This window comes from Enterobacter sp. E14S (assembly GCF_055666685.1).
On the sequence record NZ_JBVODQ010000005.1, the window covers coordinates 227,721 to 269,004 of the forward strand.

The 41,284-nt window shown below is 53.4% G+C and carries 39 protein-coding genes and 1 tRNA gene (1 of these 40 running past the window's edge); 24 read left to right on the plus strand and 16 right to left on the minus strand.

Annotated features, from left to right (window positions below; translation table 11 throughout):
- On the plus strand, nt 1-686 hold the final stretch of the coding sequence (gene cysS / locus ACZ6J2_RS13555) for a cysteine--tRNA ligase (protein WP_029741052.1). 700 nt of this gene lie to the left of the window's left edge; the window shows 686 of its 1,386 coding nt (coding positions 701-1,386); the start codon falls outside the window, past its left edge; the stop codon is at nt 684-686.
- Between the two features lie 92 nt (nt 687-778).
- On the opposite strand, the gene ACZ6J2_RS13560 is transcribed toward cysS, so the two are convergent.
- From ACZ6J2_RS13560 to folD, 5 genes are all read right to left on the minus strand, one after another.
- Nucleotides 779-1,300, minus strand: coding sequence for a metal-dependent hydrolase (locus ACZ6J2_RS13560; protein ID WP_471725946.1), 522 nt, complete (start codon nt 1,298-1,300; stop codon nt 779-781).
- A gap of 74 nt (nt 1,301-1,374) precedes the next feature.
- On the minus strand, nt 1,375-2,391 hold the full coding sequence (malI, locus tag ACZ6J2_RS13565) for a Mal regulon transcriptional regulator MalI (RefSeq protein WP_023310638.1): 1,017 nt from the start codon (nt 2,389-2,391) through the stop codon (nt 1,375-1,377).
- Between the two features lie 86 nt (nt 2,392-2,477).
- Nucleotides 2,478-3,977: a PTS transporter subunit EIIC gene (locus ACZ6J2_RS13570; protein WP_471725947.1), complete on the minus strand. Its 1,500-nt coding sequence runs from the start codon at nt 3,975-3,977 to the stop codon at nt 2,478-2,480.
- Nucleotides 3,978-4,211: 234 nt separating this feature from the next.
- Complete coding sequence (gene ybcJ / locus ACZ6J2_RS13575; protein ID WP_023334767.1) at nt 4,212-4,424, minus strand: ribosome-associated protein YbcJ; 213 nt, start codon at nt 4,422-4,424, stop codon at nt 4,212-4,214.
- A gap of 1 nt (nt 4,425) precedes the next feature.
- Nucleotides 4,426-5,292: a bifunctional methylenetetrahydrofolate dehydrogenase/methenyltetrahydrofolate cyclohydrolase FolD gene (folD, locus tag ACZ6J2_RS13580; protein WP_008499332.1), complete on the minus strand. Its 867-nt coding sequence runs from the start codon at nt 5,290-5,292 to the stop codon at nt 4,426-4,428.
- Nucleotides 5,293-5,602: 310 nt separating this feature from the next.
- Between folD and fimA the strand changes: the two genes are divergently transcribed.
- The 6 genes from fimA (at nt 5,603) to sfmF (ending at nt 11,614) form a co-directional block, all read left to right on the plus strand.
- Nucleotides 5,603-6,166: a type 1 fimbrial major subunit FimA gene (gene fimA / locus ACZ6J2_RS13585; RefSeq protein ID WP_023310641.1), complete on the plus strand. Its 564-nt coding sequence runs from the start codon at nt 5,603-5,605 to the stop codon at nt 6,164-6,166.
- Between the two features lie 68 nt (nt 6,167-6,234).
- On the plus strand, nt 6,235-6,780 hold the full coding sequence (gene fimI, locus ACZ6J2_RS13590; protein ID WP_262749346.1) for a type 1 fimbrial protein subunit FimI: 546 nt from the start codon (nt 6,235-6,237) through the stop codon (nt 6,778-6,780).
- Between the two features lie 34 nt (nt 6,781-6,814).
- Entirely contained in the window at nt 6,815-7,507 is a 693-nt protein-coding gene (gene fimC, locus ACZ6J2_RS13595; RefSeq protein WP_126329072.1) for a type 1 fimbria chaperone FimC, read from the plus strand.
- A 14-nt stretch (nt 7,508-7,521) separates the two neighbouring features.
- Complete coding sequence (locus tag ACZ6J2_RS13600) at nt 7,522-10,083, plus strand: fimbrial biogenesis usher protein (RefSeq protein WP_471725948.1); 2,562 nt, start codon at nt 7,522-7,524, stop codon at nt 10,081-10,083.
- Nucleotides 10,076-11,083, plus strand: coding sequence for a type 1 fimbria D-mannose specific adhesin FimH (gene fimH, locus ACZ6J2_RS13605; protein WP_121425547.1), 1,008 nt, complete (start codon nt 10,076-10,078; stop codon nt 11,081-11,083). The genes ACZ6J2_RS13600 and fimH overlap by 8 nt, the downstream gene beginning before the upstream one ends.
- A gap of 9 nt (nt 11,084-11,092) precedes the next feature.
- Entirely contained in the window at nt 11,093-11,614 is a 522-nt protein-coding gene (gene sfmF, locus ACZ6J2_RS13610) for a fimbria assembly protein (protein WP_045620360.1), read from the plus strand.
- A gap of 51 nt (nt 11,615-11,665) precedes the next feature.
- On the opposite strand, the gene fimZ is transcribed toward sfmF, so the two are convergent.
- The 3 genes from fimZ to ACZ6J2_RS13625 form a co-directional block, all read right to left on the minus strand.
- On the minus strand, nt 11,666-12,298 hold the full coding sequence (gene fimZ / locus ACZ6J2_RS13615; protein ID WP_032661427.1) for a fimbria biosynthesis transcriptional regulator FimZ: 633 nt from the start codon (nt 12,296-12,298) through the stop codon (nt 11,666-11,668).
- A gap of 800 nt (nt 12,299-13,098) precedes the next feature.
- Nucleotides 13,099-13,827, minus strand: a complete 729-nt coding sequence (locus ACZ6J2_RS13620; protein ID WP_471725949.1) for a helix-turn-helix transcriptional regulator — start codon at nt 13,825-13,827, stop codon at nt 13,099-13,101.
- Nucleotides 13,828-13,851: 24 nt separating this feature from the next.
- Nucleotides 13,852-14,550: an EAL domain-containing protein gene (locus ACZ6J2_RS13625; protein WP_471725950.1), complete on the minus strand. Its 699-nt coding sequence runs from the start codon at nt 14,548-14,550 to the stop codon at nt 13,852-13,854.
- Between the two features lie 278 nt (nt 14,551-14,828).
- On the opposite strand from ACZ6J2_RS13625, the gene ACZ6J2_RS13630 reads away from it, so the two are divergent.
- The 6 genes from ACZ6J2_RS13630 to yahO all read left to right on the plus strand — a co-directional run bounded on the left by ACZ6J2_RS13630 (nt 14,829) and on the right by yahO (nt 20,266).
- A tRNA-Arg gene (locus ACZ6J2_RS13630) sits at nt 14,829-14,905 on the plus strand.
- Nucleotides 14,906-15,006: 101 nt separating this feature from the next.
- A complete protein-coding gene (locus ACZ6J2_RS13635) occupies nt 15,007-15,837 on the plus strand; it encodes a lysostaphin resistance A-like protein (RefSeq protein WP_471725951.1) in 831 nt (276 codons plus the stop codon).
- A 355-nt stretch (nt 15,838-16,192) separates the two neighbouring features.
- Nucleotides 16,193-17,209 (plus strand): iron ABC transporter substrate-binding protein, encoded by a 1,017-nt coding sequence (locus tag ACZ6J2_RS13640; RefSeq protein WP_039263996.1) that lies wholly within the window; start codon nt 16,193-16,195, stop codon nt 17,207-17,209.
- A gap of 24 nt (nt 17,210-17,233) precedes the next feature.
- Nucleotides 17,234-18,808 (plus strand): ABC transporter permease, encoded by a 1,575-nt coding sequence (locus ACZ6J2_RS13645; RefSeq protein WP_471725953.1) that lies wholly within the window; start codon nt 17,234-17,236, stop codon nt 18,806-18,808.
- Between the two features lies 1 nt (nt 18,809).
- Nucleotides 18,810-19,841: an ABC transporter ATP-binding protein gene (locus tag ACZ6J2_RS13650; RefSeq protein ID WP_047061277.1), complete on the plus strand. Its 1,032-nt coding sequence runs from the start codon at nt 18,810-18,812 to the stop codon at nt 19,839-19,841.
- A gap of 149 nt (nt 19,842-19,990) precedes the next feature.
- The gene (gene yahO / locus ACZ6J2_RS13655; RefSeq protein WP_039264001.1) at nt 19,991-20,266 is read left to right on the plus strand and encodes a DUF1471 family periplasmic protein YahO; all 276 of its coding nucleotides are present in this window, start codon (nt 19,991-19,993) and stop codon (nt 20,264-20,266) included.
- Between the two features lie 40 nt (nt 20,267-20,306).
- Here the strand turns inward: yahO and ACZ6J2_RS13660 are convergent, their stop codons facing one another.
- From ACZ6J2_RS13660 to ACZ6J2_RS13670, 3 genes are all read right to left on the minus strand, one after another.
- Nucleotides 20,307-21,125: an EAL domain-containing protein gene (locus tag ACZ6J2_RS13660; RefSeq protein ID WP_471725954.1), complete on the minus strand. Its 819-nt coding sequence runs from the start codon at nt 21,123-21,125 to the stop codon at nt 20,307-20,309.
- A gap of 59 nt (nt 21,126-21,184) precedes the next feature.
- Nucleotides 21,185-23,122 carry a methyl-accepting chemotaxis protein gene (locus ACZ6J2_RS13665; RefSeq protein ID WP_471725955.1) on the minus strand — a complete coding sequence of 646 codons (1,938 nt, stop codon included), beginning with the start codon at nt 23,120-23,122 and terminating at the stop codon, nt 21,185-21,187.
- Between the two features lie 132 nt (nt 23,123-23,254).
- Nucleotides 23,255-23,725, minus strand: a complete 471-nt coding sequence (locus ACZ6J2_RS13670; protein WP_471725956.1) for a winged helix-turn-helix domain-containing protein — start codon at nt 23,723-23,725, stop codon at nt 23,255-23,257.
- Nucleotides 23,726-24,261: 536 nt separating this feature from the next.
- On the opposite strand from ACZ6J2_RS13670, the gene ACZ6J2_RS13675 reads away from it, so the two are divergent.
- From ACZ6J2_RS13675 to pheP, 4 genes are all read left to right on the plus strand, one after another.
- Nucleotides 24,262-25,056 (plus strand): winged helix-turn-helix domain-containing protein, encoded by a 795-nt coding sequence (locus tag ACZ6J2_RS13675; protein ID WP_471725957.1) that lies wholly within the window; start codon nt 24,262-24,264, stop codon nt 25,054-25,056.
- Nucleotides 25,043-25,507, plus strand: a complete 465-nt coding sequence (locus ACZ6J2_RS13680; RefSeq protein ID WP_471725958.1) for a hypothetical protein — start codon at nt 25,043-25,045, stop codon at nt 25,505-25,507. Before ACZ6J2_RS13675 ends, ACZ6J2_RS13680 begins: the two co-directional genes overlap by 14 nt.
- Before the next feature lie 161 nt (nt 25,508-25,668).
- Nucleotides 25,669-27,852, plus strand: coding sequence for a TonB-dependent receptor (locus ACZ6J2_RS13685; RefSeq protein WP_471725960.1), 2,184 nt, complete (start codon nt 25,669-25,671; stop codon nt 27,850-27,852).
- A 103-nt stretch (nt 27,853-27,955) separates the two neighbouring features.
- Nucleotides 27,956-29,344, plus strand: coding sequence for a phenylalanine transporter (pheP, locus tag ACZ6J2_RS13690; RefSeq protein ID WP_029741065.1), 1,389 nt, complete (start codon nt 27,956-27,958; stop codon nt 29,342-29,344).
- 82 nt (nt 29,345-29,426) lie between these two features.
- Here the strand turns inward: pheP and ACZ6J2_RS13695 are convergent, their stop codons facing one another.
- The gene (locus ACZ6J2_RS13695; protein WP_471725961.1) at nt 29,427-30,668 is read right to left on the minus strand and encodes a mechanosensitive ion channel family protein; all 1,242 of its coding nucleotides are present in this window, start codon (nt 30,666-30,668) and stop codon (nt 29,427-29,429) included.
- 65 nt (nt 30,669-30,733) lie between these two features.
- Nucleotides 30,734-32,170: an MFS transporter gene (locus ACZ6J2_RS13700; protein WP_471725962.1), complete on the minus strand. Its 1,437-nt coding sequence runs from the start codon at nt 32,168-32,170 to the stop codon at nt 30,734-30,736.
- A gap of 107 nt (nt 32,171-32,277) precedes the next feature.
- On the opposite strand from ACZ6J2_RS13700, the gene ACZ6J2_RS13705 reads away from it, so the two are divergent.
- Complete coding sequence (locus ACZ6J2_RS13705; RefSeq protein WP_471725963.1) at nt 32,278-33,147, plus strand: helix-turn-helix transcriptional regulator; 870 nt, start codon at nt 32,278-32,280, stop codon at nt 33,145-33,147.
- 15 nt (nt 33,148-33,162) lie between these two features.
- Here the strand turns inward: ACZ6J2_RS13705 and ACZ6J2_RS13710 are convergent, their stop codons facing one another.
- From ACZ6J2_RS13710 to ACZ6J2_RS13720, 3 genes are all read right to left on the minus strand, one after another.
- Nucleotides 33,163-33,771, minus strand: coding sequence for a helix-turn-helix domain-containing protein (locus ACZ6J2_RS13710; RefSeq protein WP_471725964.1), 609 nt, complete (start codon nt 33,769-33,771; stop codon nt 33,163-33,165).
- Nucleotides 33,772-34,074: 303 nt separating this feature from the next.
- Complete coding sequence (locus tag ACZ6J2_RS13715; RefSeq protein WP_471725965.1) at nt 34,075-34,632, minus strand: fimbrial protein; 558 nt, start codon at nt 34,630-34,632, stop codon at nt 34,075-34,077.
- 13 nt (nt 34,633-34,645) lie between these two features.
- Nucleotides 34,646-35,320 carry a fimbrial biogenesis chaperone gene (locus ACZ6J2_RS13720; RefSeq protein ID WP_471725966.1) on the minus strand — a complete coding sequence of 225 codons (675 nt, stop codon included), beginning with the start codon at nt 35,318-35,320 and terminating at the stop codon, nt 34,646-34,648.
- A 264-nt stretch (nt 35,321-35,584) separates the two neighbouring features.
- On the opposite strand from ACZ6J2_RS13720, the gene ACZ6J2_RS13725 reads away from it, so the two are divergent.
- The 6 genes from ACZ6J2_RS13725 (at nt 35,585) to ACZ6J2_RS13750 (ending at nt 41,232) form a co-directional block, all read left to right on the plus strand.
- The gene (locus ACZ6J2_RS13725) at nt 35,585-36,133 is read left to right on the plus strand and encodes a fimbrial protein (RefSeq protein WP_471725967.1); all 549 of its coding nucleotides are present in this window, start codon (nt 35,585-35,587) and stop codon (nt 36,131-36,133) included.
- A gap of 64 nt (nt 36,134-36,197) precedes the next feature.
- The gene (locus tag ACZ6J2_RS13730; protein WP_471725968.1) at nt 36,198-36,731 is read left to right on the plus strand and encodes a fimbrial protein; all 534 of its coding nucleotides are present in this window, start codon (nt 36,198-36,200) and stop codon (nt 36,729-36,731) included.
- Nucleotides 36,732-36,737: 6 nt separating this feature from the next.
- Complete coding sequence (locus ACZ6J2_RS13735; RefSeq protein ID WP_471725970.1) at nt 36,738-37,499, plus strand: fimbria/pilus periplasmic chaperone; 762 nt, start codon at nt 36,738-36,740, stop codon at nt 37,497-37,499.
- Nucleotides 37,500-37,516: 17 nt separating this feature from the next.
- Nucleotides 37,517-40,141 (plus strand): fimbrial biogenesis usher protein, encoded by a 2,625-nt coding sequence (locus ACZ6J2_RS13740; protein WP_471725973.1) that lies wholly within the window; start codon nt 37,517-37,519, stop codon nt 40,139-40,141.
- 16 nt (nt 40,142-40,157) lie between these two features.
- The gene (locus ACZ6J2_RS13745) at nt 40,158-40,694 is read left to right on the plus strand and encodes a fimbrial protein (protein WP_471725974.1); all 537 of its coding nucleotides are present in this window, start codon (nt 40,158-40,160) and stop codon (nt 40,692-40,694) included.
- Nucleotides 40,695-40,704: 10 nt separating this feature from the next.
- Nucleotides 40,705-41,232: a fimbrial protein gene (locus ACZ6J2_RS13750; protein ID WP_471725971.1), complete on the plus strand. Its 528-nt coding sequence runs from the start codon at nt 40,705-40,707 to the stop codon at nt 41,230-41,232.
- Nucleotides 41,233-41,284 lie beyond the last annotated feature (52 nt).

Here is a 41,284-nt window from a genome sequence, read left to right on the forward strand (position 1 = left end):
ACCATGAAAATGAAATCGCGCAGTCCACCTGCGCCCACGGCGGCGAGTACGTTAACTACTGGATGCACTCCGGGATGGTAATGGTTGACCGCGAGAAGATGTCTAAATCGCTGGGTAACTTCTTCACCGTGCGCGACGTGCTGAAGTATTACGACGCGGAAACCGTGCGCTACTTCCTGATGTCCGGCCACTATCGCAGCCAGCTGAACTACAGCGAAGAGAACCTGAAACAGGCGCGCTCGGCGCTGGAGCGTCTGTACACCGCGCTGCGCGGGACCGACAGGTCTGTTCCTGCTGCGGGCGGCGAAGCTTTTGAAGCCCGCTTTGTTGAGGTGATGAACGACGACTTCAACACCCCGGAAGCGTACTCCGTGCTGTTCGACATGGCGCGCGAAGTGAACCGCCTGAAGTCAGAAGATATGGCCGCGGCGAATGCGCTGGCGTCCCATCTGCGTAAGCTCTCCTCCGTGCTCGGCCTGCTGGAGCAGGATCCGGACGCGTTCCTGCAGAGCGGTGCGCAGGCTGACGACGGTGAAGTGGCGGAAATTGAAGCGTTGATCAAAGCGCGTCTGGAAGCGCGTCAGGCAAAAGACTGGGCGGCGGCAGATGCGGCGCGTAACCGTCTGACCGAGATGGGCATCATTCTGGAAGATGGCCCGCAGGGCACCACCTGGCGCCGTAAGTAGGTCTGGTGCGCGCTGATGCCCTCACCCCAGCCCTCTCCCACAGGGAGAGGGTGCAAACACTAAAAACGGCAACTTGAGTTGCCGTTTTGCTTTTACCTCCGTCTCCACCACAGCAACCCCATCAGCACGACTCCTGGCAGCCACACCCACAGCAGCTCCGACACGATCACCTGATGCCCGTACGGCGTGGTGTAGCGCGACAGCGCAAACGGCGCGACCTTAATCACCTGCCACGGCGCGAAGAAGCGTTCATCTGACCACGGCCACAGCCAGCCGACGCCTTTCCCTCCCGTGGTAATCGAATCCAGCAGGCTGTGCGAAAGCAATGACACGGTCAAAAACAGCCAGCACCGCGTCAGGCTGACCCGGAACCACCGTCGTCCAGTCAGCACGCAGAGTATCGGCACCACAAAGGCGAACAGCAGGGAGTGGGTAAAGCCGCGATGGCCGAAAACATTGCCGTACGCGACGCCGAACTTGAACGCCAGCACGTCGGCATCCGGCAGCATGGCGAGGACAATCCCGGCAAACAGCAGGCGGGGAGGAATCACTTTGGTTCCGAGGCCTAAGCCCAGACAAAGCGGAACAGCAGCGTGTGTAATAACGGTAGGCATTGCGATTATCCATGGCAAATCATGGAAATATAGCAGCAATCCCGCGCCGGCAGACCCGCGTCAAATTCTTATTTTTACGCCGACTCGCGCGCGATAAGCTGCCCGGAAAGCGTAATGCGCTGGGTTTGCAGCGTCGGCTCCTTCAGCGTGCGAATAATCAGCCCGGCAGCCTGGCGCCCGGTCTCTTCGCTGGCGGACGAGACGTAGGTAAAGGACGGCGAGGTGAGGTTAACGTGGAGCATATCTTCGAAACCGACCAGCGCGACCTGCTGCGTCAGAAACACATCTTTACCCACCGTTCGTCCAACCTGATGAATACCGGAGATGGAGCCGATCATGGCATCCGGAGAGTGGCAGAGCAGGGCGGTGATGGTGTTGTTTTTTTCCAGCAGCTGGCGGGTGGCGAAACCCGCCGCCAGGGTGTCATCGCTGCAGGCCGGAGAGTATTCATCCCGCCAGACCAGCCCGTTCTGCGTCATCGCGCTGCGAAAACCGAGCAGGCGCTGCTCGCGGATAAGGCAGCCTTCACGTCCGCCAATGTAGGCAATATTGCGATGGCCGCGCTCGATAAGATAACGCACCGCCAGATTTGCCGCCTGACGGTTATCGCGCATCACCAGATTGCATTTTTCATCCAGCAGCGACTGAGAAACCACCACTAGCGGCAGCGGGCAGCGGCGAATCTGCTCCGGCAGGGTGGAGGTGCGGGTATCCGAGGCCAGATAGATAACCCCGGCGACGCCCTGCTGCTTAAACGACAGCAGGCAGCGCTCAAGATGGTCATGGTCGTTCTGGGGCTGGCCGAGAAAAACCATATACCCCTGTTTTTCAAGATCCTGGACGATACTCGCCATCACCTTGATGGAGAAACTGTCGCTAAAGTCGCGGAGGATCAGGCCAATCAGATTGGACGTATTGGCGCGGAGATTGGCAGCGGCAACGTTATGAACATAGCCCAGCGTATTGATGGCAGCGTTGACCTTCTCGATCGTTGCCTCTGAGATTTTCCCTTTCTGGCGCAAAACCAGCGAGACGGTTGAGACCGATACGCCCGCGTGCTTTGCGACATCAATAATGCTGACTTTCTTCAAAACCGCTCCCTGAAATTCACCGATTATCAGCCAGATACGACAATGCGTCCCCCAGACTACAGGAGACGCGTCGTTCAGGCATCTTATTATTTGCCGATCATGGTGGACATGGTCTGGGCGATAAACTGTGCTCTGGCACCGAAAATCACCTGAATACCGTTGTCGCCGACGAAGACCACGCCGCGCGCGCCGAGTCCGTTCAGGCCATCCTTATCGACCACCTCGCTTTTTGCCACTTCCAGGCGAAGGCGGGTGATACAGGCGCCGACGGAGTCGATGTTGTGCGCCCCGCCCAGCAGGGTGATGATCTCGGTCGCGAGTTCTGAATCAGACTTATCATCCGCGTTGGCGGTCACGTCAGTGCGGCCCGGCGTTTTCACGTCGAAACGACGGATCACAAAGCGGAACGTGAAGTAATAAATCAGGCCCATTGGAATGCCGATGATAATCGCATTCAGGAAGTTGGTCTTGTAGCCGTTAAAGGACGGCAGGATCCCGAATGACAGATAGTCGATAAAGCCTGCGGAGAACGACTTGGCGATATGCGCATGCAGCAGATACATGGTCATGTAGGCCAGGCCCGCCATGATGGCGTTAAAGACGTACAGGATCGGCGCCACGAAGATAAAGGTAAACTCGACCGGTTCGGTGATCCCCGTCAGGAAGCAGGTCAGCGCCGCAGAGAACAGAATACCGGCCGCAATTTTCTTATTCTTCGTATGGGCTTCGTGATACATCGCCAGGCACGCGGCGGGCAGCGCGAACAGCATCAGCGGGAATTCGCCCTGCATGAATTTACCGGCATTCTGGTAGGTGTCGCTGCTGAAGGATTTCACCCCTTCTTCCAGCATCTTGAACCAGATGGTCTGGTCGCCGTGGATCACCTGTCCTGCCTGGGTGGTGTAATCCCCGAACGAATACCAGAAGGACGGGTACCAGATGTGGTGCAGGCCGAGCGGGATCAGCGCGCGCTCTACCAGACCGAAGATAAAGGTCGACGCCGCCTGATTATCGCCATTCACCACCACGGAGAGCGCGTCGATACCGGCCTGGATATGCTGCCACACGTACGGCAGCAGCAGCCCCATCAGGAATGACAGAAACGCCGTTGCAATGGCCACGAAGCGCTTGCCGGAGAAGAAGCCCAGGAACTCCGGCAGCTGCATGGTGTGGAAGCGGTTATAGCACCAGGCCGCGAGAATACCGCAGATCAGGCCGCCGAAGACGCCCATCTGCAGCGTCGGGATGCCGACCACCATGGCGTATTTCCCGCCCTGGGAGGCCATTTCCGGCGTGATGCTCAGCACGGTGCTGATGGTGATATTCGTGACAAACACCGACACCGCCGCAGACAGCGCCGCGATGCCGGATTCTGACGCCAGACCCACGGCGGAGCCAATGGCAAACAGCATCGGCAGGTTATCAAAGATAACCCCGCCCGCGTTCATCATCAGCGGTAGATGAAACTTATCGCCGAAGGCCAGCAGCAGGCCCGCAGCGGGAAGCAGTGAAATTGGCAGCATTAAGGCGCGACCAATCATCGATAACTTAGACAGCGATTTAACAAACCCTGATATCAGACTCATGCTGATTTCCCCCGAGTAGCGCTTTTTTGGCGCTGTTATTGTAAGTAGAACGTTTTAGTAGAACGTTCTACTTATCGTGGGCAAAGAGTGAAAAACGCGCAACAGAATTTTCATGTTTCAACAGATGAAATAGTGATTATTTGAAGTTGATCGATAAATAACCGCGATGGGTGTGAGGGGATTTTATATCCCCTCTCCCTGTGGGAGAGGGTTAGGGTGAGGGCATAAAACGGCTCAGGCCGTAACGGTTACGCTCTGTCCTTCAAAGCTCACGGTCTGACCCGCGACGATCTTGCAGCGCTTGCGCGTTTCTACCACGCCGTCGACTTTTACCAGCCCGTCGGCGATAACGATTTTCGCCTGTGCGCCGCTTTCGCTCCAGCCTTCCAGCTTCAGCAGATCGCACAGCTCAACGTGCGGGTGTTTACCTAATGAAAAAGTCGCCATCTTACGCGTCCTCTACGTCGTGATATTCTTCGCACGCCTGCAGCGTATTCTGAATCAGCGTTGCTACGGTCATCGGGCCTACGCCGCCCGGTACGGGGGTAATGTAAGACGCGCGCGCTGCGGCATCTTCGTACACCACGTCGCCGACCACTTTGCCGTTTTCCAGACGGTTAATCCCGACGTCCACGACAATCGCGCCCTCTTTGATCCACTCGCCCGGAATAAAGCCCGGCTTGCCGACCGCGACGATCAGCAGATCGGCGTTCTCGACGTGGTGACGCAGGTTTTTAGTGAAGCGGTGGGTCACGGTGGTGGTGCAGCCCGCCAGCAGCAGCTCCATGCTCATCGGGCGGCCCACGATGTTGGAGGCACCGATAACCACGGCGTTCAGACCGTAGGTGTCGATGTTATAGCGCTCCAGCAGCGTCACAATGCCGCGCGGCGTGCACGGGCGCAGGCGCGGCGCGCGCTGGCACAGGCGGCCAACGTTGTACGGGTGGAAACCGTCCACGTCTTTATCCGGTGCGATACGCTCCAGCACCTTCACGTTGTCGATACCCGCCGGCAGCGGCAGCTGAACCAGAATACCGTCGATCTCTTTATCGGCATTCAGGGTGTCAATAAGTTCCAGCAGCTCTGCTTCGCTGGTGGTTTCCGGCAAATCGTAAGAGCGGGAGACGAAGCCCACCTCTTCACACGCTTTGCGCTTGCTGCCGACATAAATTTGCGATGCCGGGTTGCTGCCAACCAGCACAACGGCCAGCCCGGGGGCGCGTTTTCCGGCAGCTTTACGCGCCTTCACTTTTTCCGCGACCTCAGAGCGCACCTGCTGCGCAATCGTTTTACCGTCAATAATCTTTGCTGCCATCAGAGAGAAGATTCCGTCTGTAACGTTTGAAAGGGGGGATGGCGTGTATTTTGTCAGAAGCGAGCGTCGCTGTCAGTCACCCTTTACGCGTTTTTATCAGTGAGACGCAAAAACCCTTCTTAGGGGATGGTCAATTTCTTAGGCGGGATTAGGATGTGACCTGGCGAAATGGCAGCGTTTTGACATATTTAAAAAACGCGTCCTGAGCTACTTTGTCTCCTCCGAAATAAGCTTTCAATTAATCGATTGAACGTATTTCTTATTCCCGATTATTCGCGGGAAGGGTTATTTACATTTTAAAGGAATAGACATGAAACTCAGCAACATTGCTTCTACTGTTATTGCTACTTTGGCCCTGGTTGCAGGTGCCGCAAATGCAGCAGATCCTGCTGCGCCGGTTTCCGTAAATGGCGGTACCGTACATTTTAAAGGTGAGCTGGTTAATGCGGCTTGTTCAGTAAATACTGATTCTTCCGAGCAGACCGTTAATCTGGGTCAGTATCGCACCGCGAAATTTACCAAAGTGGGCGACACCACCTCTAATATTCCATTCAATATCGAACTGAATGATTGCGATCCGCTGGTTGCCAAAACTGCAGCTGTTGCGTTCACCGGTCAGATCGACCCAACCGACAAAACCCTGCTGGCCGTGACCTCCGGTAACAACGACAACACCGCGAAAGGCGTGGGTATCGAGATCCTCGACAGCAAATCCAGCGTTCTGACCCCAGACGGTGCGACCTTCTCTGCTGCGCAGACGCTGATCGAAGGGACCAACACCCTGAAGTTCACCGCACGTTACAAATCAACGGCTGCCACCACTGAGCCAGGCCAGGCGAACGCTGACGCCACCTTCGTAATGAAATACGAGTAATTCCTCCGCACAGGGATGTTCAGGCCTCACGGACGAGGCCCGTCATACGCTAATGCCAGGAACGAAGGATGACAAGGACTGGAACACTACTGCTGTTAACCCTTGCGATGGCTTGCCCGGCATCGGCGCATACCGTGGTGATCGAAGGTGGCAAGGTTCATCTCCGGGGTGAACTGGTGAACGGCGGCTGCGCCGTGGCGCCCGACAGCCAGAATATGCGCATCGACATGGGGCAGTACCGAACCAATTCATTTTCCGGTGTGGGCAGTTTTTCCACGGTTAACGTGCCTTTTACCGTGCGGCTGCTGGACTGCAGCGTTGATGTTTCGCGCACCGTGGGGATCCAGTTTCAGGGCGTGACGCCCGTAGAAGATCCGCAGGTCTTTCTGGCGACATCGCGGCCGGGTGAAACGCCCGTCAGCAGCGGCGTGGGGCTGGCGCTTTTTGACGAACAGCAGCGTCAGATTATCCCAAACGCCACGGCCGTCAGCTGGCTGCCGATCGATACCCGCGAGCTCGCGTTCCATTTTAGCGCCCGCTATCGGGCTATTTCCGAACACCTCGAGCCAGGCAAAATTCAGTCGGATGTCTGGTTTACGTTGATTTATCCATAACACCTGCGAACACATTATTAAAGGTACGGTTGTGATGAATACCCTAATTAAACCAGGACTTTTTTTATCGTTTATTTTGATGATGGTTTCTGCCTGCGCAAATGCTTCCGGCGGTATTGCGCTGGGGGCCACGCGCGTTATTTATCCCGCAGAGGCGAAGCAAACGTCGCTGGCGATCACCAACAGCAACAAACAGGAACGCTATTTAATTAACGCGTGGATCGAAAATGCGAGCGGGCAAAAAGAAAAAACCTTTGCCGTTACCCCGCCCCTGTTTGTCAGCGAGCCGAACAGTGAAAATACGCTGCGTATTATTTACGCCGGGCCAGCGCTGCCTGCCGATCGCGAATCGCTCTTTTACATGAACGTGAAGGCGATCCCATCGGTGAATAAAGCGAAAACGGAAAACAATAACGTGCTGCAGCTGGCGATCCTCTCACGCATCAAGCTGTTTGTGCGCCCGAACAACCTGGCAATGCAGCCGGAAGAGGCGCTTTCCCAACTGCGGTTTGAGCGCGCGGGCAACCATCTCAAAGTCAGCAACGCTTCTCCCTATTACATCACCCTCGTCAATCTGAAGCTGGGCGGGCAGCAGCTGGATAACCTGATGGTTGCGCCGAAAAGCTCGGCTCAGCAGGTGCTGCCAGCCGGTGCCAGCGGTACGCTTTCCTGGCAGAGCGTGAATGACTACGGTGCCATTACTCCGGCGCGTAGCGTCAACCTGTGAGCAGAGTCAGGGCGATGAAAAACCACCAGGGACGTTACTGCCCGGTTGCACTGGCGCTGATGGCTGCGCTCTGGCCGCAGGCTGGCTGGAGCGAAAGTTATTTCAACCCGGCCTTCTTGTCGGACGACACCGCCAGCGTGGCGGATTTGTCGCGTTTTGAACAAGGACACCAGCAGGCACCCGGCGTTTATCGCGTGGATATCTGGCGTAACGATGAGTTTATCGGTACCCAGGACGTGCGTTTCGAGCAGGCCGAGAACACGCAGCCGGTGGCGGGCGGTTTGTCGGCGTGCATTACGCGCGCGATGCTCGATCGCTTTGGCGTCAACGTCGCGGTGTTTCCCGAGCTGGCTAAGGTGCAGGGCGACACCTGCGTTCCGTTGACCACGGCCATACCCGGCAGCGAAACGGTATTCAACTTTGCCTCCCAGCGTCTGGACGTCAGCCTGCCGCAGGTGGCGTTGCAAAACAGCGCCCGGGGCTACATTCCGCCTGAACAGTGGGATGAAGGCATTCCCGCCGCGCTGGTGAACTACAGCTTCACCGGTAACCGGGGAAGCGAAGACGACAGCTATTATCTGAACCTGCAGAGCGGGTTGAACTATGGCGCCTGGCGTTTACGTAACAACGGCGCATGGCGGTACACGCAGAATAACGGGCAGCGGCACAGCGAGTGGCAGAATATTGGCACCTGGGCGCAGCGCACCGTCATCCCGCTTAAAAGCGAACTGGTGCTGGGTGACAGCAATACCGGGAATGACGTCTTCGACAGCATGGGTTTTCGCGGCGGGCGGCTCTTCTCGTCTGACAGCATGTACCCGGACAGCCTGCAGGGCTACGCGCCGACCGTGCGCGGGATCGCCCGTACGCCTGCCAAAGTGGTGGTTCGCCAGAACGGCTACGTTATCTATCAAAGCTATGTGCAGCCGGGCGCATTTGCGATTACCGATCTTAACCCGACCTCCTCAAGCGGTGACCTGGAAGTCACGGTTGAAGAGAAAGACGGTACCCAGCAGCGCTATACCGTGCCGTACTCCACCGTGCCGCTCCTGCAGCGTGAAGGGCGCTGGAAGTACGACCTCGTCGCGGGGGATTACCGCAGCGGGAACAGCGATCAGGATACGCCGTTCTTCACTCAGGGCACCCTGGTTACCGGTCTTGCCAACGGTTACACGCTATACGGCGGTACGCAGCTGGCGTCACGCTATACCGCGGTGGCCGTCGGGGCCGGGAAAAACCTGGGCGACTGGGGCGCGGTCTCGCTCGATATCACCCACGCCCGCAGCCAGCTCGCGGACGACAGCAAGCACGAAGGGCAGTCTCTGCGCTTCCTCTACGCGAAATCCCTTAACGGCTTCGGCACTAACTTCCAGCTGCTGGGCTACCGCTACTCCACAAAAGGGTTTTACACCCTCGACGATGTCGCCTGGCGCTCAATGGAGGGCTATCAGTATGCCGATAGCCAGAACGATAACGATGTGCCGGACGTGCAGAGCTATCACAACCTGACGTGGAATAAAAAAGGCCGCTTCCAGCTCAACGTGTCTCAGTCGCTGGGGGACTATGGCTCGGTCTATATCTCCGGCAGCGAGCAGACCTACTGGGGAACAGACGAGACGAACCTCTGGTACCAGCTGGGCTATGCGGGAGGCGTGAAGGGGATCAACTACTCCGTTTCGTGGTCGTGGAACAAATCCGTTGGGATAGACGGTACCGATCGGATCGCGTCGTTTAACGTCTCCGTGCCGTTCAGCCTCTTTACCCGTCAGGGCTATCGCCGGGACAGCGCGATTGACCGCGCCTACGCTACGGCATCCGCCAGTCGAAACAGCGATGGCGACACAAGCTGGCAAACCGGCGTCAGCGGAACGCTGCTGGAGGACCGCAACCTCAACTACAGCGTGACCCAGGGACACGCCAGCACCAACGGCTCAAGCGGAAGCGCCAGCGCCAACTGGCAGGCGACCTACGGCACGCTGGGCGTGGGCTACAACTATTCCCGCGACCAGCACGATCTCAACTGGCAGCTCTCCGGCGGGGTGGTCGGCCACGCCGACGGCGTGACCTTCAGCCAGCCGCTGGGCGACACCAACGTGCTGATCAAAGCGCCGGGGGCATCAGGCGTCAGTATTGAAAACCAGACCGGTGTGAAAACCGATTGGCGAGGCTACGCGGTGATGCCGTATGCCACCGTCTACCGCTATAACCGCGTGGCGCTGGATACCAACACCATGAGCAACAACACCGATATCGAAAACAACGTGAGCAGCGTGGTGCCGACCAAAGGCGCGCTGGTGCGCGCCAGCTTCGATACCCGCATTGGCGTGCGCGCCCTGCTGACGGTGATGCGCGGCAACCAGCCGGTGCCGTTCGGCGCGGTGGTGCGTGAGACCAAAAGCGGCGTCACCAGCATGGTGGGGGATGACGGACAAATATACCTGAGTGGGCTGCCGCTGGAAGGCGAACTGCTGATCCAGTGGGGCGACGGGGCGCAGTCCCAGTGTCGCGCACCTTACAGCTTGTCTGAACAGAGCCTGCAACAGGCAATCACACTTAAGGGGATCGGCTGTGATTAAAACCCAAATCTTTGCCCTGTCGCTGCTGGCGTTACTGCCCGCGACCAACGCATTGGCGACCGTGTGCGTCAATGAAAAAGGCGTGCCGACGGAGGTGCATTACGACCTGACGGATAAATTCAACAGCTCGAATAACCAGATTGGGCAGGTCGTGACGCTCAGCGAGAAATCGCAGTGGGTAGGGGTGAATGCCGTTTGCCCGAAGGGCACCGTCGGGAATACCACCAAGCGTAGCTATGTGACCGACTACCCGGTAACGGGAACGAGCGATGGCTATCAATATCTGAAGCTTAACGACTATCTGGACGGGGCGATGAAAATCACGGACAGCTATGCTGGCGTGTTTTACCCGCCAAAAAGCTATATCCAGATGGGGAGCCATCCTAACGTCTCCAAAAACAAACCGTTTGGCGTTCAGGACTCCAGCCTTGTCTTCCGTCTTAAGGTGACCCGGCGTTTTATCAACATGGTGGTGATCCCGCGTGCCACCATGTTCCGCGTCTACGTCACCACAACTTCATCCGATCCGTTAACCACGCCGGTCTATACCATCAGCTACAGCGGAACCATTCAGGTGCCGCAAAGCTGCGCCATTAATGCCGGTAACGTGGTGGAGTTTGATTTCGGCGACATTGGCGCCTCCTTGTTCAGCAAGGCGGGCGTGGGTAACAAGCCGGAGGGCGTCTCCTCACAAAGCAAAACCATTGCGATCAAATGCACCAACGTGGAGGCGAACGCCATGCTGACGATGCGCGTCGAGGCGGAAAAAGTCTCTGATAATGTGCTGGTGTCGGATAACCCGGATGTGGGGTTCATCATTGCCAACGAAAGCGGGGCGCCGCTCACGCCCAACAACCTGACGAGCAAAATTCCGTTCCGCCTCGACGACAGCGCGCAGGCGCAGGTGGGGATCCGGGTCTGGCCGGTGAGCGTGACGGGCAATAAGCCGGCGGAAGGGCGCTTCACCTCGCGCGGGTATTTGCGCGTGGATTACGACTAAGGAGCCAATATGCGAAACGGGATCCGTTTTATCACCGTGGCGCTCTTTGCGCTTTGCACACAGGCTCAGGCGGACACCGCATTGGGCGAGATTAACATTCGGCTCTACGGCAATATTGTCGATTTTACCTGCGTTGCCGAGGGCAGCGACAGCGACAAGGCCGTCCCGCTGGGCACCTGGCCCACGAAACAGCTCAGCACCACCGGGAGCCGCACGCAGCCGATGCCGTTTACGCTGAAGCTGACCGGCTGCCCGCCGGGCGCGGCGTCCATTACGTTTTCGGGTAAAGCCGACGGAAGCAATAGCGGCCTGCTGGCGCTGAATGACGCCAGTACTGCAAGCCATGTCGCCGTTGAGATCAGGGATGCGGATAAAACGCGGCTGGCGCTTCAGCAGGCCAGCCAGCCGGTCTCGGTTGATGCGCAGGGAAATGCGATTCTGTCATTTTATGCCAATTATATTGCCACTGCCGATAACCCTCAGCCCGGACGGGCTGATGCGGATGCCACCTTCATGATTAATTATAATTAGCACTGACCGCACTCCCTGCAGCTCAGATAAGCTGCAGGGAGTGAATTCAGGTTATAGCAGCTCGTGGGCTTTAGCGTAATCAATTAATTCCACGATGCTTTGCACACCCAGCTTGGAATAAATATTGGATTTGTGCGCGCTAATGGTCTTGTTGCTTAATAGTAGCTGTTCAGCAATTTCCTTGTTGGATAATCCATTCGCCAGATACCGTAATACCGTGACCTCGCGATTCGATAATGGCATATCTACTGCCATCCCTTTCCCGGAACCCAAATGGTTTATAAAGTTCAACGTCTCTGACGGGAAAAAGGAATAGCCCATCAGAATCATTTCTACGGCGTTGTAGATCTCACCCAAATCTTTTCGTTTACTGACGAAGCCATTTGCCCCGGCGCGAATGGCGCGACCTGCGTAAAACAACTCTGATTTAGACGAGAGGAACAGAACCTTAATGTTTTTGTTTAAATTCCTGATTCTCTTCAGTAAAGAGAAGGCATCCGTGCCCGTGAGTTCAATGTCAAGGATCACCAGATCGATAGGGTGATTGCGGATACAGTCAAGGACTTCATGGCTATCGCCAGACTTGAGTTTGACTGTGATATTCTTATTTTTCTGTAGCAGGACTTCTATCGACATTCTGACGATAGGATGTTCGTCCATAATGATAACGGATGCCGGTTTCATTTTTAATGCCTCAGATTGTTAAAAGCGTTATGCAGAGTTTGGTAAAACTCTCGAAATGCCGGAAGGATATAATGTGCAGATCCCTATACCGTAGTATTTCCCTGGAAAGAGCGAAAGCATCCTTGTTTACGTAATGAAAAGAACTATGCCTCAGCGCGGTCATCTCATTAGGCTGGTGTTGGCAAAAAGGTTTTTCTTATTCATATTTGATACGCATCTTATTATACAGGGTAAGTTTTTTCCGAAAACCCTGTAAATTAATATGAGGGTATTGGTTTGTATTATCTTCTGGATCTGAATCGCTATTTTTTTAAATTTAGCGGAAATATCCTGTTATCTCATTTACCGCATTTTTTCATCTTTATGTAATAACAAAAAATAACAGATATCTCTGTATGTTGATCAATTGTTAACAAAAATGCGCCTCTTTGAAAGGGACGAATCCGCAAACGTGAGGTTAAAAATTGCCCTCGCAGGCCGTCTGACCTTCATCTGAAAGTGCTTACGCCGATCCGGATAACGGCATCTGGTGCACAGGAGAACATGCTGCCCGCTTCGCTTTTTACTCCTGGCAGTTGTCGCTAAGCTGCTTGTTTTTACATCATTATCATCCTGTTAACGCCTTCTGCATTCGCTTAACGGATGGAGGAAAGTGCTGCCGTTCCGCTAATCTGTGGCATTTCACAAGGTTCGCGCCCATAAATTAGGAATAGTTATAAATTCGATTTTATTGTTAAAAATTAACATTTTTGCAACGCGAGGCGTAAGTAAATTCTTAAACCGCTTTAGGAAATAAGGGGTTAGGACGTGAGTGAAAACGTGCAGTCTGAGAGGTTATTAAGAAGATGCAGTAATTCCTGTCGATGGCTTAGCCCCAGCTTCAGCAGGATGCAGCTGAGACGATAGATAATGCGGCTATAGGGGCGATTCTGCATAAGGGCAATCTGACGCAATGTCTTGCCCCGGGAAAGCTCCTGCAGAATGGGCCATTCGTTGCGTGAGAACCAGTCTTTCTCGGTACCCGGCGGGGGGAGGGGATCCTGCAGGCTGTGCTGGAGCGCGGCGGCGTTCAGCTGACGTTCAAGGACATGAAAGGGACCTGCCGCTTTACAGAAGAGGCGGGTGTCGTAATTATCGGCCCGGACCAACAGCCAGGGCGTCAGGAACGGAGGAAACAGGCTATGCCGTCTCAACTGATCCAGTTTCTCCAGAAGCCCCGTGGACCGGCTTTCAATATCCACGACCAGACGGGCAGAAGGCCACTGCGTCTGAGCGATAAGGGCGTCGTCCAGCGTGGCGTAGTCGCAGCAGCTGCTCAGGGGAAACTGCGCGTTGAGAAAACCGGTGCGCAGGTAGTGATCCTCCGTCACCAGAAGGATAAACGGGGCGTCGGTTTTGCGGGGCTGGCTGATGGACTGGCTCAAAAATTCGAGCCGGTCGAAAAAGGGGGGAGCAAAAGGTGAGCGCGTGAATCCCAGTGCATCACTTCCTGTACGCCGCCGCCGGTAACGGCGCACTGTCATTCGCATGGTCTCCCTCCTGGAAATGGCTTTTTAATCCTCCGGCCATGTCCAGGACGGCCAGTAATATCCCTGGCCGAGGTCTGCGCCTGCCTGCAGTGCCCAGGTACGATCGCGTTCAGTCTCAATACCTTCAATAAGCACTTTCCCTGCAAGCTGAAAGCAAAGGGAAACCAGTTGCCTCAGCGCAGGGGTGTCGCGTAAACGCCAGAATGCTTCCTTATCTATTTTGATGCCGCTTAACGGGAGTCGGCAGGATAAAAACGACTGCACGGTGACGTCATCCACGTCATCAAGCCAGATAGCGTGTCCCTGTTTGCAAAGTTGCCGCAAATTTTGAACGACATGCTGCTTCTGTACGAGGGAAAGCGCCAAAAAGGACGCGAGGTCGACAATCTCAATATTGAGCGGCACGCTTGTTAACCGGATAAGTCGCTGAAAAGACGCGGGCTCTGTCAGGACGGTTATCGGCAGATTAATAAAAAGATTATGACCGTGCGGCGTATTTTTTAACGCGGCAAGCTGCGCTTCAAGCAGCGTTATCGACCACTCTGCGGAGCGATCGCAAAAAAAGTTCTCGCTGTCCCGCGTGTCGGACAGGACGCTAAGGACCTCCACGCCAACCTGGCGCAGGGAGGAAAGGGCGACGATGGGCTCAAGCTTAATGCCGACGATGTCCTGAGAAATGTACTGTAACCGGGGGGGCGTATCGATCAGGTTTTGCGCTGTCACTCCATTGTCCTGTTGTCTGTCAGCCTCCAGGCGGCCGGGATACCTGACTCTAGTGTGACGAGCTGACGTTCAGGAAAACAGCAGGCGTTACTTAAATGCAACTAAGCCTTTTCGCAGCGCTAAATTTTACGGTTAAACAGGGCGAAATGTTGAGAAAATAGCCGTATTTACAATCGGCTAGCGGTAATTGGCCCTGAAAACGGAAAAGGCATTGACTCACCTGCCATTGACCGTATAATTCTTCGCGTTTCACCACCGCGAAGTACACGCATATCAGTGCGCCCTTAGCTCAGTTGGATAGAGCAACGGCCTTCTAAGCCGTAGGTCGTAGGTTCGAATCCTACAGGGCGTGCCATTTCATTTCATAGAGTACGCCTCCTTCACATCCTCCTGATTTCCGTTGTGGGACATATTTGGGACATCGCCCCTAAAATTTACCGGTCAAGAAGGACATTTATGTGGTATCTACTCGCAACTTCGCTTGCCGCACTCTCCTTTAATAAAAGCCTGGCTTACCTGATGCTGGGATTAACGACATTTCTCGGCTGGAAACAGAGTATTCTTGACGCTCCGGCGCTGCTGGTTATTGCATCAATCGTTGTTGGCTGGTCTGTTGTTGAATGGCTACGCAATAAAAATAATAAATATACATATCTGGTCGAAGGCCTGTGCGTGGCCATCGCCGTTGCCATGGTTTTGCATCTGATCCCGGGTTTTCATAACCCCAAAGTGCTGGATGCTGTCGTCGTTGGTCCGCAAAGCATACCGTTCAGTATGTACTTTAATATGGACAAGGCAGTGGTGCCGTTCTTTTTAATTACGTGCATGCCAACGTTATTCGTAGCAAAACCCCTCTATAAAGCGGGCAAGGTCGGCTGGGGAATATTGGTTCTTGCGGTACCCGCGCTGTTACTTCTGGCTGTTGCGTTGGGCGGACTTAGAATTGAGCCGCATGCGCCAGAATGGTTCGCTCAATTTGCCCTTGCGAATATTTTTTTCGTCTCTTTGGCTGAGGAAGCCTTGTTCAGAGGCTACCTGCAGCAACGCTTGTCCCGTATTATTCATCCTGTTGTCGCGCTGTTGATTGCCTCAGTCATCTTTGGACTGATGCATTATAGCGGCGGTTTACTACTGATTATTTTTGCCAGCCTCTCCGGCATTATTTACGGCCTGGCGTGGATGTGGAGCGGCAGGCTCTGGGTTGCGACGTTATTCCATTTTGGGCTGAACTGCGTGCATTTATTGTTCTTCACCTATCCGATGTATGCCCCTCATGCGGTTATGTGATGATTTTAAAATTAGTCGCCTTATAAATTTAGCGACCTCCGGATAAGCATAAAAAGCCCCGCAAGATCGGGGCTTTTATATCTGCCGGGTGCATGAATAACAGATTTAACTTCGCGTCATAATGAATAGAAGGCTAATGAATTTCACTGTAAGCAGGCTTAAGGTTTTCTTAATCTAAAAATTATCTCTCATTAAAATTTGGATTTTTATCATTCTAAAATCTGCTAAAAAGAAATTTTACACTTTTACGACTAAACTCGATTGATACTAATTATCATTAGCGTTGTTGTATGCTTTAATCCTGTCCCACAAAGCTATGAGTCGTTAATCCCGTTGGTCTATAAAGGATATGTTCATGAATTCTCGCCTGCTGTCCTGCTTCTCGCTTGCCTTGTTGTCTTCATCCCTTTTCCTTTCCACACAAGCGGTTGCCGCCGATAACAACGAAGGTATCGTTGTTTATAACGCGCAGCACGAAAATCTGGTGAAGTCGTGGGTTGACGGTTTTACCAAAGAAACCGGCATTAAAGTCACTCTGCGTAATGGCGATGACAGCGAGCTGGGTAACCAGCTGGTTCAGGAAGGCAGCGCGTCCCCGGCAGACGTATTCCTGACGGAGAACTCGCCTTCAATGGTGCTGGTGGATAATGCCAACCTGTTTGCGCCATTGGATGCAGACACCCTGAAGCAGGTACCGGCAGAATATCGTCCGGCGCACGGCCGCTGGATTGGCATCGCGGCCCGCAGCACGGTGTTTGTGTATAACCCGGAAAAGCTGAACGAAAAGCAGCTGCCTGAATCGCTGATGGATCTGGCAAAACCCGAGTGGAAAGGCCGCTGGGCGGCATCACCGTCAGGCGCGGATTTCCAGGCCATCGTGAGCGCGATGCTGGCGCTGAAAGGCGAAAAGGCCACGCTGGAATGGCTCAAGGCGATGAAAGCCAATTTCGTTGCCTATAAAGGCAACAGCACCGTGATGAAAGCGGTTAATGCCGGTCAGATTGATGGCGGCGTGATTTATCACTACTACCGTTTTGTCGATCAGTCCAAAACCGGTGAAAACAGCAAAAACACCCAGCTCTACTACTTCAAACATCAGGATCCGGGCGCGTTTGTGAGCCTCTCTGGCGGCGGCGTGCTGGCGTCCAGCAAGCACAAAGCGCAGGCGCAGGCCTTCATCAAATACATTACCGGTAAAGAAGGTCAGGAAAGTCTGCGTACCAACAATGCCTTTGAGTATGCGGTGGGCGTGAACGCGGCCTCAAACCCGAAACTGGTCCCGTTGAAAGATCTTGATGCACCGAAAGTTGAACCTTCAACGCTCAACAGTAAAAAAGTTATCGAGCTGATGACGCAAGCCGGCCTGCTGTGATCCTGAGAGTGAAGTGAACGTCTTATGTCTGGTCTGAGTCTCGACATCGGAAAAAACAGAGTGCAGGAGCCTGCCCGCAGGCGTCCTGCACTGCCGATGGTTGCGTTAGCTGTGTTGTTTTCACTAATGGCGCTTCTGCCTTTGGGTTTTATCATTGCCATTGGCATTGAGACCGGCTGGGAAACCATTAAGGCGCTGGTGTTTCGCCCGCGCGTTGCTGAGCTGCTCAGCAACACGCTGTGGCTGGCGGCTTTAGCGGTTCCGCTGTGTATCGTGACGGGCGTGGCAATCGCCTGGCTCACGGAGCGCACGCAGCTTGCCGGGCGAGGGATCTGGTCTGCACTGGCGGTCGCCCCGCTGGCGATCCCCGCGTTTGTGCAAAGCTATGCCTGGGTGAGCGTTGTCCCGTCCATGCACGGGCTCTCCGCGGGCGTGTTCCTCTCGGTTCTTGCCTACTATCCGTTTATCTATATGCCGGTTGCGGCGGTGCTGCGTCGCCTTGACCCGACGCTTGAAGATGTCGCCGCTTCGCTGGGTACCCCGCCGTGGCGGGTCTTTTTCCGCGTGGTGTTGCCCCAGCTCAAGCTCGCTATCTGCGGCGGTGCGCTGCTGGTGGCGCTGCACCTGCTGGCGGAATATGGCCTGTACGTGATGATCCGCTTTGATACCTTCACCACGGCAATTTATGACCAGTTCCAGTCTACCTTCAGCGGCCCGGCGGCGAACATGCTGGCGGGCGTGCTGGCCTTGTGCTGTCTGGCTATATTAATGCTGGAAGGCGTGACGCGCGGAAAAGCACGCTACGCGCGCATTGGCGCCGGGGCCGCGCGCGAGCAGAAACGCTGGCCGCTGAAGCCTGCGGCCGCCGCGCTGGGCCAGCTGTTTTTCATCGTGCTGATCGTGCTGGCGCTGGGCGTGCCGTTAATTGTCCTGTGTCGCTGGATTTGGCTCGGCGGCGTGCAAAACTGGATGAGTGCCGATCTCTGGCACTCCCTGCGCCAGACGCTGATGCTCGGCGTGGGCGGCGCGCTTCTGACGACGGCGTGCGTGATCCCCATCGCGTGGCTCGGTATCCGCTATCCGCACCGCATCTTCCGGATGCTGGAAGGGTGCATCTATATCACCAGCTCGCTGCCGGGCATCGTCACGGCGCTGGCGCTGGTCACCGTCACCATTCACTACGCCCGTCCCATTTACCAGACGGAAATTACCCTATTCCTTGCCTACCTGCTGATGTTTATGCCCCGTGCGCTCATCAACCTGCGGGCGGGGATTGCGCAGGCGCCGGTCGAACTGGAGAACGTGGCGCGCAGCCTGGGCAGCACGCCCGCGAAGGCGCTCTGGAGCGTCACGATGCGGCTGGCCGCGCCGGGTGCGGCGGCGGGGGCCGCGCTGGTTTTCCTCGGCGTCAGCAACGAGTTGACCGCCACGCTGCTGCTCTCTCCGCTGGGCACGCGCACGCTCTCCACCGGATTCTGGGCGCTGACCAGTGAAATTGACTATGTTGCCGCCGCGCCTTACGCGATGCTGATGATCCTGATTTCACTCCCGCTGACCGCCATTCTCTATATGCAGTCGAAAAAAATTGCAGGGCTATGACATGCTTGAATTAACCGCCATTTCTAAATCGTTTTCTGATGTGCAGGTGCTCGACAGCTTAAACCTGAGCGTGGCGCCGGGGAGCAGGACGGCGATTGTCGGGCCGTCCGGGTCGGGGAAAACCACGCTGCTGCGTATTCTGGCCGGGTTCGAAACGCCTGACACCGGGCGCATTGTCATGCAGGGGAGAACGCTGTTCGATGAAAATAGTTTTGTTCCCGCCCACCTGCGCCGGATCGGTTTTGTGCCTCAGGAGGGTGCGCTGTTCCCGCACCTCAATGTGGCAGACAACATCGCCTGGGGGCTGGACGGCACCCGCCACGAAAAGCGCCAGCGCGTTGAGGCGCTGATGGAAATGGTTTCTCTGGACAGGCAGCTCGCAACGCACTGGCCCCACGAGATTTCCGGCGGACAGCAGCAGCGCGTGGCGCTGGCCCGTGCGCTGGCCCAGCGTCCTTCACTGATGCTGCTGGATGAACCATTCTCGGCTCTGGATACCGGCCTGCGCGCGATGACGCGTAAGGCAACGGCCGATCTGCTGGCCGAAGCGGGCGTGGCCTCGATTCTGGTCACCCACGATCAGAACGAAGCGTTGTCCTTTGCCACGCAGGTTGCTGTCATGCGCTCCGGGCGCTTCACGCAGGTCGGTACGCCTTATGACGTCTACACCCGTCCCGTTGATGAAGAGACGGCGCTGTTTCTTGGCGATGCCGTGATCCTGCCTGCTCAGCTCGCTGCCGGGTATGCCGTGTGCGCGCTGGGTGAAGTGCCGACGGACAACGCGCAGGCGACAGGGCAGGGCAGGGTAATGATGCGCCCTGAACAATTACGCGTGACGGCATGTGCAGCGCATGAAAGCCCGATCTCGATTCTCGACGTGGACTTCACCGGCCAGCTGTCGACGCTCACCCTGGGATTAGCCGGACAGCAGCAGCCCGTGATTCTGAAGACCGTAAGCCAGCCAGGATGGAACCCGGGCACGGCGGTACGCGTTGATATTGCTGGCACCGCGCGGGTATTCGAATATTCTTAATATTCGTTAGTAATTTCATGCAACGGGTTGTTATAAAAGATTTTTCCCGAGCGCATGGCAATTCCTGAGATTCTCTACCATGCTCATAAAACCTCACCACAATGCGTGAGGTTTTTCGTAGTTGCTGATTAATCTCAAGGAAAAAGGTTATGAAAAAGACGACTGCTATTTTGTTGGGAACGGCGTTACTGTTTACGACCAATGCTTTTGCTGCCCAGCTGCTGACAAAAAATGAGTTCAAGAAAGTTGCGTCTCAGTATCAAAAAATCGGTACGGTAAGCACCTCGAATGAAGTATCGGTGGATGATGCGAAAAAAGAACTGATTGAGAAAGCCGATAAGCAAGGCGCGGATGTCCTGGTGCTCACGTCAGGGAACACCAACAATAAAATTCACGGTACGGCCAATATCTACAAGAAAAAATAACGTTATTGCAGCCACTCCAGTGCGGGGTGGCTGTGCTTTATCAGGTGTGAATACTTCCGATGAGTTCATTAATTTTCATTGGCTTGCAGAAATAGTAACCTTGTAAAAAATCGCTGTTCTTTAAGCGCAGGTAGTCAGCCTGAGCCTCTGTTTCAACGCCTTCTGCAATAATGCTGAGATGCATTCTTTTTGCCAGCTCGATAAGACTGTCCACTAGCCGGGTATCGCCATTTTCACTAATCTGGCTGACAAACAATTTGTCTATCTTGATGAATTCGGGTTTAAGCGAGTAAATATAAGCGAGGTTGGAATAACCTGTCCCAAAGTCATCCAGCGCCAGAGCTATATTTGATTGTCGAAGCGTTGCAAACCATTCGCTCAGCTGTGGCGTAACATGCAGCGGATTTCGTTCCGTGATTTCGATAACTAACTGAATCTGGCCCGACGCAAGTTTTTGCAAAAGCTCAAGCGTATCCGTTTCAAAGCGCGGATCGAGACAGTTATGCGTGCTCAGATTAAGGCAGATATAGAGCCGCTCAGGAAAAAGGTGGATGCGAGGCTGGAGATCGGCAATAACCTGTTGAATCAGATGATGCATTAGTGGAGCAATCAGCCGGAGCTTCTCCGCCAGCGGGATAAACGTATCCGGAGACACCGGGCCATACAGCGGATGATTCCAGCGAGCGAGCACTTCGATACCCGCAATCTTGCCCGTCTGGCTGTCAAAAAAGGGCTGGTAGACCGGCACAATCTCGCGCTTTTCAATGGCAGCCCTCAAGGTGTTTTCCGGGGAGAGGGTAAAGAGACGTGCCAGCAGGGTGTTCAAGCTGCCGAGCAATCCCGGACTTGATTTTGTCATGGTTATCATCTAAAGCCTTAAACGCGCGGCGGCCTGTCCCGGTAGCCGCGCGGCAATTATCAGAATTTAACCCATTCGTCCTGGTCACGGGCGGTAGGGCGTTTAAAAGGGGCCACGCTTGCGGTTTGCATGCCCTCTTTTTTCAGGGTTTCAGGACGCGTGGTATGAGCTTTTGAGACACGGAAAATCGACACCACTTTTTCAAGCTGAACAGCCTGATCCTCCAGCGAACTGGCCGCAGCAGAAGACTCTTCTACCAGGGCGGCGTTCTGCTGAGTCGTTGTGTCCATTTCAGCCATGGCCTGGGCAATTTGTGAAATTCCGCGGCTTTGTTCATCAGTAGCAGCGGCAATTTCGTTCATGATGTCGCGTACCTGCGCCACGGATGTCTCAATTTTCGTCATTGCATCACCCGCGCTTTCAACCAGACTAAAGCCGTTATCCACATGTAGGACCGATTCGTTGATCAGGTTTTCAATCTCTTTTGCGGACTGCGCGCTGCGCTGGGCAAGCGTCCGTACTTCGGCGGCTACAACGGCGAAACCTTTGCCCTGATCTCCTGCCCGGGCGGCTTCAACGGCGGCATTCAGTGCCAAAATATTGGTCTGGAAGGCGATACTGTTAATTACGGTGGTGATCTCAGAAATTCGGTGCGAACTACTGCGCACGTTTTTCATCGTATCTATCACCTTCAATGAGAGCTGGCTTCCTTCAGTCGCATTTTGCGCGGCTTCATCTGCAAGACGTCGCGCGTGGTTGGCATTTTCAGCGTTGAGTGCGACGGTAGAGGTTAACTCTTCCATGCTAGCGGCGGTTTCGACGACGGCGGCTGACTGTTGCTCGGTCCGCGACGACAAATCCATATTGCCCGCGGCAATTTCCGAAGACGAACGCGCGACGCTATCTACTCCATTACGTACATCATTAATGATGTTTTTCAGGTTTGCATTCATGGTAGCGACGGCCTGCATTAACAGTCCGGGCTCATCACGACGTGTGCTGGTCACCGTGCTGGTGAGATCGCCACTGGCGATTTGCTCCGCGACGCGCAATGTTTCATTAAGCGGACGGGTGATGGACAGGGTGATACTCATTGCCAACAAGATGCCAAGCGCAAGACCGATTACGGCAACTATGCCCATCTGTAGTTGAACGCTATCCACCGTATCGGCCACTTTTTTCTGCTGCAGACTAAATAGCGTCTGTATGGCATGCGTTAGCGTTATGGCTTTTCCGGTTAAGGTATCGGAGAACGTCGACTGTTGATGCCAGACTTTTTGGTAATTCAGCAGCTCAGCTGCGACGTTTTCCATGCTTTCAAGACCAGATTGCAGCCAAACCTTTTGTTCCGTGGTAGCAACCGGTAACAGTTGTTCGGTATCTGATTTCGCGGTATCCAGGCGATCGCGGATCCCTTTCATCAATTCATCCGTAGGTTGCTGTTTATAAAGCGTTACCTGAGAGTCAATGTCGCTCATGATAAAAGCAATCTGTGCAGCCACAAGGGTGTGCTGAGCGTCCAGCGTACTACCACGACTTAGCGTTGAAGCCAGCACAGAGTTATCGCATAAACGCTGTGTGCTGAGTTTTTTTTCACTAATTCTTTTTTCTGAAAGGGATTTTGTGAAAGGCAACAGGGTAGCGACATAGCTGTTCACTGCATTTGCTGTATCATCCAGCGCTTTTTTGCCTTCAGGAGACCAGGGCAACTTTTCCATACTGGCTATAATGCTCTGCATGCGTTGCGTGCCTGTGTTGGTCTGCTCCAGGTACTTCTGATCAAGGGTGTATTGAAAATTCGTCCGTCCTAAGCGGACCTGCGAAAGTGCGTTAAATAGATCGGCGGTATGGCCGTTCTTTTCGACTTTATCCTGAATCTTGTTAAGGCCCAGTAAACCTGACATCAGAATAACAATCGTCACGAGCAATACGACGGAGAAACCAAAAAATAACTTCTTACGGACTTTTAAATTGGCAAAGTGGTTGATTATGCTCATATATAATTCCAGTGTTGGTATAAACCAAGCAACAGTGCTAATACATCATTAATGAAAAAATTGATACCGAAAAGAGATAATAAAAAAAGCCCCTCACACAGGTGTGCTCAGGGCAAAAAACCTGAGTTGACATCACTTGCTCAGGCTATCTGTCGTCTCCTCTTTTTTAACGGAATGAGCCGGGAGTTCGCTCATTCTGTAATAAACGGGGATTACATTCGGGTAATTAATGATGTAACCACGCCCTTTAATATTGCGAATGAAATCTTCGGGTAAACCTAAAACATTCAGCTTGTTCGTTAGATTATGCAAAACTTGCCATAATCGCTGTGTGGACGGACTCAGATTATGTGCCTCCCAAATCTCTTCAAATAACTCTTCTTTTGAGACTGGTCTTGTTCTGCCATTCATTAATAAAAAAAGAAAAAGTCTAAGCATCGTTTCATTAAAGTAAATAGATGCGAATGCAATGCTTTTATCGGTGTGACTGCCTGTGAGTCGGTATAGTCTGCGATTAGAAATATCAAAATGAATTTCATCGCCAATCATAAATCCATATAGACGATAGCCCATATCATTTGCCCACAATTGAGAAACTAACATGCACTCCTACATATAAGCCTGAGATAACCCATACTCTTTATGTGGCGGATTATATGGCTGCTATGAATGCTTTCCAATACACATCCCTACGCGCTATAAGAAACAGGATCTGCCCTACCTTTGCATGAAGTTTTTGTCGATGTAAGTTGTATTTTTAGATTAAAAAACTGCTCTGAATGCATTCGTAATGCACTTATTCTGAAAGTTAACATCTATCCGATGACTCAAGATAAAATGCTTATTTTAGAAAAGTCTCAGCATTTATCTCTCTTCTTAGTCCGGTGATGGTCTTCAACAGCATCGTTTCGATGACCCTTACGTTACGGCGCGTCAGCGATAAAGTGGAGTGAAGTTAAATGATTTATACTGATTGAGGAGAACCTCAAGCATGGCGCTGCGATACAAAGCGCCGTCTTCGGAAGGGTGTAGTTGATTGATGTGAAACCCTTATTTCCTGAATCAGAAAACGGACACGGACGCGTAGACATAACAATGATGAATGTACTATCCCCCTCTACACAAATGGTTGATGCGTCATGAAGCCTGTCTTTTTGATAAATGGTTTAGTGTTTTTTGAACCCGAACTGCGTCGGCTTTGTCCGCTTTCAGGCTACCCCGAGCGTGCGGTTATCCTTCACGGTCCGGTTAGTGAATGCCTGCTACAACTGCTCGAACACAACGGCGAGGTGCTGACGCAGCGTTATCTTTTTTCGGCAGTATGGGAAAAACAGGGCGCGATAGTCTCGACTAATGCGTTATACCAGACTATTGCTTCCATTCGTAAAGCGCTCAAGATGGCGGGTCTGGCAGAGAATGTTGTGCAAACGGTACCAAAGGCAGGGTTTAAGCTCGTGGCACAAATACAAACGGGGACCGTCGATAATTTTATTTCGCTGGTCGTCGCAACGCCGGAGAGTTTACCTTCTAAATCTGATGCCCCGTCACTATCCGTAACAGATAGCAGGTTCCTTTTTTTCTCAAGAAAAATTGCGTTTGGGGTGATCGCTGCGGTTTTATTTATCCTCTCTTGCACGGTACTATTACAACAGCTTCATGTACAGGATGCTGGATTTCAGGTATATCAACCGATAGGTAATATTGCAGGTTGCGACGTCTACTCTTCGTGGCATGACAATATAAAAAGCCAGCGTATTTATACCGACTTGACAAAACGTTATCCCATTCATTGCAATGCTGGTGGGGTAGCCTATATGACGATCAATCGTTTTCAAAATGGTACTTCGGTGATCGTATGCGATAAGTTGCCCGATATTGCTGGCGCTCACTGTGATTCAATCATGTACAGGAAGCAATATAATGAAAATGATTAGTCGGAGTGCGTTCGGATTGATCATTATATTGATGATTGCCGCGCCATTGTTATACGCCTGGTACATTTATTATCAGCAGAATCATTTTACCTGCGAGAGCCATTTAATCATTGTTGAAGATGATTCCAGGGTGGATTCCCTTATGACGTTTAAATTTAATAATGGCGATGGCACCTATGATTCCACAGGAGAATACAGTCAGTCGGGCCAGCAGACGGTCATCGTCAGCAATAAGATAGCTTTCAATTACTGGCGTGAAGAGGGTCGAGTGATTATGGTCTCCCGTGAGACTAACGAACTGCCGAAAAAAGACGAACTTTTTCGTCGACATATACCTGATTTTTTCCATTATCGAGATCATGGTATTAGCGTTGAAATCCTTCCGGTAAATGCCTCAGGTTATCTATTCACCTTCGGAAATTCCCCCGCGTTCTACTGTGCCAAAGGATGAGCAGAAGCCTCTTTTGTTGTGCGTTCTTTTCGCAAGATCTTACGGATATTTACGCTTGATCAATCAAGGATAATGCGTATAGTTCTCATTTGCATTGCATTCAATACATTCTAAGGCCCGACAACGGGTCATTTTTGCGCGCACTTTAAAATGAGTTAACGATGAACAACACCATCATGCACAAAACGCTGCTGGCGCTCGCCGTTGGCGCAGCGACACATTCCGCCTTCGCGGCGGACGATCAAAAAGAGGACACCCTCGTTGTCCAGGCTGCACCAGCCAGCGATTTCAAACCCGGCGGCGACCAGCTGGTACCTGCCTTTCTTGACGGACAGGTGGCGAACGGCGGGCGCATGGGGATGCTGGGCCAGCAGAACGCCATGGACGTGCCGTTCAACATCATCAGCTACACCTCGAAGCTGGTGGAAGATCAGCAGGCGAAAACCATTGCCGATGTCATCGCGAACGACGCGGGCGTGCAGTTCGTTCAGGGATACGGCAACAGCGCGGAGACCTACCGCATCCGTGGCCTGAAGTTCGACGGCGACGACATGACCTTTGGCGGCCTGTCCGGCGTGCTGCCGCGCCAGGTTGTGGATACCCAGATGGTTGACCGCATCGAGATCTTCAAAGGAGCCAACTCGCTGATGAACGGCGCGGCAAGCTCCGGCGTGGGCGGGATGATCAACCTTGAGCCAAAACACGCGGGCGAACTCCCGCAGGCCAAAGTCGGCGTGGACTACACCTCGGATTCCCAGATTGGCACTACGCTTGATGCGGGCCGTCGCTACGGCGACAGCGACCAGTTTGGCGCGCGGGTGAACCTGGTTCATCGCGAAGGGGAAACCGGCATACCGAATGACCGCCGCCGCACCACGCTGCTCTCTACCGGCCTGGATTACACCGGTGACCGCTTCCGCACCTCGCTGGATCTGGGCTATCAGAAGAAAACCTTCCACGGCAGCCCGACCAGCGTCAATATTTCCGCGGTGGATTTCGTTCCCGAGCCGCCGAAAAACGATCGCAACTTCTCGCAGAAGTGGGCCTACAGCAATATCGAAAACGAATTTGGAATGTGGCGCAGCGAGTACGACATCACCGACGGCTGGACCGCCTATACCGGTCTTGGTGCGCAGCACGCGCACGAGGAAGGCATCTACAGCGCGCCGAAGCTGGTGGATAAAAGCGGCAAGGCAACGGTCAGCCGTCTCGACACCAACCGCATCAGCGATTCCGTCAGCGGCATGGCGGGCGTTCGCGGTAATTTCAATACAGGCTTCGTCTCGCACAAGGTCAACGTTGGCTATTCGGCGATGACCAAAAACGAAAAAATCGCGTGGAAAATGTCGGCGGCGAAAGATAACCCGACCACCAACATCTACCACAACACCGGCGTCGATATGCCGGACAGCACCAACTTCAATGGTTCCGGCGGAAAGTACAGCGATCCGCTGACCAGCGGGCGCACCCGTACCCAGGGCTGGCTGCTGAGCGATACGCTGGGCGTGCTGGACGACAAGCTGCTGTTCACCGCAGGCGCCCGCCATCAGAAGGTGGTTATTCGCGGGTATAACAAAGTCACCGGGGCGGAAAACGCGGCGGACGGCTTCGACGGCAGCCGCTGGATGCCCACCTACGGCGTGGTCTACAAGCCGTGGGAGGCGATCTCCCTTTATGCAAACCACACCGAAGCGCTGCAGCCGGGCAAAACCGCACCTAACACCGCCACCAACTACGGCCAGAGCACCGGTATCGTTCACTCTAAGCAGAACGAAGTGGGCGTGAAGGCGGACTTCGGCCGCGTGGGCGGATCGCTTGCGCTGTTTGAGATCAAAATGCCGTCGGCGATCCTCGACGACAGCGGCCACTACGGCCTGGACGCCGAGCAGCGAAACCGTGGCGTGGAGCTGAACGTCTTCGGCGAGCCCGCGCTGGGGATGCGCCTGAACGCCAGCGCCACCTGGCTGCAGGCCGAGCTGACCAAAACCAAAAATGGCGTGAATCAGGGTAACGATGCGATCGGTATTCCGAACTTTTACGCCGTGCTGGGCGCAGAGTACGACATCAAGCCGATTGACGGCCTGACCGCCACCGCCCGCGTGAACCACTCCGGCGCGCAGTACGCTGACCTGGCAAACACCAAAAAGCTGGACAGCTACACCACGCTGGATCTGGGGATGCGTTATCGCTTCGCGGTGAACCACAATGAAAACCAGATGACGGTTCGCGCGGGCATCGACAACGTGACTAATGAAAACTACTGGGCCAGCGTGGACGATTCCGGTACCTATATTACGCAGGGCGAACCGCGCACCTTTAAGGTCTCGGTTGGCTACGCGTTTTAAGCGTTCCATCTCGTTATCCGGGGCAGGGATGCCCCAATCCCTTGCTACCTCCAGCATGAAGTGTTAAAACGTGCCCCTTCTAAAAAAGAGACAGGGGTAGGACGTGAAAGACGCGTCATCCGCTTCAGGCCATGGTAGCGCTGAAGCCTCGTCGGATCAGAATCCGACGCTGCAACGTGGTTTGCAAAATCGACATATTCAGTTAATTGCCCTTGGCGGCGCGATCGGTACCGGGCTGTTTCTCGGCATCGGCCCCGCTATTCAGATGGCTGGCCCGGCGGTGCTGCTGGGTTACGGTATCGCCGGGATTATCGCCTTCCTGATCATGCGCCAGCTTGGCGAAATGGTCGTTGAAGAGCCGGTTTCAGGCTCCTTCGCGCACTTTGCTTATAAATACTGGGGCCCGTTTGCTGGCTTCCTGTCCGGCTGGAACTACTGGGTGATGTTCGTGCTGGTGGGGATGGCCGAGCTGACCGCCGCGGGCATTTACATGCAGTACTGGCTGCCGGATGTTCCGACGTGGATCTGGGCGGCGGCCTTCTTCATCATTATTAACGCCGTTAACCTCGTCAACGTGCGCCTGTATGGCGAAACCGAGTTCTGGTTTGCGCTGATCAAGGTGCTGGCGATTATCGGGATGATCGGCTTTGGCCTGTGGCTGCTGTTCTCCGGCCACGGCGGCGAGCGCGCCACGATCGACAACCTCTGGCAGCACGGCGGCTTCCTCGCCACCGGCTGGAAAGGGCTGATTCTCTCCCTGGCAGTGATCATGTTCTCCTTCGGTGGACTCGAGCTGATTGGCATTACCGCCGCCGAAGCGCGCGACCCGCATAAAAGCATTCCCAAAGCGGTCAACCAGGTGGTGTACCGTATTCTGCTGTTCTACATCGGCTCGCTGGTGGTGCTGCTGGCGCTCTATCCGTGGGTGGAAGTGAAGTCCGACAGCAGCCCGTTCGTGATGATTTTCCACGATATGAACAGCAACCTGGTGGCCTCGGCGCTGAACTTCGTTATTCTGGTGGCGTCTCTGTCGGTCTATAACAGCGGCGTTTACTCCAACAGCCGCATGCTGTTCGGCCTCTCCGTGCAGGGCAACGCGCCGAAGTTCCTCACCCGCGTCAGCCGTCGCGGCGTGCCGGTGAATTCCTTGTTCCTTTCCGGCGCTATCACCTCGCTGGTGGTGCTGATTAACTATCTGCTGCCGAAAGAGGCCTTTGGCCTGCTGATGGCGCTGGTTGTCGCCACGCTGCTGCTGAACTGGATCATGATCTGCCTCGCGCACTTGCGCTTTCGCGCCGCGATGCGCCGCAAGGGACGCGAGACGCAGTTCAAAGCGCTGCTCTATCCGGCGGGGAACTATATCTGTATCGCTTTCCTGGGGCTGATTCTGGTGCTGATGTGCACCATGGATGAGATGCGCCTTTCGGCGATGCTGCTGCCGGTGTGGGTTATCTTCCTGTTTGTAGCATTCAAGTTATCCCGAAAAAAGTGATCTGCTTTTCTCCCTCTCCCCGTGGGAGAGGGCCGGGGTGAGGGCACCAGACTGCACCTGCCTTCACGCCCGGCAACCCACCTCACCGATGCTGTAGGGTCAACGAGCGAATATCGTTCCCGGTCGGGGACTGGTGAATACGCAGCCCAAATTCATCCACCACCGCGAAAATATGGTCGAAGATGTCGGCCTGAATCTCCTCATATTCTGCCCAGACCACCGTGTTGGTGAAGGCATATATTTCAATCGGCAAACCATTCGCATCAGGCGCTAGCTGGCGCACCATCAGCGTCATATCTTTGCGAATACGCGGATGGTTGCGCAGATATTCATTCAGGTAGGCGCGGAAGGTGCCAATATTGGTCATCTTACGCACGTTTAATACCGACTCCCCTTCACCGTTCTTCTGATTCCACAGGTTAATTTCCTCATGTCGCGCGGCCAGATAGGGCTTCAGCAGTTTTGCCTGAATCAGCTTCTGCTGCTCCTGCTCGTCGAGAAAATGAATGCTGGTGGTATCGATATTCAGGCTGCGCTTAATGCGTCGCCCGCCGGAGGCAGACATGCCGCTCCAGTTGATAAAGGCGTCGGAGACCAGGGCCCACGTCGGAATGGTCGTAATCGTATTATCGAAGTTGCGTACTTTCACGGTGGTCAGGCCGATGTCCGTCACCGTGCCGTTGGCACCGTATTTCGGCATCTCCAGCCAGTCGCCGAGCTTGAGCATGTCGTTGGCGGAAAGCTGAATACCCGCCACAAGTCCGAGTATCGGGTCTTTAAACACCAGCATCAGAACGGCGGCCATGGCGCCCAGACCGCTTATCAGAATCGCTGGGGACTGGCCGATCAGCAGGGAAATAATCAATATCCCCACCAGGATGGCGCTCACCAGCTTGATGCCCTGGAAGATCCCCTTCAGCGGCAGCTGTGATGCGGTGGCCATTTTCTGCGACAGATTAAAAATCACGTCCAGCAGTGAGAAGAAGGAGAGCAGGGCATACACCATGACCCACAGCTTTGCGCATGTCGTGAGAATTTCCGCCGCTTCGCTGCCTTTTTGCAGCCACAGTACCGCCTGGACGTTGACGATTATCCCCTGAAGGGTGAAGGCCAGACGGTGAAATAATTTATTCTGGGTGATGATCTTCAGCCACAAATGGCTGCTGGCCTGCGCGCGTTTTTCGAAAGCGCGAAGCACCAATTTGTGCAGAATAAAATGAACGATGATGGCGGTAAGAAAAATAATACCAAAGATAATCACTAAAGAGGTGGTGTGATTAATTTCAATGCCTAACTCTTCAACCTGCGCAATTAATTCCTGCATAACGTCTCCTGTATTGATGCAGCCCCATAATGGCGGCTGCGGATCTATTATGCAAATTCACGGGCTTATTTGGTGGCCTGGCAGACCTTCACCACCGGCAGGCAAAGGCTATGGCGGATGCGCAGCGTCGCCAGGGCGAGCACCACCATCATCGCCGTTTCCACCATCAGGAAGACGTTAACCGATTGGGTGTAATCCCCGTGATGGTTTTGCAGCGCGTGCAGCAAAATCGCGCCAAAAATGGCCGGGCCAAGCCCCAGCGCGGCCTGCTGCAGCGTGCTGAGAATAGCGCTCGCGGCCCCCGCGTCGTCAGGCTGAATATCGCGCATCCCGATGCGGTAGAAGCTGTTCACGATCAGCGCCTGCCCGTAGCCGACCAGCCCGGTCGCGGGCGCCAGCGTCAGGGCGGTATTCTCCATTCCCCAGACGCGGAACGTGGCGATCAGCGCCAGCAGGCCGACAATCTGGATCGCCAGACCCATCAGCAGAATGGTACTGGTGCTGTAGCGAGCAATCAGCCGCGGCGCGAACCACGCCGAAATAAAGTAAGTTACGCCCAGCGCGATAAAACTGTTTCCGGACTGCCACGGTGCCATCCCCAGACCGGTTTGCATGGTCAGCGCCATACAGAACATAAACCCGGACCAGACGCTGAAAAAGAGCATCGCAATCAGAATGCCAAAGCGAACGCTGCGAAGCTGCAGCAGGCGCGGTGGGATCAGCGGGTGGGCATTCTCTCGCTCCTTTTTGCGCGCATTCAGCGCCGTCAGCCAGCCCAGCGGAACAATGGCGAGAAGCATAACCTTCAGCGGCCACGACCAGTGCCACTGGGGGCCGAGCGCCATCGGGAACAGCAGGCAGCAAAGAATGATCGCCAGCAGCACGGTTCCGGTCCAGTCGATGCGTGACGGCGTCTCGCGACGGGTTTCGGGTACGAAATGGCGACTCAGCGCCAGCACCACCAGACAGATCGGCACGTTGATGAAGAAAGCGTTACGCCAGCCCAGCCCGGCGATATCCGCCGACACCAGCCAGCCGCCGCCCATCTGGCCGACGATAAACGCAATCCCACCGATGCCACCAAACAGGCTGATGGCCTTAGCGTGCGCCGTACCTTTCAGCGTCACGTGCAGCGTGGCAAGAATTTGCGGCACGATCAGTGCGGCTCCCGCACCCTGAACGATGCGCGCGGCCAGCAGCTGTTCAATGTTCCCCGCTATCCCGCACAGCAGCGAGGCCAGGCCAAAGCTCGCGACGCCCCACATGAACAGACGCCGACGGCCAAAGTTATCTCCCAGCTTGCTGCCGAGCGCGAGGCAGACGGCGAAGGCCACGCCGTAGAGGGCGACAATCAGCTCCAGCTCGGTGGCGGTGGCGTTCAGCGAATGGGTGATGGCGTCCAGCGCGACGTTGGTGATTGAGGTATCAATCATCGGCAGCATCTGGCCGGTTAGCAGCAATATCAGGCCAGCGCGGCCCGGTGAAACAACTGACGTATTCATGGTAACTCCATTGCGTCATTCAACAGATGGTCGTAGCATCAACCATCTGATAAACGGGTACCAGTTCTTGCTTATACTGGTACTGGCACTACCATGCAGGGGGATTTATGGCCTTGATGTCTGAACCCGTCGTCTCACTTCAGGATGACACCCGAAAACAGCTGGGGGCATTTTTACGCGCGCGACGCGAAAGCCTCGATCCGCAGCGTCTCGGCCTGCCGCGCAGCGGTCGTCGCCGCACGCCGGGTCTGCGCCGTGAAGAGGTGGCGATGCTCTCGGACGTGGGCGTGACCTGGTACACCTGGCTTGAGCAGGGCAGGGACGTCAATCCGTCCAGCGCGGTGATGGCGGCTGTGGCAAAAGCGCTACAATGCACCCCGACCGAGGCCCGACACCTGTTTGTGTTAGCCGGGTTGCCGCCGGGTGAAGCGCCGCAGGCGGTCTGCTGCGAGGGCATCAGCGAGGGCACGCGCCGCCTGCTGGATACGCTGATGCCTAAACCCGCCAGCATTCAGAAACCGAATTTCGACATCGTGGCGTGGAACGACAGCTTCGGGCACCTGATGGGCGTCGATTTTAATGAAATCCCGCCGGAAGACCGCAACTGTATTTATCTGTTCCTCACGCATCCGGCGTGGCGCGCGCGTCTCGGCAGACGCGACGACGTGCTGCCCATATTTGTCTCCTATTTCCGGGCAGCGATGGCCGAGCACCGGGGTGACCCGCTGTGGGAGGCCAAGCTGGCGCGCTTCTTTGCGGTGTCGGAAGAGTTTAAAACCCTGTGGCACCAGCGCAACGACGTGCGCGGCGTGGAGAACCAGCTCAAGCTGTTTACCCATCCCGAGCTGGGGGATTTTACGCTGCAGCAGATGTACTGGTACTCAGCGCCGCGAAACGGGTCGCGGCTGCTGGTGTATCTGCCGGTGGATGAGGCGGGGGAGCGGGCGATGGCATGGCTGGCGGTGCAGAACAAATAAACCTGGCTTCCCGGGTCAGTAGTTATCCGGAAGCCTGTTTATTGCCATTAAGAGCCCACGTTCAATTTTAATATAGTTGCCTGTTTTCAAATCGCTTAGGATCTTCATAATTCGACTGCGCGAAAGATGGGTTTTTTCCTGTATATAGTCACAGGCATTAATAGACAGACGAAGGTCCTCTTTTTCGGTCATTAGGGACACAAGATTTAAACGAATCAACTCGTATGTAGACAATCCAACCGAAGTCTCATGAGCTTGCAGTAACCGTTTTATGGCATACATATACGAATAGGCGGCTTCCTGCCAAAGATTGCGATTGTTAATAATTTCAAGTGTGGATTTTCGTGGTTTGATTTCATACTTAATTTCACCGCAGGCCTGCATATAAAAGCCCGCATTGGTATCAATAAGGTCATTCATGCCAACGATCATCGGGGCTTCGATAAACTTCAGCAGAAGCTGGTCTCTCGTACGATAGACGGCGACGATACCGGAGTGAAGGATGAACGTCATCGGTTCTTCAAGTTGATCGAGTGAGATGATTTGGCGTTGGCGGCCGACTCTTACACGCGCGGGTTCAGAGAGCTCACCAATAAGTTTTATAATGTAATTTTCAGGTTTCATAGCGCACAACATTCCCAGAGAAATATCACTACGAGTATATCAGAGGCTGATAAAAGCGCTGCCAGTACGAAACGGTTCGCGCTTACCCCACCAAATTACACAATATATTAGGCGTTGTTTTGACGGAGACAAGAACGAGTAATGGGGGGGTTACGTTTAATAGAGGACGAAAAGGGGTTGAATGGAGCAGGAAGTGAACGGCAGCGTGAGAAAAAATCCCTTTCAGCACTCAACATCGAAAATATACCCGGAAACCGCCATCCACTGGCCGTTTCCGGGTCAAGCATACGATAAGCCAGCCTGTCAGTTATAGGTGAACGACATAGTAATGGCGGCTTTAATGCTGCCTGGCGTCACGCCACCGGCTTTACTGAAGGCACGCGTTTGCATTTTAAAGGTGGGGGTTGCACCCGCTGAAGCAATGTCGATCGTCGCCGTTTTGCCATCGCCGTAAGGTTCGCTATCCAAACCTTCCAGCTGAACCGCGACATTTTTCGCCGCTAAGTTTGTACCGTCATCGACCGCTGTATTGCTGTAGAGTGTTGTTGCATCGCCATCGTCAGCTGTTCCGTGGAATGTCGCGGTAATGCTTGAGGTACCCGTCGGGCAGCTTTTAAACTTAACGTTAATGGGTACCCATGCTGAGCTACTTCCTGCTGCGTTGAGGTCGGCGCTTTGCAATGTGCCAAGCGGAATAGTTAAGCCCGAGGCGGCGGAGTCATCAATCGTACAAGGTGAAGCGACAACCGTTCCGGTTACGTTAATGGCAACCGGGTCAGCTGCAAAAGCAGAATGGACCATACCAGCAGAGAGCAAAAGACATGCTACTGGTGACAAAACAACGTATTTGAGATTAAACATAATCATAACCATTTTAAGCTGAATAAGAGTGCATATTGCCGACAGCGCCGAAGTCGCTGATGACGCTGTACTGAATATTTCCGCCATTCACACCTGCTGGCAGGGTAAACGAAGCGGTACTTCCCGGTGCTGCCCAGGTGACATTGGATAATTTTTTCCCGGCCACCGTGATTTCATTAAAATTAATGAAATACGGTGTCGGGTTTTTAACCTCAAGCTGGTTACCGGTTATTCGCCAGCTCAGTTTTTCGCTCTCTTTCTCCACATTCGCGCCTTTGAGCGCATCCGGGCGATAGATCAGCTTAATACTGGTGGCAACGGCTATCTGCAGCGTATTCTTTTCACGCGCTGCTGAAGGGATCGCTTTAACGCGCAGCCAGTACATTGACTCTTTATCCTGCGGCAGCGTACCTGCAAGGATAATGCGCATCAGGTTCTCCTTGCCCCCATTCAGACGATAAAGAGGCGGAGTGATGACAAACGGCGGTTTTTGCGCATCGTCGTTGAGATTGCTCACCACCGTCTGGATTAAATAGGGTGTGCTATCCGGATTACGTACGCTTAATGACACTTCTTTTTTTGCACCGTCATAAAGCACTCGAGTGCCGCCGATATTGACCGTTGCGTTAGCATAATGGGATGCCGCGATAATAAAGCAACCTGCCAGGATATATGGGAACTTATTCAATCAAAACTCCAACATTATTTTAGAGATTACTCCGTAATAAGAGTGCTTGCAGAGCTCCTTTTCCGATGTGCTAAATTTATCGATTGCAAAAGATAGCGTCTCTTTTTTTATGGTCCTTTTCAAAGTCCTGAATAGGACTATGGCGTTGTTGTCTCAGTCTTTTGTTCTCGGTAACAATAATCGCATCAATAAAACGTGTATTCACGATTTTGTTGGGCAAAGGCGAAAAGGCAAGGAACACATTTAATTCATCAGGAGTTTTTAATGAAGAAGTATATTCTTTCAGTTGCTATTGCATCAGTGATGGCAGGTTCTGCGTTCTCTTCTGCGCAGGCTGCAAGCACAACTACTGTAAGCGGCGGTACCATTCAGTTCATTGGTTCTGTGGTGGATGCACCTTGCTCCGTTAGCGCAGATTCCCAGGATGGCATTATCCGTCTTGATCAGGTTACCCTGGAAAGCATGGGTGCAAAAGGTGAAGCTTCTGGTCAGGCGAAAGCGTTTGATATCGCTCTGGAAGATTGCGATATTTCCACTCTTTCCAACGCAACCGTGACCTTTAACGGTCAGTCCACTCCAGATCAGCCTGGTGCCCTGGCAAACACCGCTGGCTCTGGTGCCGCGACAGGGGTGGCTCTGCAGTTGTTCGGACCAGATGGTAACAAACTGAATCTGGGCGCTGAATCTTCCAAACAAAAACTGGCGACCGGTACGAACAAAATCCCAATGAGCGTCGATTACGTTAAAACTGCCGACACTGCAACTGCGGGTGCGGTTGAATCAGTAGCAACCTTCCAGATTACCTATTCCTGATTATCTGGTTTCTCTCCTGATTCCAATCGGGAGAGAATTTTCAGCATGAGTAATGAGAAATAAAATGAGACGTTCAGTTTTGATGTTTATTTCATCTCTGGTTTTATTTCAGGTTCAGGCCGCAACGAACGGTACAATCTCAAAAGGGAATGTCCATTTCTATGGTTCTGCGGTAAATGCTGCTTGCGCAATTGACGCACAAAGCCTTCACCAGAGCATCATGATGGATCCTGTCAAGACCGCTGCATTTATCTCTCTCGGCAGCTGGGCGGCACCAAAGACGTTCTCGATTAAACTCGAGAGCTGCAATAACACAGTAAGCCAGTCAGCTAGCGTAGCTTTCACCGGAGCAATCGATCCAAACGATCCCCAGGTTTTTCACGCTGGCTGGGGGGCAGATTCCGCGAAAGGCGTCGGGATCGGTATTTTTGATGATAAAGGAACTCTTATTATTCCCAATAGTGCTCCTGTTAATAAAATGATGATTATCAATGGGGAAACAATTTTATTTTTCACTGCCAGGTATCGGGCAGTGTCTTCGAAAGTCATTCCTGGTGATGCGAGTGCCGCAGTAAATTTCGCTGTTTACTATCAGTGAGTTTAATTGTTTGGAGAAACTGTAGAAGGGATATTGTTATTATCAATTCGGAATTTTGAAATGAAATCTATAATTTCCAGTCAGTATATTTGCAAGATTGCTTTTATTGCGTTTTCAATGATTTCTTTGTGCCATATTACGTCTTCCTCTGCTGCAGGTGTAGCATTAGGTTCAACCAGAATGATTTATCCTCTGGGGGAAAAACAAGCAAGCATCAACGTGACTAATTCAGACACTAATGAGTCTTTCCTCGTCCAGTCCTGGGTATCGGATATCAAAGGGGAAAAAACAGCAGCGTTTGTCGTTACGCCTCCGTTATTTGTACTGAAACCGGGAAAAATGAACATACTGCGCGTGATGTATGTAGGACCGGATTTGCCAGAGGATAAAGAGTCTGTTTTTTACCTTAATAATAAAGCGATACCGTCAGTTGATAAACAAACGGTGGTTGGCAACAGTTTACAAATTGCCACCCAGTCGGTAATCAAACTTTTTGTTCGCCCGAACCATTTGAACGTGAAACCGTCTGATGCACCAGCAATGCTGACGTGCCGCGCCAAAGGTTACTCTCTGGTGGTTTCCAACCCCTCGCCGTATTACGTCACACTGGTTAACTTCATCGTGGCCGGAAAGAAGCGTCCTAACACCATGGTTCCGCCAATGGGTAGCCAAACGGTAGACGCACCAGGGGCTGCAAACGGCACAATTTCCTACCAAACGCTGAATGACTTCGGTGCCATGACCCCTGCACTGACCTGCAAAGCTTAATGTCAGGGGACAACGTGATGAGTACCAAAAAGAAAGCCTCAGTTCGATTACGCTTGTCGCCGCTGGCTCTGCTGATCGGTGCCAGCCTGTTTTCAGGCTGTGTGCTGGCGGAGGAGTATTTTAACCCTGCCTTTTTATCTGATGGCAAAGGGCAGGTCGCAGACCTGTCGAGCTTCGAAAATGGCGGTGGTCAGGCTCCAGGTACTTATCGTGTTGATATCTTTCTTAATAACGACTTTATCATTAGCCTGGACGTAGAGTTTAAGGCAGTAAAATCGTTGAAAGACGCAGCTGCAGCTGAGGGCGACGATACGGGGTTGGTGGCCTGCCTGTCCGCAAAGACGCTGAGTGACATGGGGATAGATCTCAGTATACCCGATGAAAAAAAACAGCTTGCCGACGGCGAATGCGTCAATATTGCCACGCTTATCGATGGGGCCAAAGCCAGCTTTGACTTTGGTCATCAACGGCTGGACCTCAGCGTACCGCAGATTGCACTGAAAAATATGGCGCGTGGCTATATTGCGCCTGAGAAATGGGATCAGGGCATCAATGCATTGCTCCTCAACTACAGCTTCAGCGGCTCCAGCAGCCAGGATGGCAGTAGCAAAAGCAGCAGCAATTTCCTGGGGCTAAACGGGGGGATAAACATCGGCCCGTGGCGCTACCGTGACTATTCGACGCTTAACCGAAACACCAACAGTCACGGTGAAACGACAAACGAAGTGCAGCACGTAAGCAGTTATCTGGAACGAACGATCATTTCACTGAAAAGCGAACTGACGGCGGGAGACAGCTACACGTCAGGTGAAATCTTTGACAGCGTCAGTTTTCGCGGCGTCCAGCTCGCTTCAGATGACAATATGCTGCCGGATAGCCTGAAAGGATTTGCCCCGACGGTGCGCGGGATTGCGAAAAGCAATGCTCAGGTGACCATCAAACAGAACGGGTACGTGGTTTACCAGACCAACGTGGCTCCCGGCGCGTTTGCCATTGACGATCTCTATCCTACGTCTTCCAGTGGCGATCTGGTGGTCGAGGTTAAAGAGCAGGACGGGGCGATCAGAACCTACTCGGTTCCCTACTCCGCGGTGCCTTTGCTGCAGCGAGAAGGGCGCATCAAATATTCCCTGACAGCGGCCCATTACCGGACAAACAACACGCAGCAAGATGAAGTCCCGTTTGCTCAGGGAACGCTGACATGGGGGTTACCGCACGGATTCACGCTGTACGGAGGTTCGCAATTATCCTCCAGATATAAATCCTATGCTCTGGGGACAGGGGTAAACATGGGGAGCTGGGGGGCAATTTCAGCCGATATCACCCATGCGAACAGCACGCTTATTGATGATAGCCAGCATAGCGGGCAGTCCTTGCGGATGCTTTATGCAAAGTCGCTAAATGACTTTGGTACCAACTTCCAGCTGTTGGGTTATCGCTATTCGACCTCAGGTTATTACACCTTTGCCGATACGACCTATAAACACATGGATGGCTATAACAGCGATCCAGATAATGAGGACGACGATGCGAATAACGACCATCCGCACTGGTTTGATTATTACAATCTTTATTACACCAAGCGAGGCAAGTTACAGGTCAATATTACTCAGCAGCTGGGGGGACTGGGCTCGATTTATTTAAGCGGTAGCCAGCAAACATACTGGCACTCTGACAGTAAAGATACGCTGCTGCAGTTGGGTTATAACACCACCTGGCACGATATCAACATGGGCGTGAGTTATAACTACAGCAAATCTTCAGGGCAACCCGTAGCGGACCAGATGGTGGCGCTAAATCTTTCACTCCCCATCGGTAAATGGTTAGCCCCTGAGGGCAGTAACACACCCTCAAACGCCTTTGCAACGTTGAGCATGAATCAGGATAACCACGGTAGCGTCACGCAAAACGCCGGGGTGAGCGGTACGTTGCTGGAAGGTAACAACCTGAGCTACAGCGTACAGCAAGGCTACGGTAACCAGGGGGTCGGCAATAGCGGGAATGCCAGCCTGGCGCACCAGGGCAGCTATGGCAATTCAAATATTGGTTATAACTACAGCGATAACGGCAATTCCCGCCAGGTGACGTATGGCGTGTCCGGCGGCGTTGTTGCGCATCGTAACGGCATCACCTTTAGCCAGCCGCTAGGGGAAACCAACGTGTTGGTCGCCGCGCCAGGGGCCGGACGCGTGAGGGTTGAAAATGCAACCGGCGTGAAAACAGACTGGCGGGGTTATGCCGTCCTGCCGTATGCAAATACGTACCGTAAAAATCGCGTGGCTCTTGATACCACGACGCTGGGTGACAAAGTCGATCTTGACGATGCCGTCGTCGATGTTGTTCCTACCAAAGGGGCACTGGTACAGGCGGCGTTTAAGGCTCACGTGGGGATTCGTGCCTTGCTGACGCTTCTGCACAACAACGAGCCTGTGCCTTTTGGCGCAACCGTCACCCGCGACGATGAAGGTTCAGGCAGTATCGTGGGTGAGGAGGGGCAGGTGTACCTTTCCGGCCTTGCGCAAAAAGGCACATTGAAAGTGCAATGGGGCGAGGGGAGCGATCGGTCCTGCAATGCCAGCTACCAGCTGCCTGAGGATGCGCAAAATGCAGCCGTCACGCAAATTAACGTTATTTGCCGCTAACAGGGAGTCGCTCGTGATGAACGTAAAGGATATCTCGTTGCTGATCGTAAGCCTGATTTTATTGAGTGGGTTGGCCTGGCCATATCATGCGTTGGCTAAAGATGTCTCGCTGGAGGTAACCGGAAATGTGGTATCCAGTGGGTGTAAAGTAAGCTTCAACGAACAGACGATGATTGGTACTTTTTCCGGGAAGGATTTTCCTACCGTGGGCAGCACGTCTGCTTTCAAAGCAATGAGTATTAATCTCTCTGCTTGTTACAGCGGGTTGACCTCTGTATATGTGAAGTTTTCGGGCATTCCGGACGGCGATAACCCTGAATTATTATCAATTACCGATACGGGAACTGGAAAAGAACTGGCAACGGGACTTGGTGTGGAGTTACTGGATAATACAGGTAAAACAATACCCTTTAATGAAAGCACTCCCCAACTCTTTCCTCTTGATGAAGGGTTTACTACGCTCTCTTTTTTGTTGCGATATAAGTCAACAAAATATCCGGTAACTTCAGGGGAAGCCTCAGCGGCGCTGTATTTTGATTTAACCTATCCTTGAGTAAAGACAAATGACGTTATTTATACGCTGCGGTTTGGCTTTGGTTCTGGCTATGGGGCTATGCACTTCTGTTCTCAGCCATGATGGTGAGGTCAAAATTACCGGTACGATTCAGGATAATACCTGCGAATTGGCCCCTGACTCTCAGAGTAAAAAAGTATTAATGGGGAGCGTGGCAACAAAACAATTCATGCATACAGGCGATGTCGCTCCAGCAAAACCGTTCTCGATAAACCTACAAAACTGTGGCCCTGCGGCAAGTGAGGCGACGGTGACATTTTCGGGGACACCTGATAGCGAAAATGGAGATTTATTTGCTCTTGAAAATGATACTTACTCTGCTAAAGGTCTGGCACTGGGGATTTATGATGTTAATAGTGAGAGAATCGCACCCGACGATACCAGCAACGTATTTGTATTAAAAGCCGATCAAACGTCGGTTGAGTTAAGGTTCAGTGCGCGTTATGAGGCAGTGACAGAGGTTGTAACTGCTGGAAGAGCAGATGCAACAGTAACGTTTGTTATAAATTATAACTAATTGATTCAAGTATCTGTAACGCATTCTCCACCACTGGTTCTTTTAATTTTTT

Excerpts from the sequence above, each read along its gene's own strand:
- ACZ6J2_RS13560 (WP_471725946.1), bottom strand. The coding sequence starts at position 1,300 with ATGCCTACCGTTATTACACACGCTGCTGTTCCGCTTTGTCTGGGCTTA.
- ACZ6J2_RS13570 (WP_471725947.1), bottom strand. The coding sequence starts at position 3,977 with ATGAGTCTGATATCAGGGTTTGTTAAATCGCTGTCTAAGTTATCGATG.
- ybcJ (WP_023334767.1), bottom strand. The coding sequence starts at position 4,424 with ATGGCGACTTTTTCATTAGGTAAACACCCGCACGTTGAGCTGTGCGAT.
- folD (WP_008499332.1), bottom strand. The coding sequence starts at position 5,292 with ATGGCAGCAAAGATTATTGACGGTAAAACGATTGCGCAGCAGGTGCGC.
- fimA (WP_023310641.1), top strand. The coding sequence starts at position 5,603 with ATGAAACTCAGCAACATTGCTTCTACTGTTATTGCTACTTTGGCCCTG.
- fimI (WP_262749346.1), top strand. The coding sequence starts at position 6,235 with ATGACAAGGACTGGAACACTACTGCTGTTAACCCTTGCGATGGCTTGC.
- fimC (WP_126329072.1), top strand. The coding sequence starts at position 6,815 with ATGAATACCCTAATTAAACCAGGACTTTTTTTATCGTTTATTTTGATG.
- ACZ6J2_RS13600 (WP_471725948.1), top strand. The coding sequence starts at position 7,522 with ATGAAAAACCACCAGGGACGTTACTGCCCGGTTGCACTGGCGCTGATG.
- sfmF (WP_045620360.1), top strand. The coding sequence starts at position 11,093 with ATGCGAAACGGGATCCGTTTTATCACCGTGGCGCTCTTTGCGCTTTGC.
- fimZ (WP_032661427.1), bottom strand. The coding sequence starts at position 12,298 with ATGAAACCGGCATCCGTTATCATTATGGACGAACATCCTATCGTCAGA.
- ACZ6J2_RS13620 (WP_471725949.1), bottom strand. The coding sequence starts at position 13,827 with ATGCGAATGACAGTGCGCCGTTACCGGCGGCGGCGTACAGGAAGTGAT.
- ACZ6J2_RS13635 (WP_471725951.1), top strand. The coding sequence starts at position 15,007 with ATGTGGTATCTACTCGCAACTTCGCTTGCCGCACTCTCCTTTAATAAA.
- ACZ6J2_RS13640 (WP_039263996.1), top strand. The coding sequence starts at position 16,193 with ATGAATTCTCGCCTGCTGTCCTGCTTCTCGCTTGCCTTGTTGTCTTCA.
- ACZ6J2_RS13645 (WP_471725953.1), top strand. The coding sequence starts at position 17,234 with ATGTCTGGTCTGAGTCTCGACATCGGAAAAAACAGAGTGCAGGAGCCT.
- ACZ6J2_RS13650 (WP_047061277.1), top strand. The coding sequence starts at position 18,810 with ATGCTTGAATTAACCGCCATTTCTAAATCGTTTTCTGATGTGCAGGTG.
- yahO (WP_039264001.1), top strand. The coding sequence starts at position 19,991 with ATGAAAAAGACGACTGCTATTTTGTTGGGAACGGCGTTACTGTTTACG.
- ACZ6J2_RS13660 (WP_471725954.1), bottom strand. The coding sequence starts at position 21,125 with ATGACAAAATCAAGTCCGGGATTGCTCGGCAGCTTGAACACCCTGCTG.
- ACZ6J2_RS13665 (WP_471725955.1), bottom strand. The coding sequence starts at position 23,122 with ATGAGCATAATCAACCACTTTGCCAATTTAAAAGTCCGTAAGAAGTTA.
- ACZ6J2_RS13670 (WP_471725956.1), bottom strand. The coding sequence starts at position 23,725 with ATGTTAGTTTCTCAATTGTGGGCAAATGATATGGGCTATCGTCTATAT.
- ACZ6J2_RS13675 (WP_471725957.1), top strand. The coding sequence starts at position 24,262 with ATGAAGCCTGTCTTTTTGATAAATGGTTTAGTGTTTTTTGAACCCGAA.
- ACZ6J2_RS13680 (WP_471725958.1), top strand. The coding sequence starts at position 25,043 with ATGAAAATGATTAGTCGGAGTGCGTTCGGATTGATCATTATATTGATG.
- ACZ6J2_RS13685 (WP_471725960.1), top strand. The coding sequence starts at position 25,669 with ATGAACAACACCATCATGCACAAAACGCTGCTGGCGCTCGCCGTTGGC.
- ACZ6J2_RS13695 (WP_471725961.1), bottom strand. The coding sequence starts at position 30,668 with ATGCAGGAATTAATTGCGCAGGTTGAAGAGTTAGGCATTGAAATTAAT.
- ACZ6J2_RS13700 (WP_471725962.1), bottom strand. The coding sequence starts at position 32,170 with ATGAATACGTCAGTTGTTTCACCGGGCCGCGCTGGCCTGATATTGCTG.
- ACZ6J2_RS13705 (WP_471725963.1), top strand. The coding sequence starts at position 32,278 with ATGGCCTTGATGTCTGAACCCGTCGTCTCACTTCAGGATGACACCCGA.
- ACZ6J2_RS13710 (WP_471725964.1), bottom strand. The coding sequence starts at position 33,771 with ATGAAACCTGAAAATTACATTATAAAACTTATTGGTGAGCTCTCTGAA.
- ACZ6J2_RS13715 (WP_471725965.1), bottom strand. The coding sequence starts at position 34,632 with ATGTTTAATCTCAAATACGTTGTTTTGTCACCAGTAGCATGTCTTTTG.
- ACZ6J2_RS13725 (WP_471725967.1), top strand. The coding sequence starts at position 35,585 with ATGAAGAAGTATATTCTTTCAGTTGCTATTGCATCAGTGATGGCAGGT.
- ACZ6J2_RS13730 (WP_471725968.1), top strand. The coding sequence starts at position 36,198 with ATGAGACGTTCAGTTTTGATGTTTATTTCATCTCTGGTTTTATTTCAG.
- ACZ6J2_RS13740 (WP_471725973.1), top strand. The coding sequence starts at position 37,517 with ATGAGTACCAAAAAGAAAGCCTCAGTTCGATTACGCTTGTCGCCGCTG.
- ACZ6J2_RS13745 (WP_471725974.1), top strand. The coding sequence starts at position 40,158 with ATGAACGTAAAGGATATCTCGTTGCTGATCGTAAGCCTGATTTTATTG.
- ACZ6J2_RS13750 (WP_471725971.1), top strand. The coding sequence starts at position 40,705 with ATGACGTTATTTATACGCTGCGGTTTGGCTTTGGTTCTGGCTATGGGG.